The sequence below is a fragment of the Anaerobacillus sp. CMMVII genome (assembly GCF_025377685.1).
Taxonomy (GTDB): Bacteria; Bacillota; Bacilli; order Bacillales; family Anaerobacillaceae; genus Anaerobacillus.
In genome coordinates, this window is the sequence record NZ_JACEHK010000001.1 from 346028 (window position 1) to 403698 (window position 57671).

At 40.7% G+C, this 57671-nt stretch carries 45 protein-coding genes, 2 tRNA genes, 6 rRNA genes, 2 pseudogenes and 3 riboswitches (2 of these 58 running past the window's edge); of the genes and pseudogenes, 44 read left to right on the top strand and 11 right to left on the bottom strand.

The features are described 5' to 3' along the window. A protein-coding gene (locus tag H1D32_RS01900; RefSeq protein ID WP_261176476.1) for a PepSY domain-containing protein crosses the window boundary here: on the top strand, positions 1-326 show its 3' portion. 235 nt of this gene lie to the left of the window's left edge; 326 of the gene's 561 nt are visible here — the last part of the coding sequence; its start codon lies off the left edge, out of view; the stop codon is at positions 324-326. A gap of 167 nt (positions 327-493) precedes the next feature. Continuing rightward, positions 494-976 carry a hypothetical protein gene (locus H1D32_RS01905; RefSeq protein ID WP_261176477.1) on the top strand — a complete coding sequence of 161 codons (483 nt, stop codon included), beginning with the start codon at positions 494-496 and terminating at the stop codon, positions 974-976. A 93-nt stretch (positions 977-1069) separates the two neighbouring features. On the opposite strand, the gene H1D32_RS01910 is transcribed toward H1D32_RS01905, so the two are convergent. Continuing rightward, positions 1070-1579 carry a spore coat protein gene (locus H1D32_RS01910; RefSeq protein ID WP_261176478.1) on the bottom strand — a complete coding sequence of 170 codons (510 nt, stop codon included), beginning with the start codon at positions 1577-1579 and terminating at the stop codon, positions 1070-1072. A 376-nt stretch (positions 1580-1955) separates the two neighbouring features. Between H1D32_RS01910 and H1D32_RS01915 the strand changes: the two are divergent. The 16 genes and pseudogenes from H1D32_RS01915 to H1D32_RS01990 all read left to right on the top strand — a co-directional run. After that, a pseudogene (locus H1D32_RS01915) lies at positions 1956-2301 on the top strand (AAA family ATPase); the annotation flags it as partial. Between the two features lie 306 nt (positions 2302-2607). Beyond that, positions 2608-2811 (top strand): magnesium chelatase, encoded by a 204-nt coding sequence (locus H1D32_RS01920; protein ID WP_261176908.1) that lies wholly within the window; start codon positions 2608-2610, stop codon positions 2809-2811. Further along, positions 2811-4040, top strand: coding sequence for a DUF58 domain-containing protein (locus tag H1D32_RS01925; RefSeq protein ID WP_261176479.1), 1230 nt, complete (start codon positions 2811-2813; stop codon positions 4038-4040). Before H1D32_RS01920 ends, H1D32_RS01925 begins: the two co-directional genes overlap by 1 nt. Beyond that, on the top strand, positions 4024-6162 hold the full coding sequence (locus H1D32_RS01930; RefSeq protein ID WP_261176480.1) for a transglutaminase-like domain-containing protein: 2139 nt from the start codon (positions 4024-4026) through the stop codon (positions 6160-6162). Before H1D32_RS01925 ends, H1D32_RS01930 begins: the two co-directional genes overlap by 17 nt. 248 nt (positions 6163-6410) lie before the next feature. Next, positions 6411-6512: riboswitch (purine riboswitch) on the top strand. Positions 6513-6840: 328 nt separating this feature from the next. Further along, positions 6841-8379: a glutamine-hydrolyzing GMP synthase gene (gene guaA, locus H1D32_RS01935; protein ID WP_261176909.1), complete on the top strand. Its 1539-nt coding sequence runs from the start codon at positions 6841-6843 to the stop codon at positions 8377-8379. Positions 8380-8505: 126 nt separating this feature from the next. Then, a riboswitch (purine riboswitch) is annotated at positions 8506-8607 on the top strand. Positions 8608-8782: 175 nt separating this feature from the next. After that, a pseudogene (locus H1D32_RS01940) lies at positions 8783-10092 on the top strand (NCS2 family permease). Positions 10093-10582: 490 nt separating this feature from the next. Further along, a 16S ribosomal RNA gene (locus H1D32_RS01945) occupies positions 10583-12134 on the top strand. Positions 12135-12296: 162 nt separating this feature from the next. Next, a tRNA-Ile gene (locus tag H1D32_RS01950) sits at positions 12297-12373 on the top strand. 21 nt (positions 12374-12394) lie between these two features. Continuing rightward, a tRNA-Ala gene (locus H1D32_RS01955) sits at positions 12395-12470 on the top strand. Between the two features lie 476 nt (positions 12471-12946). Then, positions 12947-15885, top strand: a 23S ribosomal RNA gene (locus tag H1D32_RS01960). A gap of 150 nt (positions 15886-16035) precedes the next feature. Then, positions 16036-16151, top strand: a 5S ribosomal RNA gene (gene rrf / locus H1D32_RS01965). Between the two features lie 878 nt (positions 16152-17029). Then, positions 17030-18600 (top strand): 16S ribosomal RNA (locus tag H1D32_RS01970). Between the two features lie 377 nt (positions 18601-18977). Then, positions 18978-21920, top strand: a 23S ribosomal RNA gene (locus H1D32_RS01975). Positions 21921-22070: 150 nt separating this feature from the next. Next, positions 22071-22186 (top strand): 5S ribosomal RNA (gene rrf / locus H1D32_RS01980). Together the 16S, 23S and 5S rRNA genes with 2 tRNA genes alongside form the textbook arrangement of a ribosomal RNA operon. Positions 22187-22624: 438 nt before the next feature. Next, positions 22625-23134, top strand: coding sequence for an AAA family ATPase (locus tag H1D32_RS01985; RefSeq protein WP_261176481.1), 510 nt, complete (start codon positions 22625-22627; stop codon positions 23132-23134). Between the two features lie 25 nt (positions 23135-23159). After that, a complete protein-coding gene (locus H1D32_RS01990) occupies positions 23160-24005 on the top strand; it encodes an MBL fold metallo-hydrolase (protein ID WP_261176482.1) in 846 nt (281 codons plus the stop codon). Between the two features lie 36 nt (positions 24006-24041). Here H1D32_RS01990 and H1D32_RS01995 read toward each other — a convergent pair whose 3' ends face one another. From H1D32_RS01995 to H1D32_RS02005, 3 genes are all read right to left on the bottom strand, one after another. After that, the gene (locus H1D32_RS01995) at positions 24042-24620 is read right to left on the bottom strand and encodes a GNAT family N-acetyltransferase (protein ID WP_261176483.1); all 579 of its coding nucleotides are present in this window, start codon (positions 24618-24620) and stop codon (positions 24042-24044) included. 100 nt (positions 24621-24720) lie between these two features. Next, positions 24721-25800, bottom strand: coding sequence for a polysaccharide deacetylase family protein (locus H1D32_RS02000; RefSeq protein WP_261176484.1), 1080 nt, complete (start codon positions 25798-25800; stop codon positions 24721-24723). Between the two features lie 213 nt (positions 25801-26013). Next, on the bottom strand, positions 26014-26661 hold the full coding sequence (locus H1D32_RS02005; RefSeq protein WP_261176910.1) for a DsbA family oxidoreductase: 648 nt from the start codon (positions 26659-26661) through the stop codon (positions 26014-26016). A gap of 270 nt (positions 26662-26931) precedes the next feature. Between H1D32_RS02005 and H1D32_RS02010 the strand changes: the two genes are divergently transcribed. The 14 genes from H1D32_RS02010 (at position 26932) to purD (ending at position 41091) form a co-directional block, all read left to right on the top strand. Then, on the top strand, positions 26932-27471 hold the full coding sequence (locus tag H1D32_RS02010) for a DUF2179 domain-containing protein (protein ID WP_261176485.1): 540 nt from the start codon (positions 26932-26934) through the stop codon (positions 27469-27471). A gap of 5 nt (positions 27472-27476) precedes the next feature. Next, positions 27477-27680 carry an NETI motif-containing protein gene (locus H1D32_RS02015; RefSeq protein ID WP_261176487.1) on the top strand — a complete coding sequence of 68 codons (204 nt, stop codon included), beginning with the start codon at positions 27477-27479 and terminating at the stop codon, positions 27678-27680. A gap of 86 nt (positions 27681-27766) precedes the next feature. Next, positions 27767-27868: riboswitch (purine riboswitch) on the top strand. Between the two features lie 255 nt (positions 27869-28123). Beyond that, the gene (gene purE, locus H1D32_RS02020; protein ID WP_261176488.1) at positions 28124-28612 is read left to right on the top strand and encodes a 5-(carboxyamino)imidazole ribonucleotide mutase; all 489 of its coding nucleotides are present in this window, start codon (positions 28124-28126) and stop codon (positions 28610-28612) included. Positions 28613-28617: 5 nt separating this feature from the next. Next, positions 28618-29757 (top strand): 5-(carboxyamino)imidazole ribonucleotide synthase, encoded by a 1140-nt coding sequence (gene purK / locus H1D32_RS02025; RefSeq protein WP_261176911.1) that lies wholly within the window; start codon positions 28618-28620, stop codon positions 29755-29757. Next, positions 29754-31049: an adenylosuccinate lyase gene (purB, locus tag H1D32_RS02030; protein ID WP_261176489.1), complete on the top strand. Its 1296-nt coding sequence runs from the start codon at positions 29754-29756 to the stop codon at positions 31047-31049. Before purK ends, purB begins: the two co-directional genes overlap by 4 nt. A gap of 113 nt (positions 31050-31162) precedes the next feature. After that, positions 31163-31888, top strand: a complete 726-nt coding sequence (gene purC / locus H1D32_RS02035; protein ID WP_261176490.1) for a phosphoribosylaminoimidazolesuccinocarboxamide synthase — start codon at positions 31163-31165, stop codon at positions 31886-31888. After that, positions 31876-32130, top strand: coding sequence for a phosphoribosylformylglycinamidine synthase subunit PurS (gene purS / locus H1D32_RS02040; protein ID WP_261176491.1), 255 nt, complete (start codon positions 31876-31878; stop codon positions 32128-32130). Before purC ends, purS begins: the two co-directional genes overlap by 13 nt. Then, positions 32127-32810, top strand: a complete 684-nt coding sequence (purQ, locus tag H1D32_RS02045) for a phosphoribosylformylglycinamidine synthase subunit PurQ (protein WP_261176492.1) — start codon at positions 32127-32129, stop codon at positions 32808-32810. Before purS ends, purQ begins: the two co-directional genes overlap by 4 nt. Further along, positions 32794-35016, top strand: a complete 2223-nt coding sequence (gene purL, locus H1D32_RS02050) for a phosphoribosylformylglycinamidine synthase subunit PurL (RefSeq protein WP_261176493.1) — start codon at positions 32794-32796, stop codon at positions 35014-35016. Before purQ ends, purL begins: the two co-directional genes overlap by 17 nt. Then, complete coding sequence (purF, locus tag H1D32_RS02055) at positions 35001-36419, top strand: amidophosphoribosyltransferase (protein ID WP_261176494.1); 1419 nt, start codon at positions 35001-35003, stop codon at positions 36417-36419. The genes purL and purF overlap by 16 nt, the downstream gene beginning before the upstream one ends. Before the next feature lie 121 nt (positions 36420-36540). Then, positions 36541-37581: a phosphoribosylformylglycinamidine cyclo-ligase gene (gene purM, locus H1D32_RS02060; protein WP_261176495.1), complete on the top strand. Its 1041-nt coding sequence runs from the start codon at positions 36541-36543 to the stop codon at positions 37579-37581. After that, positions 37578-38165: a phosphoribosylglycinamide formyltransferase gene (gene purN / locus H1D32_RS02065; protein ID WP_261176496.1), complete on the top strand. Its 588-nt coding sequence runs from the start codon at positions 37578-37580 to the stop codon at positions 38163-38165. The genes purM and purN overlap by 4 nt, the downstream gene beginning before the upstream one ends. Positions 38166-38171: 6 nt before the next feature. Next, positions 38172-39701, top strand: coding sequence for a bifunctional phosphoribosylaminoimidazolecarboxamide formyltransferase/IMP cyclohydrolase (gene purH, locus H1D32_RS02070; RefSeq protein ID WP_261176497.1), 1530 nt, complete (start codon positions 38172-38174; stop codon positions 39699-39701). A gap of 118 nt (positions 39702-39819) precedes the next feature. Beyond that, entirely contained in the window at positions 39820-41091 is a 1272-nt protein-coding gene (gene purD, locus H1D32_RS02075; protein ID WP_261176498.1) for a phosphoribosylamine--glycine ligase, read from the top strand. Here purD and H1D32_RS25230 read toward each other — a convergent pair. Beyond that, a complete protein-coding gene (locus H1D32_RS25230) occupies positions 41088-41204 on the bottom strand; it encodes an EYxxD motif small membrane protein (RefSeq protein ID WP_396126127.1) in 117 nt (38 codons plus the stop codon). The two genes, purD and H1D32_RS25230, sit on opposite strands and share 4 nt — an antisense overlap. Positions 41205-41291: 87 nt before the next feature. Beyond that, entirely contained in the window at positions 41292-41567 is a 276-nt protein-coding gene (locus tag H1D32_RS02080; protein WP_261176499.1) for a YgaP family membrane protein, read from the bottom strand. A 291-nt stretch (positions 41568-41858) separates the two neighbouring features. Between H1D32_RS02080 and H1D32_RS02085 the strand changes: the two genes are divergently transcribed. From H1D32_RS02085 to H1D32_RS02095, 3 genes are read left to right on the top strand one after another with little or no spacing between them, the layout of a single operon-like run. Continuing rightward, positions 41859-43601, top strand: coding sequence for an adenine deaminase C-terminal domain-containing protein (locus H1D32_RS02085; RefSeq protein WP_261176500.1), 1743 nt, complete (start codon positions 41859-41861; stop codon positions 43599-43601). Between the two features lie 39 nt (positions 43602-43640). Continuing rightward, positions 43641-44681 (top strand): DUF3048 domain-containing protein, encoded by a 1041-nt coding sequence (locus H1D32_RS02090; protein WP_261176501.1) that lies wholly within the window; start codon positions 43641-43643, stop codon positions 44679-44681. A gap of 24 nt (positions 44682-44705) precedes the next feature. Continuing rightward, a complete protein-coding gene (locus tag H1D32_RS02095) occupies positions 44706-45020 on the top strand; it encodes a YerC/YecD family TrpR-related protein (RefSeq protein WP_261176502.1) in 315 nt (104 codons plus the stop codon). A gap of 950 nt (positions 45021-45970) precedes the next feature. On the opposite strand, the gene H1D32_RS02100 is transcribed toward H1D32_RS02095, so the two are convergent. Further along, the gene (locus H1D32_RS02100; RefSeq protein ID WP_261176503.1) at positions 45971-46606 is read right to left on the bottom strand and encodes a polyadenylate binding domain-containing protein; all 636 of its coding nucleotides are present in this window, start codon (positions 46604-46606) and stop codon (positions 45971-45973) included. Between the two features lie 232 nt (positions 46607-46838). On the opposite strand from H1D32_RS02100, the gene H1D32_RS02105 reads away from it, so the two are divergent. The 4 genes from H1D32_RS02105 to H1D32_RS02120 all read left to right on the top strand — a co-directional run bounded on the left by H1D32_RS02105 (position 46839) and on the right by H1D32_RS02120 (position 49969). Beyond that, positions 46839-47102: a hypothetical protein gene (locus H1D32_RS02105; RefSeq protein ID WP_261176504.1), complete on the top strand. Its 264-nt coding sequence runs from the start codon at positions 46839-46841 to the stop codon at positions 47100-47102. Positions 47103-47222: 120 nt separating this feature from the next. Then, positions 47223-47684 (top strand): Hsp20/alpha crystallin family protein, encoded by a 462-nt coding sequence (locus H1D32_RS02110; RefSeq protein ID WP_261176505.1) that lies wholly within the window; start codon positions 47223-47225, stop codon positions 47682-47684. A 199-nt stretch (positions 47685-47883) separates the two neighbouring features. Then, positions 47884-49041: an agmatinase family protein gene (locus H1D32_RS02115; protein WP_261176506.1), complete on the top strand. Its 1158-nt coding sequence runs from the start codon at positions 47884-47886 to the stop codon at positions 49039-49041. A gap of 94 nt (positions 49042-49135) precedes the next feature. Further along, complete coding sequence (locus H1D32_RS02120; protein WP_261176507.1) at positions 49136-49969, top strand: ATP-binding cassette domain-containing protein; 834 nt, start codon at positions 49136-49138, stop codon at positions 49967-49969. Positions 49970-50118: 149 nt separating this feature from the next. Here the strand turns inward: H1D32_RS02120 and gerPC are convergent, their stop codons facing one another. The 4 genes from gerPC to H1D32_RS02140 all read right to left on the bottom strand — a co-directional run bounded on the left by gerPC (position 50119) and on the right by H1D32_RS02140 (position 51525). After that, complete coding sequence (gerPC, locus tag H1D32_RS02125) at positions 50119-50688, bottom strand: spore germination protein GerPC (protein WP_261176508.1); 570 nt, start codon at positions 50686-50688, stop codon at positions 50119-50121. Between the two features lie 129 nt (positions 50689-50817). Continuing rightward, complete coding sequence (locus H1D32_RS02130) at positions 50818-51030, bottom strand: hypothetical protein (RefSeq protein WP_261176509.1); 213 nt, start codon at positions 51028-51030, stop codon at positions 50818-50820. 24 nt (positions 51031-51054) lie between these two features. Then, positions 51055-51282, bottom strand: coding sequence for a spore germination protein (locus tag H1D32_RS02135; protein WP_261176510.1), 228 nt, complete (start codon positions 51280-51282; stop codon positions 51055-51057). Positions 51283-51300: 18 nt separating this feature from the next. Next, entirely contained in the window at positions 51301-51525 is a 225-nt protein-coding gene (locus tag H1D32_RS02140; protein WP_241657738.1) for a spore germination protein, read from the bottom strand. Positions 51526-51704: 179 nt separating this feature from the next. Here H1D32_RS02140 and H1D32_RS02145 point away from each other — a divergent pair, with 179 nt between their 5' ends. The 5 genes from H1D32_RS02145 to H1D32_RS02165 all read left to right on the top strand — a co-directional run. Continuing rightward, positions 51705-52148 carry a LysM peptidoglycan-binding domain-containing protein gene (locus tag H1D32_RS02145; protein ID WP_261176511.1) on the top strand — a complete coding sequence of 148 codons (444 nt, stop codon included), beginning with the start codon at positions 51705-51707 and terminating at the stop codon, positions 52146-52148. A gap of 221 nt (positions 52149-52369) precedes the next feature. Continuing rightward, complete coding sequence (gene pcrB, locus H1D32_RS02150) at positions 52370-53053, top strand: heptaprenylglyceryl phosphate synthase (protein WP_261176512.1); 684 nt, start codon at positions 52370-52372, stop codon at positions 53051-53053. A gap of 114 nt (positions 53054-53167) precedes the next feature. Further along, the gene (pcrA, locus tag H1D32_RS02155) at positions 53168-55417 is read left to right on the top strand and encodes a DNA helicase PcrA (protein ID WP_261176513.1); all 2250 of its coding nucleotides are present in this window, start codon (positions 53168-53170) and stop codon (positions 55415-55417) included. A 99-nt stretch (positions 55418-55516) separates the two neighbouring features. Continuing rightward, positions 55517-57517: an NAD-dependent DNA ligase LigA gene (gene ligA / locus H1D32_RS02160; protein ID WP_261176514.1), complete on the top strand. Its 2001-nt coding sequence runs from the start codon at positions 55517-55519 to the stop codon at positions 57515-57517. 68 nt (positions 57518-57585) lie between these two features. After that, on the top strand, positions 57586-57671 hold the 5' portion of the coding sequence (locus H1D32_RS02165) for a CamS family sex pheromone protein (RefSeq protein ID WP_261176515.1). Its footprint extends 1069 nt past the window's final position; 86 of the gene's 1155 nt are visible here — the first part of the coding sequence; its start codon is at positions 57586-57588; its stop codon lies beyond the right edge, outside the window.

A 57671-nucleotide genomic window follows, 5' to 3' on the forward strand; every position in this document is an offset into this window, starting at 1 on the left:
TGGTTTATGAGATTGAAGTGAAAAATGAACAGTACGAGTATGAATTTAAGATAGATCAGCAAACCGGAGAGATTATTAAGATAGAAAAAGATGACAGAGATCACAAACGAAAAACGTTGTCACCTACAATTATTCCGATCGATAAAGCCAAGGAAATTGCGCTAAACGAAGTAGCGGGTAAGATTGATGAGATTGAGCTTGAAAGAGAAAATGGTGCATACATTTATGAAGTAGAAATCGAAACAGACCAATATGGAGATGACGATGTTACGGTATATATAGATGCAGTCACAGGAAAAGTGTTGTATGTAGAGTGGGACGACTAATAAAATCTTAAAAGAAGAACCTAAAGGATATGCAAAAGTTTACATACTTTTGCATATCCTTATTTTACTTGTTTTGGTATACAAAACTTATCTAGACAAAAGTCGAGAACGGTCCTATAATAATCACATTGCAAGACATTTTCTTAAATGAAAGAAGGAATTAGCACATGAACAAAAAGGTGATAACGTCTTTATTAGGTATTATCCCATTGCTTTTTGTAGGTTATTATTTGTTTCAAAATGTATCAGGCAATACAGATTTGATGCTCACCTATTTAGAGGAAACAGATGAGTTAACAAACGAATACCTCCTTTTAGGCCAGCAAGAATTTGAAATTGAGTCTGAGGAAGAGTTAGAGACATTTACAAGTGAAGTGTTAATTCCTGCTCTTGAAAGCCTAATCGCAAAGTCTGATGAATATGGCAAAACGATCGAGAAAGAGGAGCTAATAGAAGTGCACAGTATGCAGAGTGCGGCACTTGTTAAGCACCTTGAAGCAGAAAGAGCATGGCTTGCGGGTGAAGAAGATCAGGCAGACATGTTTTATGAAGAATCAGATAGACTCTACACTGAATATGAAGAAGCGTTAAATAAGCTTGCGAAAAAATGGGGCGTAGAGATTGAATGGGAAGACGGGGAAGATCAATAAATACCCGGTTTGATCCAATAGAAAAAAAGAAGGTTAATTCATATGTTTATGAATTAACCTTCTTTTTTTGATAACGTTCCCTAAAGCACTTGGCTAAATTGATTTCGTCAATGCCTTATTGGCTAAGTTAACATCATTTTGGAGTAGTTGATTCAAGTTATAAGCAGGATAATAGCTACGTTCGTGCATGTAGGCGAATACCTTTCCGTGAGTATCGATGGCACGATTTAATTGTTGTTTTAAGACCTTTCTAAGTTCTGGGGTAGCTGTTTCCGTAATCGCAATACTGTAATTTCTGACGGATGTTTTGAATAAAGCAAGTAAATCGCCAGCATAAAAAGGTAACTCGTCGTCACGGTATTCGGATCTTTCAGGACGTGGAGCTAGATCATAAAATCTAAGGAGCTCTCGAATGTTGGTGCTAATCCCGGTAATGGCCTCTGTATATAGCTTTTTTAGTGTAGGACAAGTTACTTCAGGAAATGCCTTTTTCAATTTCATTAAACCGATTGCTTGAAAAGCAACTAACTCATGGATTTCCAGTGTTTCATGCCATGCAAGGTGTTTAGGTGGTACCCCTTTTTTGGAAAAAGTTTGTTCCATTAATATGCCTCCCTAAGAAAAATTCTATATACTCTATTCCGTTATTTAATAAAGGTAATTTGTCTAGGAAGAAATAGGATATTGCCTAACTGAAACTTTTTTCTAAAGAAATCGTCTCAATAAAATGTAGCACCAATATGAACGTGATTTAAAAAGCAATGAATCTTGAATAATGTAAAAATAAAGAAAAAATGTCACAAAAATGTTATGATTAGTTAGAACAGTTAAAAAATATTAAAGTATAGATAGAGGAGGTCTTTCTTTGCAACAGAATCAATCATTTATGGTGAAACATCCATTAATCAATAAAGTTGTTGAAAATGTCGAAAAGGTTGTTGTTGGGAAACGAAAAGAAGTAACGTTAAGTCTTATTGCCATGTTAAGTGGTGGGCACGTGCTTTTAGAGGATGTACCTGGAGTAGGAAAGACGATGATGGTACGAGCAATCGCCAAATCTATTGGAGCAAATTTTAAACGGATTCAGTTTACACCTGACTTATTACCTTCTGATGTTACAGGGGTATCAGTATATGATCAAAAAACAATGGAATTTAAGTTTCGACCAGGGCCGATCATGGCAAATGTTGTTTTAGCGGACGAAATTAACCGTACCTCTCCAAAGACGCAAGCTGCCTTACTCGAAGCTCTTGAGGAAGCAAGTGTTACGACAGATGGAGAAACCCGCCTTTAGAAAAACCTTTTTTGTAATGGCCACGCAAAACCCGATTGAATATGGTGGTACTTATCCGCTTCCAGAAGCGCAATTGGACCGTTTTTTATTTAAATTCAAAATTGGTTATCCATCACACCAAGAAGAGATGGAAGTGTTAAACCGTGTTGAAAAACAGCATCCAATTGAAAAAATTAAAGCAGTCCTCTCTTTAGATGAGTTATTGATTATGCAAAAAGAAGTAACAGAGATTTATGTGGATGATTCAATTAAGTCTTATATTATCTCTATTGTAAATGAAACAAGAGATCATAGTTCAGTATATTTAGGTGCAAGTCCAAGGGGATCAATTGCGTTAATGAAGGCGGCACAATCATTGGCATTTGTTCAAGGACGGGAATATGTCATTCCTGATGACATCAAATTTTTAGCGACTTATGCCTTAGGTCATCGTATTATTCTAAACTCAGACTCAAAGTTTGCTAATGTTTCAACAAAGGTAGTAGTGAATGAGATTATTCAGCGTGTGAAAATTCCGGTTAGGAAAGAAGCTGTTCGCTAATGAGGAAGTATCAACGGTTTTTTAAGTTGATGGCCCTACCTTTGATTGCAATCTCAACCTTTGTTTATGCGATGTTTCAAGGTGGATTTGTTAGTTGGTTTCTTTTCTACTCAACGTCACTCGTATTGTTGACAACACTTATTTATGCTCTAGTGCCTATTGGGAATGTTGAAGTCAGTAGAAAAGTTAGTGCTGAAAGATTAGTATCTGGAGAAGATTTACGAATAACAATTACACTCTCACGTCGAAATCCTTTTCCGTTCTTTTTCTTTATTGTTGAAGATGTCATTCCAGAGGATTGGAAGTTAAAAAATAAACATATCAATTCTAAGCAAATACTATACCCCTCTTTCGATCGTAATTTAGTTTATTCTTATACGATTAGACAGCCAAAGCGCGGTGAATATCAATTTTCAAAAGTGAGAATTCGAACAAGTGACTTGTTTGGACTGTTTAACAAGGAGAAAGTAGTAAGTGTTAAGACAGAGGTTGTTGTGTACCCTAGCTTTCAGGAGTTAAATGATTGGGATGTCTACAATGAAAATGAAGCAGAGGCTTATATTACCTCGCAAAGAATTATCGAAGATGTTACTTCTGTTGCTGGTTCAAGGGAGTATGTGCCAGGTGATCGCCTAACAAGTATCGATTGGAAGGTAACTGCAAGGATAAATAAGCTAATGACAAAGGAATTTGAGGAATATTTGGGTCAACGATTTCTTATTGCACTAGATTGCTCAATTAAGGATAAAGGTGATGCGTTAGTATTTGAAAAAGCAGTGGAATTAGCAACATCTTTCACTGTCCATAGCTATAAACAGCACTATCACCTTGGTTTACTTTCAATTGGAAAAGACGTAAGTCGTTATCAAATTCATTATGGTGAAAATCATCAAGCTAGTATGCTAGAACACTTAGCAAAGCTCAATTTCCATTTAGGGAATGTATTTGATTTTGTATTTGTTAACGAAATTAATAAAATAACCTCAGATACGATCTTGGTAATCGTTACTACACGGATTACGGATGCGATGGTTGAGAATGTGCGTAGATTAAAGAAGAAAAGAGTACAAACGGCATTTTGTTTTGTTACGGGTTCTAGAAAGTTAACCTCGTATGAGCAAAGTAAATTAGCTTTAATTACTAAGCTTAACGTACCTTATTATGTGATCGGGAAAAATAGCTTCCAAGTCGATCTTCAAGGAGGTGAGGCTGTTGCTCAAGAATCATAACATCTTCTCCTTTCAAATGGTTTTACTATATGGCTTGGCCTTTATTGTTTTATGGGAATGGCTTCGACCATTACCGGTCATTACGGATACGGGTAATTTGTCCGTTTTTGTATGGTTTACGTTATTCTGCTTTATTTTAATGTATATCCGCCTTGTTGGTTTCGTCGCATTTCCAGTTATATTTATAGCGATTATGTACAGTTTGCACTCTGTTTTTTTTGAAGGTAGCTTTTTGAGAGAAGGGATTGCAACATTAGTATGGTTTGGCGAGGATTTTGCGAGAAACGTTCGCTTTTTAATTGGAAATGATATGAACTCTTTATCTTTTGAGTTTCGTAGCTTTTTATTATTTATAGTGCTAGCAATTATGAGTTATTTAATTCATTTCTGGCTTTGTCATTTGAAAAAAATATTCTTGTTTCTCGTCATTACGGTTGTTTACGTAACGGTAATCGACACATTTACACTTTATGACGCGAGTAACGCAATTGTAAGACTAGTAATAGCTGGATTCCTATTAATGACGATCCTTTATAAACTACGCTTAGAAGAGAAGGAACAAGTAACGTCAGATGAATTTAAGGGTAAGGCTTGGACTAATTCACTGACGTTTATCATTGTTATTGTTGCTGTGATTGCTTTCTTTTCACCCAAATATGAGCCTTACTGGCCAGATCCGCTACCGATGGTAAAGGGAGCAATGACTGGTGAAGGTGGGGAAGGTACTTATCGAACCATTGGCTATGGGCAAAATGACGAACGTTTAGGTGGAGGCTTTGCCAATGATGATACGGTAATTTTTACTGCAACTGCCACACAAGGACATTACTGGCGCGGTGAGTCAAAGGAAATTTACACCGGTAAAGGCTGGGAGTCTGTGGAGCACGAATTAAACAAAACGTTCCGTTACAGTGACTTTTATGATAAAAAAGTAGCTGTACAGATGTTCGAACGAAGTGTCCCTAAGGATACAAGAGAATCGACCATATCAATGGTTGACGACCACCGTTTTTGGCACCTGTTTTACCCAGGTGAATTAGTTGAAGTTGGTGATCTGGAGTTCTATAACGAACAAAGTGATTACCGTTATTTAATTGACTATGTTAGCGGCAAGGTAGGTACGACTAGCGATGAAAAACCAGTATTCTTAAAAGAATACACCTTCACTTATCACGCACCTAAATTTGTCATCGAAGACTTAAGAACTACCACATCGGTGGATCCCGATCATATTCGTGACGTTTATTTACAATTGCCGGAACTTCCGGAACGTGTAGGTCAATTAGCTAGCCAAATTACAGAAGCTCATGAGAATCGCTACGATAAAGTAAAGGCGATTGAAGGTTATTTTTCTAGGAGTGGCTTTCAGTATGAGACGACAGATGTAGCGATACCTGCGGAAGGGCAAGACTATGTAGATCAATTTTTGTTTGAGACTCAAAAAGGTTATTGCGATAATTTCTCAACATCGATGATCGTGATGCTTCGTACGTTAGACATTCCAGCTCGTTGGGTTAAAGGATTTACTCAAGGTGAACTAGTTAGTCGTTTAGATGTAAATACCTATGAGATTTCAAATGCTAATGCCCATTCCTGGGTAGAAGTTTATTTCCCTGAGGTTGGTTGGGTTCCTTTTGAACCTACGAAAGGGTTTAATCACACGTTCGAATTTGTAGAAGATCAACAAGAAGTTGATACAGTTATAGATGACGACAATGATTCTGATGAACTTTCAACACCTGAAAGAATGCAAGACCCTGAAAACCCATTCCTACCACTTGAAGACATGATCGATTCTCCAGCTGGTGGTTCATCAGAAGGTGTAGGGGGTGGCAATGACTCTAAATCACTCCAATTCCCGTTTAAGTTGATTTGGATCGTCATCGCAGTGATGTTGGTTGGGTTTGCCATCTATCGAAATCATCAAAAACTACTCACTGTATTTTTCTTGTATTTATTTAAGTTGAAATCTAGTGACGACGAAAACCTTTATATTAAAGCTTATGAACGGTTGCTCTGGTTGTTAGAATTAAACGGGTTCAAACGTTACGATGATGAAACCTTACGTGAGTATGCTAATAGGATTGATGGTCTTTTTCCACAAGTGAAATGCAGGTCCTAACACTTCATTACGAAAAACTCTATTACGGAAATGCTAAAGAAAAGAATAGTTGGAAAGATAAGAAGTCTTTATGGGAAGTATTGGTAAAGAAGATGAGTTCTTAAGAATAAAGTTTGCGCAAGTGCCATAGTTTTATAGTGGATTCTAGAAAAATATGAATTAATTTTTCTGGAACGTTCGCTTTTAAGACTAAAAACGGCTCTTGCGCTTTTTTAAAGTGACTGTTACAATAATTGCGTACTTAATGTCGAAACTTGTATAATTCCCTTCATATATCCTTAGGAATAAGGCCTAAGAGTCTCTACCGGGTTGCCGTAAATAACCTGACTATGAAGGCAGGAACTTGATAAGAAAATAGTGCTTTTCTATGTCTTTACATAGTAGGCTGTTTTTTTGCAAACTAGGATTCTGCCTTTGTATTTACTAATAGTAACAGTTTCATAATATAGAGTAACTGATTAACACCTGCCTGGTAATAAGCCTAGCGCAACTGTGTCATACTTTATGTAAGGTGATTTGTTATGGTTAGTAAGTGGTTGAAGTATCGTGACTCTTCTGAGACAGTGAAACTTCATCAAAGGTGAATTCTAGTTTTTTTATTTATATCGGGCTAGCCATTAGATGTAATATCTAAGTGTCTGTAGAACCCGTAAAAAAGAATAAAGGGTGGAGTAGATGATGGAAAATAGTAATGAAAAAATTGTTGTTTTAGATTTTGGTGGCCAATATAACCAATTAATTGCCCGTAGAATTCGTGACATCGGTGTATTTAGTGAACTGCATCCTAATACAATAACGGCTGCTGAGATAAAGGAAATGAATCCAAAAGGCATAATCTTTTCAGGTGGACCGAATAGTGCTTATGTTGAAGGAGCTCCCAAATGTGATGAAGAGATTTTTGAGCTTGGGATTCCGATCTTAGGTATTTGTTACGGAATGCAATTAATGTCTCACCACTTTGGTGGTAAGGTAGAAGCTGCTAATCACCGTGAGTATGGAAAAGCAATGATTAAAGTGGAAAATCCAACTAAACTATATAATGAACTACCTACTGAACAATCAGTTTGGATGAGTCACGGAGACTTAGTTGTCACTCCACCAGAAGGTTTCGTTGTTGATGTTACGAGTCCATCTTGTCCTGTAGCAGCGATGAGTGATGTTTCTAGACAGCTTTACGGTGTACAATTTCACCCAGAAGTACGTCATTCTGAGTATGGAAATCAGTTACTAGAGAACTTTGTTTATAAAATTTGTGAGTGCACAGGCAATTGGTCAATGGAGAACTTTATTGAAGTTGAAATGGCGAAAATCAAGGAGCAAGTTGGTGATCGTAAGGTTCTTTGTGCACTTAGTGGTGGGGTTGATTCATCTGTCGTTGCTGTTTTAATTCATAAAGCAATTGGCGACCAATTAACTTGTATGTTTATTGACCATGGATTATTAAGAAAAGACGAAGCTGAAAGTGTTATGAAAACTTTCTCAGAAGGCTTCCACATGAACGTAATTAAAATTGATGCCCAAGATCGTTTCTTAAGTAAGTTAAAAGGCGTCAAGGATCCAGAACAAAAAAGAAAAATTATTGGAAATGAATTTATATATGTGTTTGAAGAAGAAGCTTCAAAACTAGAAGGAATGGACTTTTTAGCTCAAGGAACACTTTATACGGACATCGTGGAAAGTGGTACGGCAACGGCTCAAACGATTAAGTCTCATCATAATGTCGGTGGTTTACCAGAAGACATGAGCTTTACTTTAATTGAACCACTGAATACATTATTTAAAGATGAAGTAAGAAAAGTCGGTGCAGAGTTAGGAATTCCTGATGAAGTTGTTTGGCGTCAACCGTTTCCAGGGCCTGGATTAGGGATTCGTGTTTTAGGAGAAATCACCGAGGAAAAACTAGAAATTGTTCGTGAAAGTGATGCAATTCTTCGTGATGAGATTAAGAAGGCTGGTCTTGACCGTGAGATTTGGCAGTACTTTACTGCGCTTCCTGACATGCGTAGTGTTGGTGTTATGGGAGATGCTAGAACATATGACTACACAGTAGGGATCCGCGCAGTAACTTCTATTGATGGAATGACATCTGACTGGGCGAGAATTCCTTACGATATACTAGAAAAGATCTCTGTTCGAATTGTTAATGAAGTAAAAAACGTAAACAGAGTCGTTTATGACATCACTTCAAAACCACCAGCAACCATTGAGTGGGAGTAAAAACACGAATGATTTAAATGTTTATCTAAAAAACGTTCGTTTTTTCTATTGACTTATGCGTAATTTGTTGATAAACTGATGATGTTGTTACAAAATTACCTTTTGGGTAAATTCACCGATACTTTAAATAAGGTGAATCATATGTTTCGTATATACTCAGGAATAGGGCCTGAGCGTTTCTACCGAGCTACCGTAAATAGCTTGACTACGAAGAAGGTACGTTCTTATTAAGAGTGAGCAATGCTCTTAATAACTATGTTATTTTTCTTGTTGTCAAAGCTCTAGGTAGATGAAAATCTCCTAGAGCTTCTTTTGTTTATTAACAGGGATAAACGGTATTATATTGCAAACCTTATAAGTAGTAGAAAAAAACACTGAGAAATCTGAGGAGGAACTACAAGTAATGGATCGTTATTTTGGTTTTAAAGAAAATGGAACTTCGTATCGTCAGGAAATCATCGCAGGTATTACAACGTTTTTGGCTATGGCTTATATTTTATTTGTTAATCCACTAATCTTAAGTGACGCAGGGATGGACAGTGGGGCTGTATTTACAGCTACTGCATTAGCAGCGGCGATCGGAACTTTAATCATGGGTGTTCTTGCCAAGTATCCAATTGCACTAGCTCCTGGTATGGGACTTAATGCGTTCTTTGCTTACGGTGTAGTATTAGGAATGGGAATTCCATGGGAAACGGCATTATTTGGGGTATTTATTTCAGGTCTTATTTTTATTCTTATTACTGTAACAAAAATTCGTGAAACGATTATTAATGCTATTCCAGCGGAGTTAAAATATGCAGCAGCAGCTGGTATCGGATTATTTATTGCTTTTATTGGCTTGAAAAATGCTGGGATCATCGTTGAAAGTCAAGCTACTCTCGTTGAGCTTGGACATATTACTTCAGGAGCTCCATTACTAGCTGTTTTTGGTGTAGTTATAACTGTTATTTTTATGGTCCGTGGATATAAGGGTGGTATCTTCTATGGAATGCTTATTACTGCATTGGTTGGAATTTTTACAGGGATTGCCCCAAGGCCAGATGGGATTTTCACCTTGGCAATTCCAAGCTTAGATCCAACTTTTGGAGAATTGTTTAAATTAATTTTTCGGAAGTGTTTACTGTTGGATTATTAGTTGTTATTTTGACGTTCTTATTTGTAGACTTCTTTGATACAGCTGGTACGCTATACGCGGTAGCTAATCAAGCTGGATTTGTTAAGGATAATAAGCTTCCTCGTGCTGACAAAGCGTTATTGGCTGACTCTTCTGCTACATCTATCGGTGCTATTTTAGGTACATCGACAACGACAGCGTATGTTGAATCGTCAGCGGGAGTTGCAGCAGGTGGTAGAACTGGTTTTACATCAGTAACAACAGCGTTCATGTTTTTAATTGCCTTATTCTTCTCGCCGTTGTTGGTTACGTTTATGAATGCTCCATCGGTTACAGCGCCTGCGCTAATTGTAGTTGGTATGTTGATGGCATCGTCATTAAGTCGCATTGATTGGAAAAAGTTCGAAATCGCAGTACCAGCATTTTTAACTGTTCTAGCAATGCCATTAACATTCAGTATTGCTACAGGGATTGCAATGGGCTTTATTATGTACCCAATTACAATGGTAGCAAAAGGTAAAGCTAAAGAAGTTCATCCGATTATGTACGTCTTATTCTTTGTCTTTATTTTATATTTCGTATATCTAGTAGAATAGATATTTCTTGTAATGGAGAACCGGTAGGATGCTACTGGTTCTTTTTTATTGGTTGTTTTCGTAAATTTTGTTGCTTTTAGGTCGTCTTTTGAGAATAAATGAGCCATTGGGACAAACTTATTTGTTCCAATGGCTCATTTATTCTCAAAAGCTTCACGCAAAGCGTGAAGAACCAAGCATTCGCTTGGTTACGGCCTAAAAGCTAATAGCAACAATCTTTTAGAAAAGAGCGCGTTTTAATTAAAAAATAGGAAAAGGGATTGACGTCTCAATAGTAAAGTGTTATATTAATTAAGTCGCCGATTTGAAGTGACTAACCAATAAAAAACTTCAAAAAAGATGTTGACACAATGTTTTTAATGTGATAAGATTTAATTCTTGTTGCAAAACAACATATTGATCTTTGAAAACTGAACACACAGCCAAGCGAATTAAAGAGATAGTAAATATCTCGTCAATGTAACAAATTTTTTGAGTTATATCAAACACTTTTATGGAGAGTTTGATCCTGGCTCAGGACGAACGCTGGCGGCGTGCCTAATACATGCAAGTCGAGCGGACAATTGAGAGCTTGCTCTCAATTGTTAGCGGCGGACGGGTGAGTAACACGTGGGCAACCTGCCCTGTAGACTGGGATAACTTCGGGAAACCGAAGCTAATACCGGATAATCTTTTGAGTCACATGGCTCGAAAGTAAAAGTTGGGTTTACCTAACACTACAGGATGGGCCCGCGGCGCATTAGCTAGTTGGTAAGGTAATGGCTTACCAAGGCGACGATGCGTAGCCGACCTGAGAGGGTGATCGGCCACACTGGGACTGAGACACGGCCCAGACTCCTACGGGAGGCAGCAGTAGGGAATCTTCCGCAATGGACGAAAGTCTGACGGAGCAACGCCGCGTGAACGATGAAGGCCTTCGGGTCGTAAAGTTCTGTTGTTAGGGAAGAACAAGTACCGTTCAAATAGGGCGGTACCTTGACGGTACCTAACCAGAAAGCCACGGCTAACTACGTGCCAGCAGCCGCGGTAATACGTAGGTGGCAAGCGTTGTCCGGAATTATTGGGCGTAAAGCGCGCGCAGGCGGTCTCTTAAGTCTGATGTGAAAGCCCACGGCTCAACCGTGGAGGGTCATTGGAAACTGGGAGACTTGAGTGCAGAAGAGGAGAGTGGAATTCCATGTGTAGCGGTGAAATGCGTAGATATATGGAGGAACACCAGTGGCGAAGGCGACTCTCTGGTCTGTAACTGACGCTGAGGCGCGAAAGCGTGGGGAGCAAACAGGATTAGATACCCTGGTAGTCCACGCCGTAAACGATGAGTGCTAGGTGTTAGGGGTTTCGATGCCCTTAGTGCCGAAGTTAACACATTAAGCACTCCGCCTGGGGAGTACGACCGCAAGGTTGAAACTCAAAGGAATTGACGGGGGCCCGCACAAGCAGTGGAGCATGTGGTTTAATTCGAAGCAACGCGAAGAACCTTACCAGGTCTTGACATCCTTTGACAACCCTAGAGATAGGGCTTTCCCCTTCGGGGGACAAAGTGACAGGTGGTGCATGGTTGTCGTCAGCTCGTGTCGTGAGATGTTGGGTTAAGTCCCGCAACGAGCGCAACCCTTGATCTTAGTTGCCAGCATTCAGTTGGGCACTCTAAGGTGACTGCCGGTGACAAACCGGAGGAAGGTGGGGATGACGTCAAATCATCATGCCCCTTATGACCTGGGCTACACACGTGCTACAATGGATGGTACAAAGGGCAGCAAAACCGCGAGGTTGAGCCAATCCCATAAAGCCATTCTCAGTTCGGATTGTAGGCTGCAACTCGCCTACATGAAGCCGGAATTGCTAGTAATCGCGGATCAGCATGCCGCGGTGAATACGTTCCCGGGCCTTGTACACACCGCCCGTCACACCACGAGAGTTTGTAACACCCGAAGTCGGTGGGGTAACCTTTATGGAGCCAGCCGCCTAAGGTGGGACAGATGATTGGGGTGAAGTCGTAACAAGGTAGCCGTATCGGAAGGTGCGGCTGGATCACCTCCTTTCTATGGAGTTAAAACTCTAGTCGATGCTTTTCTTAGGAGAAGTACGCTGACGCTGTGTTTCAGTTTTGAAAGATCAATCTTTCAAAAATCAAATATAAATATAAAAAGTGAATGCTTTTTATTCTGAGAGAGTGATCTCTCTTTTTATATGTAGTTTTTTGGGGGCCTATAGCTCAGCTGGTTAGAGCGCACGCCTGATAAGCGTGAGGTCGGTGGTTCGAGTCCACTTAGGCCCACCATATAAATTTATATTTTAATTTGGGGCCTTAGCTCAGCTGGGAGAGCGCCTGCCTTGCACGCAGGAGGTCAGCGGTTCGATCCCGCTAGGCTCCACCAATTTAAATTATTGATTATTGACATCATTCTTGAATGGTGTTATATTTATCAAGTTGCCTTTTTTGGGTGATTTGGTAGTTTGAGAGAAAGATTTCTCAACAAAATAGTTAACTGCTCAATATTCATTATTGTGCTCCTGCGGTACTCCTTGCGTCGTATCCTCGTCGCAAAGCTGCATGAAGCTAATCAATGAAGCATCACACGATGTGATTGAGGTCAGTTGCTTTGTTCCTTGAAAACTAGATAACAACTAACACATTTAAGTTTTACCGGAAAGTTTGTAAAAGCTTTTGAGTAAACTTGAGTAGTCAAGAATTCAATTCGACGTAAAATCCTTTTAACAGGTAATTTTTCGAAAGAAGCAAGAAGATCGTGGAGCCGATTGAGTCAATCACCGGAGTGTACATAAACCGTACATGAGGATGATTGAGGAATGAAGGCGACGAAGATATTCGCCGCTTATTGCGAAAAATTTAGGTTAAGTTAGAAAGGGCGCACGGTGGATGCCTTGGCACTAGGAGCCGAAGAAGGACGTGACGAACAACGATATGCCTCGGGGAGCTGTAAGTAAGCTTTGATCCGGGGATTTCCGAATGGGGGAACCCACCATCCGTAATGGGATGGTACCCATAGCTGAATACATAGGCTATGAGGAGGCAGACCTGGGGAACTGAAACATCTAAGTACCCAGAGGAAGAGAAAGAAATTATCGATTTCCTGAGTAGCGGCGAGCGAAACGGAAACAGCCCAAACCAAGGGGCTTGCCCCTTGGGGTTGTAGGACACTCTACACGGAGTTACAAAGAAACGAAGTAGACGAAGCGATCTGGAAAGGTCCGCGAAACAAGGTAACAGCCCTGTAATCGAAACTTCGTTTCCTCCAGAGTGTATCCTGAGTACGGCGGGACACGTGAAACCCCGTCGGAATCCGGGAGGACCATCTCCCAAGGCTAAATACTTCCTAGTGACCGATAGTGAACCAGTACCGTGAGGGAAAGGTGAAAAGCACCCCGGGAGGGGAGTGAAAGAGATCCTGAAACCGTGTGCCTACAAGTAGTTGGAGCCCATTTACGGGTGACAGCGTGCCTTTTGTAGAATGAACCGGCGAGTTACGATTACGTGCAAGGTTAAGCTGAAGAGGCGGAGCCGCAGCGAAAGCGAGTCTGAATAGGGCGAATGAGTACGTGGTCGTAGACCCGAAACCGTGTGATCTACCCATGTCCAGGGTGAAGTTCAGGTAACACTGAATGGAGGCCCGAACCCACGCACGTTGAAAAGTGCGGGGATGAGGTGTGGGTAGGGGTGAAATGCCAATCGAACTCGGAGATAGCTGGTTCTCCCCGAAATAGCTTTAGGGCTAGCCTCGAGGGAAGAGTATTGGAGGTAGAGCACTGATTGGACTAGGGGTCCCCACAGGATTACCGAATTCAGTCAAACTCCGAATGCCAAATACTTATCCTCGGGAGTCAGACTGCGAGTGCTAAGATCCGTAGTCAAGAGGGAAACAGCCCAGACCATCAGCTAAGGTCCCAAAGTATACGTTAAGTGGAGAAGGATGTGGAGTTGCCCAGACAACCAGGATGTTGGCTTAGAAGCAGCCACCATTTAAAGAGTGCGTAATAGCTCACTGGTCGAGTGACTCTGCGCCGAAAATGTACCGGGGCTAAACGTATCACCGAAGCTATGGATTGACACCTTAGGTGTCAGTGGTAGGGGAGCGTTCTAAGTGCAGCGAAGTCAGACCGGAAGGACTGGTGGAGCGCTTAGAAGTGAGAATGCCGGTATGAGTAGCGAAAAGAGGGGTGAGAATCCCCTCCGTCGAAAGCCCAAGGTTTCCTGAGGAAGGCTCGTCCGCTCAGGGTAAGTCGGGACCTAAGCCGAGGCTGAAAAGCGTAGGCGATGGACAACAGGTTGAAATTCCTGTACCACCTCCTCACCGTTTGAGCAATGGGGGGACGCAGAAAGGTAGGGTAAGCGCACTGGTGGATATGTGCGTCCAAGCAGTTAGGCTGAGAAGTAGGCAAATCCGCTTCTCGTGAAGGCTGAGCTGTGATGGCGAGCGAAATTTAAGTAGCGAAGTTCCTGATCCTACACTGCCAAGAAAAGCCTCTAGCGAGGTGAGAGGTGCCCGTACCGCAAACCGACACAGGTAGGCGAGAAGAGAATTCTAAGACGCTCGGGAGAACTCTCGTTAAGGAACTCGGCAAAATGACCCCGTAACTTCGGGAGAAGGGTGCTCTGATAGGGTGTTAAAGCCCGAGAGAGCCGCAGTGAATAGATCCAAGCGACTGTTTAGCAAAAACACAGGTCTCTGCGAAGCCGCAAGGCGAAGTATAGGGGCTGACACCTGCCCGGTGCTGGAAGGTTAAGAGGAGGGGTTATCCGTAAGGAGAAGCTCTGAATTGAAGCCCCAGTAAACGGCGGCCGTAACTATAACGGTCCTAAGGTAGCGAAATTCCTTGTCGGGTAAGTTCCGACCCGCACGAATGGTGTAACGATTTGGATACTGTCTCAACGAGAGACCCGGTGAAATTATATTACCTGTGAAGATGCAGGTTACCCGCGACAGGACGGAAAGACCCCATGGAGCTTTACTGTAGCTTGATATTGGATTTTGGTACAATTTGTACAGGATAGGTAGGAGCCTGAGAACCCGGAGCGCCAGCTTCGGTGGAGGCGTCGGTGGGATACTACCCTGATTGTATTGAAATTCTAACCTAGGACCGTGATCCGGTTCGGGACAGTGTCAGGTGGGCAGTTTGACTGGGGCGGTCGCCTCCTAAACAGTAACGGAGGCGCCCAAAGGTTCCCTCAGAATGGTTGGAAATCATTCGTAGAGTGCAAAGGCAAAAGGGAGCTTGACTGCGAGACCTACAAGTCGAGCAGGGACGAAAGTCGGGCTTAGTGATCCGGTGGTTCCGCATGGAAGGGCCATCGCTCAACGGATAAAAGCTACCCTGGGGATAACAGGCTTATCTCCCCCAAGAGTCCACATCGACGGGGAGGTTTGGCACCTCGATGTCGGCTCATCGCATCCTGGGGCTGAAGTAGGTCCCAAGGGTTGGGCTGTTCGCCCATTAAAGCGGTACGCGAGCTGGGTTCAGAACGTCGTGAGACAGTTCGGTCCCTATCCGTCGCGGGCGTAGGAAATTTGAGAGGAGCTGTCCTTAGTACGAGAGGACCGGGATGGACACACCGCTGGTGTACCAGTTGTTCCGCCAGGAGCATAGCTGGGTAGCTACGTGTGGAAGGGATAAGTGCTGAAAGCATCTAAGCATGAAGCCCCCCTCGAGATGAGATTTCCCTTGGAGTTAATCCAGTAAGACCCCTTAAAGATGATGAGGTTGATAGGTCTCGGGTGGAAGCACGGTGACGTGTGGAGCTGAGAGATACTAATCGGTCGAGGACTTATCCTATAAATAAGTTTAGAGTGATGAGTGTAGAGTTTTGAGTTGCGTGAGTAGCTCGAAGCAGTAAATACCAAATTCTAAATAAACGGATTGAATTTTACTCAAGTCTTAAATGTGTGTTATCTAGTTTTGAAGGAATGAACTTTCTTCATATAATCTAGTAGCGATAGCGAAGAGGTCACACTCGTTCCCATGCCGAACACGACCGTTAAGCTCTTCAGCGCCGATGGTAGTTGGGGGTTTCCCCCTGTGAGAGTAGGACGTTGCTAGGTAAAAAAAGACATCCAAATGAGGATGTCTTTTTTGTTATTTAAATATAAAAAGTAGAGATAAATTACTTGGTAATGTGCTCCTGCGTCTACTAGCTAAGCTCCGAAGCGGACTTCCTCGTCGCAAAGCTGCACGTAGTTTTGCAAAGAAGTAAAACCAAGATGTGAACGAGGTCAGTTGCTTCGTTAATAGGTAACTTATAAAAGCACACCCTAATGGGGGTGGTTTTGTATTATATGAAAGAAGGGAAAAATCAATCTATCGGTCATATCATCCGCTATTTAAAAAAAATCAGCCTTTTTTAATATTTCACGGCCACCAGGTACGTTATTTAGTTAAAATTAATTGAAAATCAAGATTTCAAGCCTAAATAAGTGATCCTGTGTCTGCGAAACTCATTCGTGTTTTTTCACTTAACGGAACTGGTGTCCACTTAATAAGCTGCTCGAGAAGAGTATTTACATAGTTTACTGCTCTAGGTGCTAAAAAACTATCTGCTATAGTAGGAAAATATAATTTAAATGTTTTTGCTACTAGTAATTTCCACCTAAATAACTCTTGTAAATTAGTTGATATCTTGGTATAGTATTAATCTGCCCGTCGCACTTAAGAACGGGTTGAAATTAAGACAAAAATTAATTGTTGACTATATGTAACGCCATATGTTAATATTAATTTCTGGTCGTTGATGCATTACATTAAAGGATATATTTTCTTTTAAAAAAGTATTGCAAATGACTTGTTGTTATGTTACAATTAATCTTGTCGCTAAAACGACCGAAGAAATTGTTCTTTGAAAACTGAACACACAGCCAAGCGAATTAAAGAGATAGTAAATATCTCGTCAATGTAACAAATTTTTTGAGCTATATCAAACACTTTTATGGAGAGTTTGATCCTGGCTCAGGACGAACGCTGGCGGCGTGCCTAATACATGCAAGTCGAGCGGACAATTGAGAGCTTGCTCTCAATTGTTAGCGGCGGACGGGTGAGTAACACGTGGGCAACCTGCCCTGTAGACTGGGATAACTTCGGGAAACCGAAGCTAATACCGGATAATCTTTTGAGTCACATGGCTCGAAAGTAAAAGTTGGGTTTACCTAACACTACAGGATGGGCCCGCGGCGCATTAGCTAGTTGGTAAGGTAATGGCTTACCAAGGCGACGATGCGTAGCCGACCTGAGAGGGTGATCGGCCACACTGGGACTGAGACACGGCCCAGACTCCTACGGGAGGCAGCAGTAGGGAATCTTCCGCAATGGACGAAAGTCTGACGGAGCAACGCCGCGTGAACGATGAAGGCCTTCGGGTCGTAAAGTTCTGTTGTTAGGGAAGAACAAGTACCGTTCAAATAGGGCGGTACCTTGACGGTACCTAACCAGAAAGCCACGGCTAACTACGTGCCAGCAGCCGCGGTAATACGTAGGTGGCAAGCGTTGTCCGGAATTATTGGGCGTAAAGCGCGCGCAGGCGGTCTCTTAAGTCTGATGTGAAAGCCCACGGCTCAACCGTGGAGGGTCATTGGAAACTGGGAGACTTGAGTGCAGAAGAGGAGAGTGGAATTCCATGTGTAGCGGTGAAATGCGTAGATATATGGAGGAACACCAGTGGCGAAGGCGACTCTCTGGTCTGTAACTGACGCTGAGGCGCGAAGCGTGGGGAGCAAACAGGATTAGATACCCTGGTAGTCCACGCCGTAAACGATGAGTGCTAGGTGTTAGGGGTTTCGATGCCCTTAGTGCCGAAGTTAACACATTAAGCACTCCGCCTGGGGAGTACGACCGCAAGGTTGAAACTCAAAGGAATTGACGGGGGCCCGCACAAGCAGTGGAGCATGTGGTTTAATTCGAAGCAACGCGAAGAACCTTACCAGGTCTTGACAATCCTTTGACAACCCTAGAGATAGGGCTTTCCCCTTCGGGGGACAAAGTGACAGGTGGTGCATGGTTGTCGTCAGCCTCGTGTCGTGAGATGTTGGGTTAAGTCCCGCAACGAGCGCAACCCTTGATCTTAGTTGCCAGCATTCAGTTGGGCACTCTAAGGTGACTGCCGGCGTGACAAACAGGAGGAAGGTGGGGATTAAGGACAGTCAAATCATCATGCCCTTATGACCTGGGCTACACACGTGCTACAATGGATGGTATCAACAGGGCAGCAAAACCGCGGAGGTTGAGCCAATCCCATAAAGCCATTCTCATTTCGGATTGTAGGCTGCAAACTCGCCTACATGAAGCCGGAATTGCTAGTAATCGCGGATCAGCATGCCGCGGTGAGATACGTTCCCGGGCCTTGTACACACCGCCCGTCACACCCACGAGAGTTTGTAACACCCGAAGTCGGTGGGGTAACCTTTATGGAGCCAGCCGCCCTAAGGTTNTGGCCCACAGATGATTGGNGTGAAGTCGTAACAAGGTAGCCGTATCGGAAGGTGCGGCTGGATCNCTCCTTTCTATGGAGTTAAAACTCTAGTCGATGCTTTTCTTTTAGANAAGTACGCTGACGCTGTGTTTCAGTTATTGAGAGAATGATCTCTCAATTAAATAGTTAACTGCTCAATATTCATTATTGTGCTCCTGCGGTACTCCTTGCGTCGTATCCTCGTCGCAAAGCTGCATGAAGCTAATCAATGAAGCATCTCACGATGTAATTGAGGTCAGTGGCTTTGTTCCTTGAAAACTAGATAACAACTAACACATTTAAGTTTTNNCGGAAAGTTTGTAAAAACTTTATGAGTAAACTTGAGTAGTCAAGAATTCAATTCGACGTAAAATCCTTATAACTAGGTAATTTTTCGAAAGAAGCGTAAGCTGATTGAAGAAAAATTTAGGTTTAAGTTAGAAAGGGCGCACGGTGGATGCCTTGGCACTAGGAGCCGAAGAAGGACGTGACGAACAACGATATGCCTCGGGGAGCTGTAAGTAAGCTTTGATCCGGGGATTTCCGAATGGGGGAACCCACCATCCGTAATGGGATGGTACCCATAGCTGAATACATAGGCTATGAGGAGGCAGACCTGGGGAACTGAAACATCTAAGTACCCAGAGGAAGAGAAAGAAATTATCGATTTCCTGAGTAGCCGGCGAGCGAAACGGGAAACAGCCCAAACCAAGGGGCTTGCCCCTTGGGGTTGTAGGACACTCTACACGGAGTTACAAAGAAACGAAGTAGACGAAGCGATCTGGAAAGGTCCGCGAAACAAGGTAACAGCCCTGTAATCGAAACTTCGTTTCCTCCAGAGTGTATCCTGAGTACGGCGGGACACGTGAAACCCCGTCGGAATCCGGGAGGACCATCTCCCAAGGCTAAATACTTCCTAGTGACCGATAGTGAACCAGTACCGTGAGGGAAAGGTGAAAAGCACCCCGGGAGGGGAGTGAAAGAGATCCTGAAACCGTGTGCCTACAAGTAGTTGGAGCCCATTTACGGGTGACAGCGTGCCTTTTGTAGAATGAACCGGCGAGTTACGATTACGTGCAAGGTTAAGCTGAAGAGGCGGAGCCGCAGCGAAAGCGAGTCTGAATAGGGCGAATGAGTACGTGGTCGTAGACCCGAAACCGTGTGATCTACCCATGTCCAGGGTGAAGTTCAGGTAACACTGAATGGAGGCCCGAACCCACGCACGTTGAAAAGTGCGGGGATGAGGTGTGGGTAGGGGTGAAATGCCAATCGAACTCGGAGATAGCTGGTTCTCCCCGAAATAGCTTTAGGGCTAGCCTCGAGGGAAGAGTATTGGAGGTAGAGCACTGATTGGACTAGGGGTCCCCACAGGATTACCGAATTCAGTCAAACTCCGAATGCCAAATACTTATCCTCGGGAGTCAGACTGCGAGTGCTAAGATCCGTAGTCAAGAGGGAAACAGCCCAGACCATCAGCTAAGGTCCCAAAGTATACGTTAAGTGGAGAAGGATGTGGAGTTGCCCAGACAACCAGGATGTTGGCTTAGAAGCAGCCACCATTTAAAGAGTGCGTAATAGCTCACTGGTCGAGTGACTCTGCGCCGAAAATGTACCGGGGCTAAACGTATCACCGAAGCTATGGATTGCGCACCTGGTGCGCAGTGGTAGGGGAGCGTTCTAAGTGCAGCGAAGTCAGACCGGAAGGACTGGTGGAGCGCTTAGAAGTGAGAATGCCGGTATGAGTAGCGAAAAGAGGGGTGAGAATCCCCTCCGTCGAAAGCCCAAGGTTTCCTGAGGAAGGCTCGTCCGCTCAGGGTAAGTCGGGACCTAAGCCGAGGCTGAAAAGCGTAGGCGATGGACAACAGGTTGAAATTCCTGTACCACCTCCTCACCGTTTGAGCAATGGGGGGACGCAGAAAGGTAGGGTAAGCGCACTGATGGATATGTGCGTCCAAGCAGTTAGGCTGAGAAGTAGGCAAATCCGCTTCTCGCGAAGGCTGAGCTGTGATGGCGAGCGAAATTTAAGTAGCGAAGTTCCTGATCCTACACTGCCAAGAAAAGCCTCTAGCGAGGTGAGAGGTGCCCGTACCGCAAACCGACACAGGTAGGCGAGAAGAGAATTCTAAGACGCTCGGGAGAACTCTCGTTAAGGAACTCGGCAAAATGACCCCGTAACTTCGGGAGAAGGGGTGCTCTGATAGGGTGTTAAAGCCCGAGAGAGCCGCAGTGAATAGATCCAAGCGACTGTTTAGCAAAAACACAGGTCTCTGCGAAGCCGCAAGGCGAAGTATAGGGGCTGACACCTGCCCGGTGCTGGAAGGTTAAGAGGAGGGGTTATCCGTAAGGAGAAGCTCTGAATTGAAGCCCCAGTAAACGGCGGCCGTAACTATAACGGTCCTAAGGTAGCGAAATTCCTTGTCGGGTAAGTTCCGACCCGCACGAATGGTGTAACGATTTGGATACTGTCTCAACGAGAGACCCGGTGAAATTATATTACCTGTGAAGATGCAGGTTACCCGCGACAGGACGGAAAGACCCCATGGAGCTTTACTGTAGCTTGATATTGGATTTTGGTACAATTTGTACAGGATAGGTAGGAGCCTGAGAACCCGGAGCGCCAGCTTCGGTGGAGGCGTCGGTGGGATACTACCCTGATTGTATTGAAATTCTAACCTAGGACCGTGATCCGGTTCGGGGACAGTGTCAGGTGGGCAGTTTGACTGGGGCGGTCGCCTCCTAAACAGTAACGGAGGCGCCCAAAGGTTCCCTCAGAATGGTTGGAAATCATTCGTAGAGTGCAAAGGCAAAAGGGAGCTTGACTGCGAGACCTACAAGTCGAGCAGGGACGAAAGTCGGGCTTAGTGATCCGGTGGTTCCGCATGGAAGGGCCATCGCTCAACGGATAAAAGCTACCCTGGGGATAACAGGCTTATCTCCCCCAAGAGTCCACATCGACGGGGAGGTTTGGCACCTCGATGTCGGCTCATCGCATCCTGGGGCTGAAGTAGGTCCCAAGGGTTGGGCTGTTCGCCCATTAAAGCGGTACGCGAGCTGGGTTCAGAACGTCGTGAGACAGTTCGGTCCCTATCCGTCGCGGGCGTAGGAAATTTGAGAGGAGCTGTCCTTAGTACGAGAGGACCGGGATGGACACACCGCTGGTGTACCAGTTGTTCCGCCAGGAGCATAGCTGGGTAGCTACGTGTGGAAGGGATAAGTGCTGAAAGCATCTAAGCATGAAGCCCCCCTCGAGATGAGATTTCCCTTGGAGTTAATCCAGTAAGACCCCTTAAAGATGATGAGGTTGATAGGTCTCGGGTGGAAGCACGGTGACGTGTGGAGCTGAGAGATACTAATCGGTCGAGGACTTATCCTATAAATAAGTTTAGAGTGATGAGTGTAGAGTTTTGAGTTGCGTGAGTAGCTCGAAGCAGTAAATACCAAATTCTAAATAAACGGATTGAATTTTACTCAAGTCTTAAATGTGTGTTATCTAGTTTTGAAGGAATGAACTTTCTTCAAATAATCTAGTAGCGATAGCGAAGAGGTCACACTCGTTCCCATGCCGAACACGACCGTTAAGCTCTTCAGCGCCGATGGTAGTTGGGGGTTTCCCCCTGTGAGAGTAGGACGTTGCTAGGTGAAAAAAACACATCCAATTATGGATGTGTTTTTTTGTATGTTTATATAAAAGAATTTAAAATAGATTATATGAATGAGATTTTAGTTAGGGTAATTTTTATGTGTGCTTCTGCGGTACTCCTAGCGTCGTATCCTCGTCGCAAAGCTGCATGTAGTTTAATTAAAGAAGTAATTCACGATGTGAATGAGGTCAGTTGCTTGTCTACAAGCTAAGCTCCGAAGCAGGCTTCCTCGTCGCAAAGTTACATGTAGTTTAATCAAAGAAGTAACTCATGATGTGAATGAGGTCAGTTGATTTCCTGATGAAAATTCTCACGAGAGAATATGACCTTTGCTTGATTAAAACGTAACCAATGTTATGTTTTTAATTTATTGGAGGAATGAAGAAACTTTAATAGAAAAGGTACTTTAGATTATTTGAAGTGTGGTGGTCTTGGTATGAAAAGAAAAACACCTAAAAAGGTACATATTATTGGTTCTGTAGGAAGTGGGAAAACAACTCTAGCGAGAACGTTGTCAACAAAGATGAAAATTCCTTTCTATGAATTAGATAACGTTGTTTGGATTAGGAACAAATCAGGGGATATACGAAGGTCTGAAAAAGAAAGAGATCAATATTTCAATAAGATCATTCAATCTGAAACTTGGATAATTGAAGGTGTCCATCATAAATGGGTGTCCAATAGTTTTCGAGAAGCGGATTTGATTATCTTTTTAGATATTGCTTTTCGGAAAAGGAAATTTAGGATAACTAAGAGATATATTTTACAAAAATTAGGGATAGAGAAGGTAAACTATAAACCAAGTTTTAAAATTTACAAAAAAATGTTTAAATGGAATGCCTTTTTTGAGAATGTTAGTAAGCCAGAAATAATAAACATGCTTTCAGAATATGATGAAAAGCTACTAATACTAAAAGATAATAGTGAGTTAGACAAGTACTTATAGATATATACTAGCTAGGAGGATTTGAATGCAGACGTTAGAAAAGTTAAGTCACCGATTTTGGTATCAAACCCCTGTATCAGAAACTGATCGCCCTATTTTAGGGCTAGTGATTGGAGAAAAAAGGTCACTCATGATCGACGCTGGAAATTCAGAAGCGCACGCGAATGAATTTCTTAAAGAACTTAGAAATCATGGAATGTCCATCCCTAGCATCGTCGTGCTGACACATTGGCATTGGGATCATATTTTTGGCTTATCTACTTTAGATATGCTATCGGTTGCTTCCACTCAAACAAAAGCTGAAATTGAAAAACTTGTTTCGTTTGAGTGGACAGATGCTGCTTTAGAAGAAAGGGTAGAGGCTGGTGTGGAGATTGAATTTTGCGCAACAGCAATTAAACATGAGTTTAAAAATGAAAGAAATATTCATGTTAAACTACCTGAGTTAACCTTTGAAGAGAGTATGGAGATTGATTTAGGTGGTGTGACGTGTTTACTTCAGCATGTAGGTGGTGATCATGCATCTGATTCCATTATTGTTTATATTAAAGAAGAAAAAATTCTCTTTTTAGGTGATGCAATATATGCTAATCTCTATTCTAGCAAATGGAACTATACGATAGAGCGAACGTTGGAATTATTAGATACCATTGACCGAATTGATGCAGAAATTTATATATTATCGCATTGGAAACCATTGACGAAAGTTGAGTACCAGAAAGAAGCAATGCTCTTAAGGCGTGTAGCTGCCTTGACTAAACAGTACCAAGGAAATTATGGTGAGATAAAGCAGGCATATCATCTTCAAGTAAATCGAGAGTTAACTGCCGATGAGTTGGAAACGATTGAGTACTTTGTGAATGGGTATTAAAAAATGGGAGAGCCTTGAATCTTGACCTAAACTAGTTCAGGCTCTTTTGGGGTGCTTTCTCACACTATACTCTTCTTTCAATAATGCAAACAGGTAATTATTGCGCCAGTCGCCTTTTACCTTTAAATCTTTCAAGAAATGTCCTTCTAAGCGAAAACCAACCTTTTTGAGAAGGTTAACTGAGCCAGCATTTTCAACATCGCATCTTGCGAACAGGCGGTGTAACTCAAAAGTTCGAAATCCTATCATAAGCAATGCTTCAACAACTTCTTTGCCATACCCTGTATGCCAATAATCAGGATGAAGGAAGTAGCCGATTTCTGCTGTTTCAGAATCGTCATCTTTTATCAGTAGTAAAGCATTGCCAATTACTTTATTAGTTGACTTTAGCCCCACTGCTAACACATAGATTTTGCGATTTTCCTCACTTTGAAAAGCAATTTGTTTCTTAAGGCTGGTTAATTTTTGTTCTTTATTAGATGGTCCCCAGGTTAGATAGAATACAACTTCAGGATTTGATTTTAATGCATAAATATCATCTAAATCATTTTCAATTAACTCGCGCAGGAACAACCTGCTAGTTTCGGTTGGTTGTAGTTTAGCGATAATAAACACCTCTCAATAAGTAACATTCCATTAGTTTTCAAGATTAACTTCAAATTTCCTTCTTTCAAACACAAAAGATCTCGATTCGAAAGTGAATCGAGATCTTTTTCTAATTATTAGCTAAAAGTGTCTGCACGGTAACAAACTTATACCCTCTTGCTCGTAGTTCATCGATAATTTTAGGTAGAGCTTCAATCGTTCCGTCTAATAGGCGTTCATGTGATTGAAAATTATGTTGCAGGATAATTCCACCTGGAGTAATATCACGTTCCACAATTTTTAAAATTTCATCTCCACTTAAACCGCTCCAATCAAGTGTGTCAACACTCCACATAATATTCCTTAGTCCTAGCTCATTTAATACAGCCACATCAGCCTTAGTAATGGCTCCAAATGGTGGACGAAATAGATCGGGTTTTCGACCAACGACTTTTTCCATTTGCATTTGTGTGGAGAGAATCTCATCTCTGACCTTGGCAGTCCAAACTCTTCTTAAATTGGGATGGTTCCAAGTATGGTTGGCAATGCCATGCCCTTCGTTAACCATTCGTTTCATTTGATCTGGAAATGCTTCAATTTGCTTTCCCATGACAAAAAATGTTGCTGGAACTCCTTTTGCCTTTAAAATATCAAGGATTTGTGGAGTGTAGTGGCTTTCTGGTCCATCATCAAATGTTAAGGCTACTAACTTCACATCTGTGTTGGCCTTCATAATAGTATTTGATTTTATGGTGATAGTGCTTGTAATAAATGTTCGGTTTAGTACAGGATCGTACCGAACTCCCATCCCGAGTTTTCTAGCTACACTGACTAGCGGCACGAAAGGCTCACCGTTAAATTCAAGCGTTTCCGTAGGTAGGGCACTTCGTTGCCAAAGCCCATTTACAAAGTCATCGGAGTAGTTTTTTCCAACAGGTAAAGCAAACATCGTATTATTTACTCTAAATACAACCGAGCGGTACTGTTCGTTCCAATCAACATAGGTACCCGTGTGTTTAAGAAAAATTGCCGGGACAAGTAAATGTCCATTTCTCATGATATATTTTGTTGTGATTGCTTGACCGTCAATAAAAATTGGCGCCTCAGGAAGTTGAGACTCATTAGCGTAAACAGGGCTTGATAGAGTTATTAGGCTAAGGAGAAAGATTACAACTATTTTTTGAGCATATGTAGGTTTCCGTATTTGCATTTTTCGTCTCCTTTATTCTTAATCAAAATGTAGCTTTCCCTAAAAATAGATTTTAAAAATGTGAGCCAGGATAAAATTGAAGTATATCTTTCTGCATCTTCTGCCTCCTTAGTAAGGAACCTGAGGCCCCACAGGCCAGCAAGCACAGAGAATGACCCACGTTAAGAGAATTTAAAAAAGCACCGCAAAATGCGGTGCAATCAGCTATAAAAACTATTTCTTCGGAAGTTCGCAACCATTTTCGTCACATACAACACCATCGGATGTAATCTGCAATCCGTCTTGCTCGATTATTTGCTTTAAAGATTGCACGAACGTTTCTGTTGGTTGAGCGCCGGTAATCGCATATTTTTTATTAATGAGGAAATAAGGTATGCTTCGAATGCCATATTCACTAGCTTCCTGTTCGTCGCGTCGAACTAGATCACCCATCTCAGTGCCCACTAGCATCGTAGCCACTGCTTCAGAATTTAAACCAACGTCTACAGCTAACTCAATTAAGGTTGAGTGATCTCCGATATGCTTTGATTCTGTGTAATACGCACGTAATAGCCGATCAGTCATTTCATGCATTATCCCTTGATTATTCGCAAACATCACCAAGCGATGAGCATCAAACGTATTTGTTAAAATCATTGTATTAAGCTGAAAATCTAATCCAACATCCTTGGCCATTTGCTCCATGTTTTGGCAGTTGTTTTTTGCTTGTTCTAAACTCATGCCATACTTTTGGGACAACTTTTCATAAATATTATAGGGAACATCTCGTTCCACATTTGGATCTAATTCAAAACAACGATACTTTACTTCAATCGGATAATCAATCTGTTTCAGGGCGTCCTCCAGACGCCTCTTGCCAATATAGCAAAATGGTCAAGCAAAGTCGGTCCACATTTCAATAATCATGCATTTTAGCCTCCCTTAGATTACTTAATAGTAGTATACCTATTATCCCTGTTTTTTGACCAATAAACTGCTTAGATGTAAATTGACTACTTTAGAAATGGATGTGATGGTAGTAATTAGTATCGATAGGTTATTCCTTTAAAAGAGGCCTTATTCGTGTTATCCTACCAAGAAGGGTTGGGAGTGCAGTACAACCAAAAAGGGAATAATAGTAGGAGGTATTCGATGTTAGAATTTATTCTAAACAATGCTGTTGGAATGATTACGATCATATTGGCGATTAATATTGTTTATGTGACTTTGTTTACGATCAGGATGATTTTCACATTAAAAGGTCAACGTTATTTTGCGGCTTTAACTAGCATAGTCGAGGTTATCATTTATATTATTGGTTTAGGTCTAGTTTTAGATAATTTAGATCGCATTGAAAATTTAATCGCGTATGCAATTGGTTATTCAATTGGTGTACTAGTAGGGATGAAAATTGAAGAGAAGTTAGCTTTGGGGTATATTACCGTAAATGTAATTACCAAAGAATATGAACCAGATATCCCCAATGCCCTAAGGGATAAAGGGTTTGGTGTTACGAATTGGGTCGCTCATGGACGTGAAGGTGAGCGTTTAATGATGGAGATTCTAACTTCGAGAAAATCAGAAAAAGCTCTATATAAAATCATAAAAGATTTAGATCCTAAAGCATTCATTATCTCCCATGAACCTAAGACTTTTTATGGCGGTTTCTGGGTAAAAGGAATTCGGAGGTAACAGCAGTGGAAAAAAAGTTAAAAAAGAAGAAGTTTGCTGTTGAAGATGGCGAGTCAATTTCCCAATGTTTAGATCGTATGGCCCAAGAAGGCTATACACCAACAAGACGTATGGAAGAGCCTGTATTTCATGAAATAAAAAAGAATGGCAAGCTTGAAACAGAGGTAAAAGCACAGAAAATCGTTTTTGAAGGCAAATTAATCGATTAAAAGCGAACGATTAACAATAGAAATTAAAAAACGTTCGATTTTCGTTGACAAATCTTCTAACAAACTGCTAAGATTAAATCGAAAAGACAATGTGATAATATTTTCCTCATATAATATTGGGAATATGGCCCAGAAGTTTCTACCTGATGACCTTAAATCGTTAGACTATGAAGGAAAGCAAATTACTTGTAGATAAAGGCTCCTATAGAAGTTAATCAAACGTTTGATTAAATTTTATTACTTTTGGAAAACAAAAGGTTTTTTCCTGTCTAAAAATCAGGGGGATCTTTGTTTTACAAGAGCCGCTACCTATAAATGATACTATCCCAAGTATTAAATTGCTTCCTCTTCGTAGAGAAAATAAGCATATTTAATCTTGGGTTTTTTGTTTAGATATTATTTTGAAATATAAAACTAGTTTAGTAGAAACGAAGGAGGATCTTATGTCGAAGCCATTAGTTGGTGTCATTATGGGAAGTACTTCGGATTGGGAAACAATGAGTCATGCATGTCGCATTTTAGATGAGTTGAATGTTCCTTATGAAAAACGAGTAGTATCTGCACATCGTACACCTGATTTAATGTTTAGCTATGCTGAAACTGCGGTGGAGCGTGGCTTGAAAGTCATTATTGCAGGAGCAGGTGGAGCGGCACACTTACCAGGAATGGTAGCGGCGAAAACAATCTTACCTGTCATCGGTGTTCCAGTTCAGTCAAAAGCACTTAACGGTCTTGACTCACTTCTATCAATTGTGCAAATGCCTGGGGGGATTCCAGTCGCAACTGTAGCCATCGGCAAAGCAGGCGCAGAAAATGCCGGACTCCTAGCAGCGCAAATGTTGGCAACTCAAGACAATACCATTGCTCTTGCGGTTATGCAAAGAAGGACGGAAATCACAAAACGAGTCTTAGAAACGAGTGAAGAGCTGTGAGAAAAATGATCTTACCTGGAAATACGATCGGAATTTTAGGCGGGGGGCAGCTTGGGAGAATGATGGCTCTTTCCGCTCGGGAGATGGGATTTGGAATTGCTGTGTTAGATCCAACAGAGCAATCACCATGTGGGCAAGTCGCAGACGTTGAAATCATTGCGGCCTATGATGATCTTGAGGGGGCAAACCGTCTTTTAGACAATTGTGCAGTGCTAACCTATGAATTCGAAAATATTGATAGCAAGACAGCTACATGGCTTGAACAAAATGGAAACTTACCTCAAGGTAGTGAACTATTAGCGATCACTCAGCATCGTGGTAAGGAAAAGCAGACCATTGAAACGTTTGGCGTAAAGGTAGCGCCATACCATCTAGTAAATTCAATCGAGGACTTAGAAGTTGCGGTGAACAAATTAGGCTTACCTGCGGTCTTGAAAACTTGTATGGGTGGCTATGATGGAAAAGGTCAGGTAGTCATCAAGAGTTTATCTGAGGTAGAAAAAGGTTATCTGGAGCTAGCTACTAAAGGAGAATTAGTGCTAGAAAAATGGATTACCTTTGAAAAAGAGTTATCAGTGATCGTCACGAGAAATGCTAGCGGAGAAGCGAAAACATTTCCTTTAGCAGAAAACATTCATGAAGATAACATTTTACATATGTCGATAGTTCCGGCAAGAGTTGATCAGGAAATTGTCGCTAAAGCAGAAGCGGTTGCTCTTCGTTTAGCAAGTTCCTTCGAATTAGTCGGAACCCTAGCCGTGGAAATGTTTTTAACGAGAGATGGCCAGATCTATGTAAACGAACTAGCGCCAAGACCACATAATTCTGGTCATTATACGATCAATGCATGTGAAACATCGCAATTTGATCAACATATCCGAGCTGTTTGTAACTGGCCGCTTGGATGTACAGATTTACTAAAGCCTGCTGTAATGGTTAATATATTAGGTGAACACTTATCGAAGGTGCTAGAAAATATTCACCAGCTTTCTCACTGCCACTTGCATTTGTACGGAAAAGCAGAAGCAAAAAAAGGAAGAAAGATGGGCCATTTAACGGTATTAGGTAACACTGTTGAAGAAGCACTAACATTCGTGGAATCATTGCAAATTTGGAACGAGGAAAAAATGGAGGTAAACAAATGATTGAACGTTACACAAGGCCGGAAATGGGCGCAATTTGGACAGAGGAAAATCGCTTTAAAGCGTGGTTAGAAGTGGAGATTGTCGCTTGTGAAGCCTGGGCTGAGCTCGGTGATATTCCTAAGGAAGATGTGAAAAAAATAAGAGAAAATGCTTCCTTTAACATTGAACGCATTTTAGAAATTGAAGCAGAAACAAGACATGACGTTGTTGCTTTTACAAGAGCCGTTTCAGAAACACTTGGTGAGGAAAGGAAATGGGTTCACTATGGATTAACATCAACAGATGTCGTAGATACAGCTCTTTCATACTTATTAAAGCAAGCGAATGAGATTTTAGAAAAAGACATTCAAAATTTTATTGAAATCTTAAAAAATAAAGCTGTTGAACATAAAGATACAGTAATGATGGGACGTACTCACGGTGTTCATGCAGAGCCAACAACATTTGGTTTAAAGCTAGCATTATGGTATGAGGAAATGAAGCGTAACCTCGAAAGATTTAAACAAGCAGCGGATACTGTAAGAGTTGGAAAAATTTCCGGGGCGGTTGGAACATATGCAAATATTGATCCATTCGTAGAACAATACGTTTGTGAAAATCTAGGCTTAGAACGAGCGTCGATTTCAACACAAACACTACAACGTGATCGTCATGCTCACTACATTGCGACATTAGCGTTAATCGGTGCTTCAATCGAAAAAATGGCCACTGAAATTCGCGGTCTTCAAAAAAGTGAAACTCGGGAAGTTGAAGAATTTTTTGCAAAAGGGCAAAAGGGATCTTCAGCAATGCCGCATAAGCGTAATCCAATTGGCTCTGAAAATATGACGGGGCTTGCCCGTGTACTTCGAGGTCATATGGTTACAGCTTACGAGAATGTAGCGTTATGGCATGAAAGAGATATTTCTCACTCGTCTGCTGAAAGAATTATCATTCCTGACGCAACGATTGCGTTAAACTACATGCTCAACCGCTTCGGTAATATCGTCAAAAACTTAACGGTATTCCCTGAAAATATGAAACGCAACATGACAAGAACGTATGGTTTAATTTATTCGCAACGCGTGTTGTTATCATTAATCGACAAAGGCATGGTTCGTGAAGAAGCGTATGACCTTGTACAGCCAAAGGCAATGGAAGCTTGGGAACGTGGCGTGCAGTTCCGCGAGCTAGTAGAAGCGGATGCCCAAATCACATCACTTCTTAGTTCAGAAGAAATTAACGATTGCTTTGATTACAACCATCATTTAAAACACGTCAATACCATTTTTGAAAGACTTGAACTAATATAATTACGAATGTCGAATTCTGAATTATGAATGAGATGAGGGGAAAGCTTCGAAGCGATACTGACCAATTCACCATTCATAATTCATAATTCATAATTAGTTTGGAGGGGCGAACTGTGGAAAAGAACCAGCTTTTATACGAGGGTAAGGCTAAGAAGATTTATGGAACTGAAAATCCAGAAGTTTTGTGGGTAGAGTACAAAGATGAGGCTACAGCTTTTAATGGCGAAAAGAAAGACACAATTGCGGGTAAATCTAGACTAAATAACTTAATTAGTACGCAAATTTTTGAAGCATTAAAAGAAGCTGGAGTTAACAATCACTTTCTTGAAAAGCTTTCGGATACAGAGCAGCTCGTTCGAAAGGTAACGATCATTCCTCTAGAGGTAGTAGTTCGTAATGTAACGGCTGGGAGCTTAGCCAATCGACTTGGGTTGGAAGAAGGAATTCAGCTTGAAGAAGCCATTATTGAATTATATTTTAAAGATGATGCCCTTGGAGATCCGTTAATTAATGATGACCACATTCGCTTTTTAAAGATTGCCACACCTGATCAATTAAAAGAAATACGCGGTATTGCCCTCCGTGTTAATCAATTTTTACAAAAGCTATTTAAAGAAGTAAATGTTAGATTAGTAGATTTTAAGCTTGAGTTTGGTGTAACAAATGAAGGCGAAATCCTGCTAGCAGATGAGATTTCCCCAGACACTTGTAGACTTTGGGATATGGATACAAACGAAAAGTTTGATAAAGATTTATTCCGTCGTAATCTTGGTAGTTTAACAGAAGGATATGAAGAAATTTTAACTAGACTAGGAGGATCATCATCATGTTCAAAGTAAAGGTATATATCACTTTAAGAGAAAGCGTCTTAGACCCACAAGGAAGTGCAGTTCGTTCTTCGCTTCATGCGTTAACATATAACGAGGTACAAGAAGTACGTATCGGTAAATATATGGAATTAACGTTAGCGAAAAATGAAAAAGATGTTGATGCTCGTGTAAAAGAGATGTGTGAGAAGCTATTAGCAAATACAGTTATTGAAGATTACCGCTATGAAATCGAGGAGGTAGTTCCTTCATGAGATTTGCTTGTATCGTCTTTCCAGGATCCAATTGTGATGTAGATATGTACCATGCGATTCGTGATGAGCTTGGAGAAGAAGTTGAATACGTTTGGCATACTGAAACGGATTTAGACCGTTTTGATGGAATTCTATTACCAGGGGGCTTCTCTTACGGAGACTACCTTCGCTGTGGTGCGATTGCTAGATTTTCGAATGTGATGGAAGCTGTTAAGAGGGCTGCTCAAGCAGGAAAACCAGTTCTTGGCGTTTGTAATGGATTTCAAGTTCTTCTCGAAGCAGGACTGCTACCAGGCGCAATGCGTCGAAATGAAAACCTAAAGTTTATTTGCCGGCCAGTAACACTTGTTGTTGAAAACAATCAGACGATATTTACAACAGGATACGATGAAAACCAAGAGATAACGATTCCTGTTGCGCACGGAGAAGGCAACTATTATTGTGATGAAGAAACTTTAAAGGAACTCGTAGCAAATCAGCAAATTGTCTTTAAATATAAGAATAATCCAAATGGGTCAATTAGTGACATAGCGGGAATTACCAATGCAGAAGGTAATGTTCTCGGAATGATGCCTCATCCTGAACGTGCCGTTGATGAACTACTAGGCAGTAAAGATGGATTAATGTTGTTTAAGTCAATTTTACGTAACTGGAGGGAAGCACATGTCCTTACTACTTAAAAAAGAACCAACTGCAGAAATGATCAAAGAAAAAGGCCTATATCGTGACATGGGCTTAAGTGATGACGAGTTTCAATTAGTTGAGGAAATTCTTGGTCGCCTGCCTAACTGGACAGAAACAGGACTTTTCTCGGTGATGTGGAGCGAGCATTGTTCGTATAAAAATTCGAAGGTATTATTGAAGAAGTTCCCAGTCACTGGCGAACGAGTGTTGCAAGGGCCAGGAGAAGGTGCTGGAATTATTGATATTAATGATGATCAAGCCGTTGTTTTTAAGATTGAAAGTCATAACCACCCTTCAGCAATCGAACCGTACCAAGGAGCAGCAACTGGAGTTGGTGGAATTATTCGTGACGTATTCTCGATGGGTGCTCGTCCAATTGCGTTGTTAAACTCATTACGGTTTGGGGAATTACAATCTCCAAAAGTTAAATACTTATTTGAGGAAGTAGTTGCAGGGATTGCTGGTTACGGAAACTGTATTGGAATTCCTACGGTTGGTGGGGAGGTTCAATTTGACCCTTGCTACGAAGGAAACCCGCTTGTAAATGCGATGTGTGTAGGATTGATTGACCATAAGGATATTCAAAAAGGGCAAGCAAAAGGTGTTGGCAACTCCGTGATGTATGTTGGTGCGAGTACTGGTCGTGATGGTATTCACGGTGCGACATTTGCCTCTGAAGAGTTAGATGAAGACTCTGATGCGAAGCGCCCGGCAGTTCAAGTTGGAGATCCGTTTATGGAGAAGTTGCTTTTAGAAGCTTGTCTTGAGCTCATTAAGTCTGATGCCTTAGTCGGAATTCAAGATATGGGTGCCGCGGGTCTGACGTCATCTTCTGCAGAAATGGCTAGTAAAGCTGGATCTGGTATTGAATTAAATTTAGACGAAGTACCGCAGCGTGAACTAGGGATGACTCCATATGAGATGATGCTTTCAGAATCGCAAGAACGGATGTTAATTGTTGTTAAACAAGGTCGTGAAGAAGAGATCAAAGAGCTTTTTGACAAGTGGGGCTTATTATCAAAGGTTGTTGGGAAAGTAACAGATGACAAAAAGCTACGCTTAATTTTTAAAGGGAAAGTTGCAGCAGAAGTACCTGTTGATGCACTTGCAGAAGATGCACCTGTGTATCATAAGCCATCAAGTGAACCTGCTTATTTCAGAAGATTCCAACAACAGGAGCTGAAAATACCAGTTGTTGCGGATCCGAAAGAAACACTTTTACAATTGTTAGCTCAGCCGACAATCGCCAGTAAAGAATGGGTATACAGCCAATATGATTACATGGTTCGCACAAATACAGTCGTATGTCCAGGGTCAGACGCAGCTGTCCTACGAATCCGTGATACCAATAAAGCATTAGCAATGACTACAGATTGTAACTCACGCTACTTATATCTTGATCCTGAAATGGGTGGGAAAATTGCAGTTGCGGAAGCTGCAAGAAACTTAGTTTGCTCTGGGGCACAACCACTAGGCGTGACAGATTGCTTAAACTATGGAAATCCAGAGAAACCTGAAATTTTCTGGCAACTAGAAAAATCAACAGACGGATTAAGTGAAGCTTGTCGTGAGCTCGAAACACCTGTTATTGGTGGAAACGTATCGCTCTATAACGAAAGAAGTGGTGTTGCGGTCTATCCGACACCTGTCATTGGGATGGTAGGACTTATTGAAGATTTAGAGTACATTACAACACAAAGTTTTAAACAGGCAGGTCATTTAATATATTTAATAGGTGAAACAAAGCCTGAGTTTGGTGGTAGTGAGCTTCAAAAAATGGTCGATGGAGAAATTTCCGGTAAATCTCCAAGCATTGATTTAGAAATCGAAAAGAGATATCAACAACAACTTTTACAAGCAATTCGTGCTGGTGTAGTAGCTTCAGCCCACGATGTAGCTGAGGGTGGATTTGCGGTTGCGGTAGCTGAATGTATCATGGACGGAAATGTTGGGGCAAAGGTAACCATTACTGGTGAAACCATTACTGCTTTGTTTGCCGAAAGTCAAAGTCGTTTTGTTATATCTGTTCCACGTGAGAAGCGTGCAGAGTTTGAAAGTATAGTAGAAGCTACTTGTATCGGTGAAGTTACGGAAGCTTGTGAACTAGTAATAGAGAATGAAAGTGGTGAATCAGTTGTTCATGTAGCGGCTACAGAGCTTCAAAAAGCTTGGAGAGGAGCAATTCCATGTTTGCTGAAATAAAAGGCCTAAATGAAGAGTGTGGCGTATTTGGAGTCTGGGGTCATCCTGATGCAGCGCAGATTACTTACTACGGACTACACAGCTTACAGCATCGCGGTCAAGAAGGAACTGGAATCGTTGTTACAGACAAAGAAACATTAAAAATTCATAAGGGGCTTGGCCTTGTTGCGGAAGTTTTTTCAAAAGGGGAAATTGAAACGTTACAAGGCATAGGTTCAATCGGGCATGTCCGCTACTCTACTGCTGGTGGCGGCGGGCTAGCGAATACACAGCCATTATTATTCAACTCACAAACAGGCAGCTTAGCACTTGCCCATAATGGTAACTTAGTAAATGCAGATAGCTTGAAACGGGAATTGGAAAACCAAGGAAGTATTTTCCAGACAACTTCTGATACTGAGGTACTAGCACACTTAATTAAGAGAAGTACTGATTTATCAATCGTTGACCGTGTCAAGAAAGCCCTAATAAAAATCAAAGGTGCTTATGCTTTCATGGTGTTAACTGAAGATAAACTAATGGTGGCTCTTGATCCAAACGGGTTACGTCCTCTTTCGATTGGAAGATTAGGAGATGCTTATGTTGTTGCTTCAGAAACTTGTGCATTTGATGTTGTTGGTGCGACATTTGAACGGGAAGTTGTCCCTGGAGAGTTAATTATCATCGATAATCAAGGCCTCAGATCTGAAAGATTTAGTGAGCCAACACAGCGTTCGATTTGCAGTATGGAATACATTTATTTTGCTAGACCAGATAGCAATGTCGATGAAATTAATGTTCACACTGCCAGAAAAAATTTAGGGAAACAACTAGCTATTGAGTTTCCGGTTGAGGCAGATGTGGTAACTGGCGTACCTGATTCAAGCATTTCTGCTGCGATTGGGTTTGCTGAACAATCAGGGATTCCTTATGAGTTAGGCTTAATAAAAAATCGCTATGTTGGTCGAACATTCATCCAACCATCTCAAGAACTTAGGGAACAAGGGGTTAAAATGAAGCTCTCAGCTGTACGGGGGGTTGTAGAAGGAAAGCGTGTTGTCATGATCGATGATTCGATCGTTCGTGGAACCACGTCAAGACGAATTGTTCGATTGCTCCGCGAGGCGGGAGCTACAGAGGTTCATGTTCGGATTAGTGCTCCGCCAATTACAAATCCTTGTTTTTATGGAATTGATACTTCATCGACATCTGAGCTAATTGCAGCAACAAAAAGCGTGGAAGAAATTAGACAAGAAATTGGTGCAGATACACTTGAATTTATTAGTATTGAAGGATTGCTAGCAGGGGTAGGTAGAAAAACCGATCATGAAAACAATGGTCAGTGCCTCGCTTGCTTCACAGGTAAATACCCTACAAAGCTTTATGATTTAGAGACAGAATCAGCAAAACCGGTGAAATGCTAAAAACCAGTTATGAGTGTTGAGTGTAGAGTGATGAGTTATTGAAGGTAAAGCTTCGAAGCAAAACTTTCAACAAACTCTAAACTCAAAACTCATCACTCAAAACTATTAATGGGAGGTTACTATGTCTAGTGCATATAAACAAGCGGGAGTAGATATTGAGGCGGGTTACGAGGCTGTTGAACGGATGAAAAAGCACGTAAGAAGGACGCTTCGTCCTGAAGTATTAGGGGGCCTAGGATCGTTTGGTGCAATGTTCGATCTTACAAGTTTTAACCACTTTAAGGAGCCTGTTTTAGTTTCTGGTACGGATGGTGTCGGCACCAAACTAATGCTAGCTTTTATGCTTGATCAGCACGATACGATTGGAATTGATGCTGTGGCGATGTGTGTCAATGATATCGTTGTTCAAGGCGCAGAACCGCTGTACTTTTTAGATTACATTGCTTGTGGCAAAGCTGAGCCTGCCAAAATTGAGGCAATTGTCAAAGGGATTGCCGATGGTTGTGAACAAGCGGGTTGTGCACTGATTGGTGGAGAAACAGCTGAAATGCCAGGTTTATATGGAGAAGAAGAGTATGACCTTGCTGGTTTTTCTGTGGGAATTGTTGAAAAATCAAAGCTTTTAACGGGAGATACGATAGGAGAGGGCGATGTTATTGTAGGTCTTTCTTCAAATGGATTACATAGTAACGGATTTTCATTAGTGCGAAAGATATTACTAGAAGATGCCAAACTAGATTTAAATAAGGTATATGGCAAGTTAAGCAAAACGTTAGGTGAAGAGTTATTAACCCCGACTCGTATTTATGTGAAGCCGATCCTTGAAGTGCTGAAGAAACATCAAATCAAAGGACTTTCCCACATTACAGGTGGAGGCTTCTACGAAAATATTCCTCGTTCTTTACCAGCTGGTTTAAGTGCGGAAATTGATTATGGTTCATGGCCAATTCCTCCTATATTTGATTTGTTGAAAGAAACAGGGGAATTATCATATCGCGACATGTTCTCTACGTTTAATATGGGAATTGGCATGGTCTTAATTTTATCTAGGGAAGAAGCGGTTGCGACAATTAAAGAGTTAGAGCAACTTGGAGAGAAGGCGTTTATCCTTGGTCGTGTCGGAAAAGGGGAAGGTGTCCATCTAGGAGGACTTTTCGAATGAGAAAGATAGCTGTTTTTGCTTCAGGGAGTGGGACCAATTTTCAAGCAATTATTGATTCAATTGAGACCGGCCATTTAGCTGCTGAAGTGGCTCTCCTTGTTTGTGATAAGCCAAATGCATTTGCCATTGAGCGAGCAAAGCAACATAAGGTTGATGTATTACAGTTTGTTCCGAAAAACTTCGAAAATAAACAGGCATTCGAGAAAATGATATTACAACAGCTTAAAGCATTAAATGTTGAGTGGATCATACTAGCAGGTTATATGAGATTAATTGGCGAAACATTATTAGAAGCATACGAAGGACGAATTGTAAATATTCACCCATCGTTATTGCCTTCATTCTCAGGGAAAGATGCGATTGAACAAGCGTTTGATGCGAAGGTAAAAGTAACGGGTGTGACCATTCACTTCGTTGATGCTGGAATGGATACTGGCCCAATCATTGCTCAAGCACCTATTTTTATAGAGTCAACTGATACAATTGCCTCGGTACGAGAAAAAATTCAAGCCGTAGAGCATCAATTATATCCGCAGGTCTTGAAAGAGTTATTACATGATCAAAAAGTTGAAAGAGAGGTTTAACTACAAATGAAACGTGCCCTTATTAGTGTTTCAAACAAGGAAGGGATTATCCCTTTTGCTAGTCAGTTAGTCGAACTAGGAGTGGAGATTGTCTCAACTGGTGGTACGAAGAAAGCAATCCAAGAAGCTGGCATTCCTGTCATTGGAATTTCGGAAGTGACTGGCTTTCCAGAAATATTAGACGGACGTGTAAAGACACTTCATCCAAATATCCACGGTGGCTTACTAGCAATGCGTGAAAGTGATGACCATTTGGCACAATTGGCACAGCATCATATCAAGCCGATTGACTTAGTGGTGGTAAACTTGTACCCATTCCAACAAACCATTGCAAAGCCTGATGTAACGTTTGCAGATGCAATCGAAAATATTGATATTGGTGGGCCAAGCATGCTTCGTGCGGCAGCAAAAAATCACCAGCACGTGACAGTTGTTGTCGATCCTCTTGATTATGAAACAGTGATTAGCCAATTAAAAGAAGGGGCTGTTTCCAAAGAAACTCGTGCTCGTTTAGCAGCAAAAGTATTCCGTCATACGGCGGCTTATGATGCGGTTATCGCTGAATACTTAACAAATGAAGTAAATGAAGAGTCTCCTGAATCTCTAACTGTAACCTTTGAGAAGAAGCAAGACCTACGTTACGGAGAAAATCCGCACCAAAAAGCTTCATTCTATCAAAAACCTCTTGGAGCTAAAAGCTCAATTGCTAATGCAAACCAACTACATGGTAAAGAGCTTTCCTACAACAATATTAATGATGCTGACGCAGCGTTAGCGCTCGTTAAAGAATTTACAGAGCCTTGTGCTGTGGCGATTAAACATATGAACCCTTGTGGAGTAGGTGTCGGTTCGACAATCGAAGAAGCTTATGACAAAGCCTATGCAGCTGATCCTGTCTCTATTTTTGGTGGAATTGTTGCCCTTAACCAGGAAGTTGACGCTGCTACTGCTCTAAAAATGAAAGAAATTTTCTTAGAGATTATTATTGCGCCTTCGTTTACAGAAGAAGCCTTAGAAATCCTAACATCAAAGAAAAACTTACGACTCTTAACAGTACCGTTCACTGCAGATGCAAAAGTAGAAAAACGCTTAACCTCGATCCATGGCGGCTTGTTACTTCAGGATGAAGATACATACGGGCTTGAAGAAGCGAACGTAACCGTTGCCACCAAGCGTGAACCAACTGAGGCAGAGTGGGCAGCGTTGAAAATGGCATGGAAGGTTGTTAAGCATGTGAAATCCAATGCGATCGTTCTAGTCAAAGATGATATGACCGTTGGTGTTGGTGCCGGACAAATGAACCGAGTAGGCTCTGCAAAAATTGCGATCGAACAAGCAGGTGAAAATGTAGTTGGATCAGTTATGGGTTCGGATGCTTTTTTCCCGATGAATGATACTGTCGAAGCAGCGGGCTTGGCAGGGGTAACCGCAATTATTCAACCAGGCGGATCAATCCGTGACGAAGACTCAATCAAGAAAGCAGACGAACTAGGCATTGCTATGGTTATGACAGGAGTAAGGCATTTTAAACATTAATAAGTTTTGAGTTAAGAGTGTTGAGTGTTGAGTTATTGTAGGTCTAGCTTCGAAGCAAAGCTCTAGGAACTCAAAACTCAAAATTCAAAACTCAAAACTCAGAAAAGGGGTGTTCTCTTTGAAGGTATTGGTTATCGGTAGTGGTGGTCGTGAGCATGCGATTGCTTGGAAGTGTGCTCAAAGTTCTAAGGTTGAACAGGTATTTGTTGCTCCTGGCAATGATGGTATGACAGAAATTGCTCAATTGATTCCAATTTCAGAAGCTGACAGTGAAGCACTCATTGCTTTTGCTATAGAAGAAAAAATTGACTTAACGATAGTTGGACCAGAGGTGCCACTATTAAATGGGCTAGTTGATGACTTTCAAGCCAATGGTCTTGTCGTATTTGGACCTAGAAAAGCAGCAGCTCTTATTGAAGGAAGTAAATCGTTTGCCAAAGAAATCATGAAAAAATATGCGATCCCAACTGGATTTTTTGAAACATTTACAGTTCCCTCAGAAGCAAAGGCTTATGTAGAAGAAAAAGGCGCACCAATTGTAATAAAAGCCGATGGTCTTGCTGCTGGCAAAGGAGTCGTTGTTGCAATGACAGAAGCAGAGGCGATAACAGCTCTTGAAAATATGCTTGAAAAAAGTGCATTTGGTGATGCAGGTAAAAAAGTAGTGATTGAGGAGTATCTAGCAGGCGAAGAGCTATCCTTGATGGCGTTTGTTCATGATGAGGTTGTTGTTCCGATGGTCGGTGCTCAAGATCATAAGCGTGCTTTCGATGGAGATCAAGGTCCTAATACTGGTGGAATGGGGGCATACTCTCCAGTTCCTCAATTTAGCCAAAGTGATGTCGAAGAAGCAGTTGAAAAGATCCTTGTACCAATGGCTAAAGCCATGAAGCAAGAAGGCAGAACATTTACAGGAATTCTTTATGCAGGCTTAATGATGACAGCAACAGGAGCGAAAGTCATTGAATTCAATGCCCGTTTTGGTGATCCTGAAACACAAGTGGTCTTACCTCGATTAGAAAACGATCTGGTTGAAACCATTCTTGGCCTTTTAAATGGTGTGCAAGTTGAGTTGAGTTGGTCAGACAATGCTGTTGTAGGTGTCGTACTAGCGTCAGCGGGTTATCCTGGAAGCTATGAAAAAGGAAAACAGTTCTCTGGACTGGACAAAATGGCTGAAGACACGTTAGTTTTCCATGCAGGCTCAAAAAAAATTGCTGGTGAATTTGTCACGAATGGCGGTAGAGTCTTGTTACTTGCCAAAGAGGCACCAACCTTACTTGAAGCACAACAAGCGGTGTACAAAGAAATACCAAAGATTGTATCAGATGCTTTATTTTATCGAAGTGACATTGGTAGTAAAGCCATTAGGCAATTGCAAAAAAATTAAGGTCGACTGCCACGTTTCTTTTTCGTGTAAAAATAAATAAGGGCTACAACACAGCCAATAAATAACACATAAACAAACATACTATCCAACGCAAATTCAAAGAAATTATTCACAATTTTCACCCCTTATTTTTATAGAGAATGCTGACCCCTCTTTGGAGTCAGCATTTTTGTTTGAAACCACGAAGCTCTACATTTGTATTAGCTAGGGTTTACAAGGTCGTCATAAGACTTCATATCTTCATCGTTTCCATTTGTCATTTCTACCATTTTTTCTTCAAAAAGATACGTTAACGGACAAAAACGAGTAATCCCCTCTGCAACTTTCATCGCTCCAGCCATAATGACCATTAGCGGTGTGCTCGTGCTGTACGGACGTTTCACTAGCTTTGAAGTGCCCCAAGCAAGCATTGTAAATCCACAGGTAAGTCTAATAAAAGAGTTAAGTAAGCCAATATTTGGTGTGATTCTTCTCATGTTTTCACAACTCCTTCGCATTCTTACAAAAATAAATAAATTGTCAATAAACTTTAATGGGTTAAACGAGCAAAATGTGTTACTATAGTGGAAACACATTTTTTACAAAAGTTGTATACTTTAAGATACTAACTATCCAAGCCTAATAAAGACTGAAGGCTCTTTTTAATAACTTTTTGCTTTTCTAAAAACGAACTAATCATGCAGAAATTATGATCTCGATATTGCTATCGATGCTGCTTGACTTAAAAAAAACAGACGAAAATAAATACGTAGAATAGGGTGATTTACATGGCAGAAAGGTTTGAGCGCTGGACTAAAAAACAAATTCGTAAGCAGCTTCAAATCCTTCGTGGTGAGGTTGCACCGACAATCTGTTTGAAAAATGCAACCTACCTAAATAGTGTGCGCAAAAAATGGCTTCAAGCAAATATTTGGATTTTTGAAGATCGAATTATATATGTGGGCGATGAGATGCCTTTAAAAATGGATACAACAGAAGTATTTGATTGTAGTAATCGCTTCTTAGTACCTGGATATATTGAACATCATGCACACCCGTTTCAATTATATAATCCCCATAGCCTTGCTGAATATGCATCAGTTCGTGGGACTACAACACTTATAAACGATAATCTTATGTGGTTTTTAAATACAGATAAAAAGAAAGCGCTTACACTTATTGAGGGACTAGATAAGCTACCTACATCGATGTTTTGGTGGTGTCGATATGATGCACAAACTGAACTTTTAGATGGCGAAGAAGTTTTTTCTTATTCAAAAATGAAGGCGTGGCTTGAACATCCTCTTGTTGTTCAAGGTGGCGAGTTAACTGCTTGGCCAGATGTCTTGAATGGTGATGACAGTATGCTTCATTGGATGCAAGAGACAAAAAAGCTGTCAAAACCCATTGAAGGACATTTTCCAGGAGCTTCAGAACGAACGCTCACCCAGATGGCCATATTAGGGGCTAATTCCGATCATGAATCAATGACAGGAAAAGAAGCACTAATGCGTTTAAATATGGGGTACACAACTTCATTACGGCATTCTTCTATTCGGCCTGACCTTGCAACAATTGTAGAGGAGTTATTAGAGCTTGGATTGGATGATTTTAATCGTGTCATTATGACAACCGATGGTTCGACACCGAGCTTCTATGAACAAGGCTTTATGGACTTATTGATATCAATAGCCATAGAAAAAGGGATACCTACAGAAGACGCGTACGCAATGGCTACGTACAATGTAGCTCGGCATTACCACTTAGATGATTATATTGGAATGATTGCACCTGGTAGGATTGCTCATATAAACATATTAGAAAAGAAAAATGATCCTCAGCCAATGGCCGTATTAGCAAAAGGGATCTGGGTAAAAAAGTCAGGTATGGATTGCTATCCAGTTGTAAACTTCCCTTGGAGTGACTATGGAGTGGCCCCGCTTCAATTAGATTGGGAGTTAACGATGAACGATATGCATTTTTCAATGCCACTTGGAGTTGAGATGGTAAATGCTGTAATCCTAAAACCATATCAAATTTCAATTGATGTGACCCAAGCAGTCATTCCACCTGAAAGTGATGAGAGTTTTTTCATGATGATTGACCGTGAAGGACATTGGTTAATTAATACTGTCGTAAAAAACTTCTCAAAAAATATATCAGGATTCGCTTCTTCTTTTTCTAATACTGGAGATATTATTATTATTGGGAAAAGCAAGAATGATATGTTACTAGCTTTCCAGGAATTGAAAATGCAACAAGGTGGTATCGTACTAGTTGAAGATGGTACTGTAATCAATCGTATTGAGCTGGAGTTATATGGAGTTATGTCTATGAAGCCAATGGAAATTCTTATAGAGGAAGAGAAGCTGCTTGTCCGTGCCTTAAAAGAAAGAGGTTATCCTTTTGAAGATCCAATTTATAGTTTACTATTTTTTGCATCGACTCATTTACCTTATATCCGAATCACGCAAAGAGGAATTTTTGACGTAAAGAAGAAAACTGTACTCTTTCCTTCGATTATGCGTTAAACTATAAAAGGAAGCATCTAAGTAAAGGAATGGTATAGAATGAAAAGGCTTACTTTAGGTTTGACTTTATTATTTATCGTTATCATAGTAGCTGCTTGTAATAATGAAGTGCCAGAAGTTCCAGATGTCGTTGAGAATGAACAAGAGTTAGAACAAGAACTAGAACCAGTGCCGGAACCAGAAAAAGAAGTATTTATAAATACCTACCCGTTAACCGGAGTCGGTACAAATGATGAGGTAAATGATCGAGTATTTGGGGTTATGATTGAAAATACTCGCGCGGCAAGACCACAATCAGGTCTTTATCAAGCTGATTTAGTGTATGAAGTACTTTCAGAGGCAACTATTACTCGATTGCTGGCGTTTTTCCATAGTGAAAAACCAGCAGTTATTGGTCCAGTTCGGAGTGCGAGAGATTATTATATTCGCTTAAATAATGGTTATAATGCTATTTACGTTTCAGCTGGTGGAAGCCCCCAAGCATTTGAAATGTTCAAAAAAGGGCAAGTAGATTTTATTAGTGGCTTAGAGTATGATGGAAGGTTTTTCTCGCGTTCGTCTGCGAGAAAAGCCCCTCACAATATGTACACAACCTATGAGAACTTACTTAAAGCCGCAGAACATTCCAAACGCTCCTTAACAGTTTCCCCACCTTCACTACCATTTTTAGATGAAGAAACTGTGGTAACTGGAGAAAAGGCAATTCAAATTGGGATTAATTATGGCAGTAGTGCCAATAATGTTCAGTATCAGTATGATAAAGACCTTCAACGCTATATAAGGATTGTGGGCGGAGAACAAAGCTTAGATCTTGAAACGAACCATCCTGTTTTGATTGATAATATCTTTATTGTTGAAATGAGCCATCGAGTCATTGATGATGTTGGTCGTAGAGCCATCGATACAGATTCAGGTGGACAAGGGTTGCTTATTCAAAATGGTGTTTATCAACCTGTTCAATGGGAAAATGTTGGGGCGCAAATTTTACCGATGAAAGATGGGGAAATTGTTGGTTTCCTCACAGGAAAGACATGGATAAATGTCGTACCGAAGTTAACCTCAAATGTGAGTATTGAGTAAAAAACAAATTGGAGGATGAATGAGATGCAAATCGATAAATTAAGAGGAAAAGAATTAGATCAGTTATTTTTATCAATCCTAAGCCTAAAAAATTTAGAAGAGTGTTATCAATTTTTCGATGATCTTTGTACGATTAACGAAATTCAATCATTAGCACAACGTTTAGAAGTGGCCCGTATGCTTCGTGAAGGCTTTACATATCAAAAGATCGAGGCTGAAACTGGTGCTAGTACAGCAACAATTTCTCGTGTGAAGCGTTGCTTAAACTATGGTAATGATGGCTATGAAATGACACTAGAACGTGTCAAAGAAATGCAACTAAACGAAGAAGTTAAATAACTAATAAACGATAAAAAGCATAGCATTGGCTATGTTTTTTTTTATTCATTTTCTAATCTATACTTGTTAGGTTCTAGGACCTCTTATATTTTAGAGGTGCGGCGGATCGAACGTGATTTTTACAAAGTTATACTGATCAGTGCTCGATACGGGGCGGATCGAACGTAATTTTTACAAATCTATCCAGATCAGTGCTCGATTGGGGGCGGATCGAACACTATTTTTACAAATCTATCCAGATCTGTGTTTGATTCGTGGCGGATCGAACTTGGTTTTTACAAATATATCCAGATCCGTGTTCAATTCGTGGCGGATCGAACACGATTTTTACAAATCTATCCAGATCAGTGCTCGATTCAGCGCGGGTTGAACACGATTTTTACAAATCTATCCAGATCAGTGCTCGATTCAGCGCGGGTTGAACACTACTTTTACAAATCTATCCAGATCTGTGCCCGATTCGGGGCGGATCGAACACAATTTTTACAAAATCTATCCAGATCCGTGTTCAATTCGTGGCGGATCGAACACGATTTTTACAAATCTATCCAGATCTGTGTTCGCTTCGTGGCGAATCGAACACGATTTTTACAAATCTATCCAGATCAGTGCTCGATTCAGCGCGGATTGAACGTAATTTTTACAAATCTATCCAGATCAGTGCTCGATTCAGCGCGGATTGAACGTAATTTTTACAAATCTATCCAGATCTGTGCTCGATTCGTGGCGGATCGAACGTAATTTTTACAAAAACTATCCTAAACCGTGCTCGAATCACATCGAATCGAACCTTACTTGGGTTGTTCCACCTGACAACTACATGAAAACTTTCTTCATAAAATTGCTAACGTACCCTATTGAGTGAAAAACAAAAAAACGAGTAAAAACCTATTATGATATCTACTCGTTATAATTATTCTTTTGATCGAATCCTCTAGCGAAAAAGTTACCTATCTAAAAAATCCACTAAACATCTTCATCATTGGCCCCATTTGACCAACCAGTCCTAAAGCAGATTGAACACCATTTCCAATTTTATTTAAATCAAACTTACCATTAGGGTCTCTAATTAGTGACTGGGGGAATTGTGGTGCTTGCTGCTGCGTATTCCCACTGTTTTGCCTACCCTGTGGTTGAAAAAAGCTATTTGAAAAGGGATTTTCTTCTTGGACATTCTGGTTGTCATAATTAAAAGGGAATGTATTAAATCCACTTAGCATTTTGCTCGAAGAATTATTTGCACCACTCATTGGATTTTGCTGTTGCATCATATTAAAGGGAAATGAATTGTTATTGCCACCCATCGGCTGCATCATGTTAAAAGGAAATGAATCATTAGTCCCGCCCATTATTGGGAATTGCTGCATCATGTTAAAGGGAAAGGAATGATTAGCGCCACTAGCTTGCTGCTGCATCATATTAAAGGGGAACGAGTTACCTGCCCCCCTCATCATCGGATGTTGTTTCACCATATTAAAGGGGAATGATCCCCCACTAGCCATTGGATGCTTCATCATTTGGCTTTGAAGCTGGAAAGGGCTAAAACCGATTTGATTATTTTTAAACATGCTTGAAAATGGAAACATATAAACCTCCTTTAATCTCCTTTAGGAAGGATATAAGGCGCATATCAATGCGACTTACACTAACTATCCCAACTAGTTTATGTATAAAAACCTAGATTGCGAGGGTGTTTAACTAGTTAGTAATAACTAAGGCCTATTTTAATAATTAGTAGAAAACAGTTGCAAAAGCACAGTCAAATGTGTGCCTGTTTCAATAATATAGTAGAGAAATAGGACAAATGGAGGGATGGAAATGACTCATCAATATTATGATATTTGCTGCAAACATCGTGGCAAGGTTGTCACGATCTATGAGAAATGTGGAAAAGTTCATGTTGGAAAGATCGTTAACGTAGATCATCAATTTGTTTATATTGAGCCAACATCTACTGGAGTAACTGGTTACGGCTGGGGGCTAGGTTGGGGTTATCCAGGTTTCGGATATCGACCATTCTTCCCAATTGCTTTAGCAGCCATTGGTGGTTTTGCATTAGGTGCTGCTTTGTTCTGGTGGTAATAAGAAAGGTGGAAAAACGGCAATCCGTTTTTTCACCTTTTTTAACTTTAAAACTCTAGGTCATGCACCTATCCTACATTTGCTCATAAAATATGAAGTGAAAAAGGAGGCGGGCGACCTATGAATATGAATAAATTTTTCCCAATGAATAACGGCGGGGGTGGTAATGGTAATTGGAAGAAGGCTTTACCAAACTTTTTAGGTGAAGACTTCTTTTCAGATTTTCAAAATTTAATTTTTGACAGTAATGGACCAAAACTTAATATATATGAAAATGGAAATGAACTTTTATGTATTTTTGCGCTACCAGGTCTAAAGCTTGAGGAAGTAGATATTTATGCATATGAAAAAACTCTAGAAGTTAGAGGTACTCTTCATGTTGACTATAACGGTTTCCGCTTAATTCAAGAGGAGATTACTCAGGGGCCGTTTAAACGAACGGTTGAGTTACCATACCCAGTGAGAGATGACAAGGTAGATGCTTCATTTCAACGTGGAGTGTTAATTATTCACCTACACCGCTTGATTAGGTCGACACCGATAAAAAAGAAAGTGAACATCCAAAACTTAGATGATGAGTGAGAGAAGCTGTATGATTTGCAGCTTCTTATTTTTTGAAAATACGTCCCTAAAAAATGGGCTAGTTCGGAAGTGAATCTTTCATTTAGTTAGGCATTTAGATAAGCCATAAGGAATATAGATAGGTTAGTATGTGCTCCTGCCTCTGCCCATTTGCAACATGAAGTACATCGGAATTGAAGAGAAAAGGATGTGATACGTGGTGGGTTTTTTCGATAATCATGGATTAAGTTTTCGAAAGAAAAAAGCCCTCGAGAGTGATCGTACAACTGATTTACTAGGAATTGAGCAAGCACAAAAGGAAGCAAAGATTCCTGAAATTGAGAATGAAAAAATTCTTCAAAGATCAGTAAAGTATGGGTTAGAAGCGGCTCCATCGATTGGTGATCGGACAATTTCAACGTTCACTCGAGAGCCTAGACCTGCATATGCAGGCATTCCGACATTTTTGAGAACACCATTTTTAGAAGATGTACGTAAAGTAGGAGAGTACGACGTAGCCTTTATTGGTGTCCCATTTGATATCGGTACGACTTACCGTGCCGGTGCCCGGTTCGGACCTGAGGCATTGCGTCGTATTTCCAAGCTCTATACGAGTTACAGCTATGAAAAAGGCGTCGATTTAGTAGAGTCACTTAAAATGTGTGATGTTGGTGATGTGTTTACAATTGCCAATATTGAAAAGAGTTTTGACCAAATTTATAAAGCAGTTTCTCACGTTTTTGCACAAGGAACCCTACCGGTGATGCTAGGAGGCGACCATGCAATTGGCTACCCATGTTTACGAGCCATTGCTGAACATGTTGATGGTAAAGTTGGAATCATTCATATGGACCGCCATCTAGATCTACAGGAAAAGGATATGGATGAGCGGATGCATACGACCCCTTGGTTCCATGCTACAAACATTCCGAATGCACCACCATCTAACCTAGTTCAAGTAGGGATTGGCGGTTGGCAGGTGCCGAGAGAAGCGGTTCAAAATGTCCGCAAGTTCGGAACAACAGCCATTTCAATTGATGATGTCGAAAAATTAGGGATTGAGAAGGTTGCAGAAATTGCCCTTGAAAAAGCATGGTCAGGTGGAGCGAAGGCTGTATACCTAAGTGTTGATATTGATAGCTTTGATGCAGGATTTGTACCAGGTACTGGTTGGCCTGAGCCTGGAGGCTTCCTTCCAAGAGAAGGCTTGAAGTTTTTAGATATTGTTGCAAGAGAAGGTATTTGCGGAATGGAGCTAGTTGAAGTGTCACCTCCGTACGATGTAAGCGACCAAACAGCATTGCTTGGTACACGTATTATTGCAGATGTTTTAGCGGCGATGGTTGATGCTGGGAAATTAGGCAAGAAGTTCTCGTAACAAATGAAAAGTCCATTTGTGGTGTTAAATACACAAGTGGACTTTTTATAAAAACCTATCAATGATAAAAATGGACAAACCAAGGGGTGATGAAATGTACGCAATAGAAATCAACAACGTTTCATATAGTTATCCGGACACAACAACAGCTATGGAAAATATCTCGTTACAGCTTCCGATGGGTGCAAAAATTGCTTTATTAGGACCTAATGGTGCAGGGAAGTCTACATTACTACATCATCTAAACGGATTGAAATTACCTCAGCAAGGCACGGTTTCTATCATGGGAATTCCTTTAAATAAAAAAAGCGCGAAATTAATTCGCCAAAAGGTAGGGTTGGTGTTTCAAGACCCGGATGATCAAGTAATCTCTGGAACTGTATGGGAGGATGTCCAATTTGGACCCCGTAATTTAGGGTTATCAGAGGAAGAGGTTGAAGCGGTTAGTAACGTTGCCTTAGGTTCTGTAGGGATGCTAGAGTTTAAGCAGAAAGCCCCATACCAGCTTAGCTACGGGCAAAAGAAGAGAGTAGCAATTGCCGGAGTATTGGCCATGAAACCTGATATCGTCATCTTAGATGAACCTATGTCTTACTTAGATCCTCAAGGCCAAGATGAGGTTGCGGCTCTACTTCAAGGACTAAATTTTATGGGGAAAACAGTTCTACTTTCAACACACGATGTCGACTTTGCTGTTTCTTGGGCTGATACGATCATCATCATGAAGGACGGAAAGCTTCTTGAATACGGTGGTCCAGAGCTGTTAGTTAATGAGGAACTAGTGAGGAATGCAAACCTTCATTTACCTCGAATTGCAAGGTTGTTCCGAATGATCCCTAACTTAAATTTAGAAAAGCTTCCGACAAATGAACAACAAGCAGCTAGGTTACTTTATAAGTTATTAAACACTCATGCAGCAAGGAATTAATTAAACGTTTGATTAAGCCTAATCGGAGTTTTAATTAAACGTATGATTAAATTACCTTACCACTTTAATCAAACGTTTGATTAATAATTCACCTTTATGACTTTATCAACTTAGGCTTACCAATTTCATAGTAAGCCTAAGTTGATAGTTTATTGATCATTAAATCCTTCCATTTCATCCATGTTTTCTAACGCTTCAGTATCGATGTCATTAAATTTTATTTCGCCTTTTTCCTCGAGTAATTTTTTCAAGTTTTCCGCATCAGTCAGTGCTGAGAGGCCGATATTAAGTGTTCCTGATAATTCTTCTACGGTGAGTTCCTGAATTTTATAATTGATGTTCTCAATATTAATCGGTTTTAGATTTTCTACCTTTTCTTTAAGTTCTTCATTTTCCTTTTCTATTTCTTCCAATTTGTTTTGTAAATTTTCAAGTTGATTCATCACAATATGTGCGTATTTATCTTGAGTTGGTAATGGAATGCCACTTTTAGTCAGTATGTGTTCTTCAGTTTCTTTTTTCTTTATCATATCCATATTTTCCACGAAACCTTCTTGATCCCAGTACTGCTGCTCAGTTAATTGATAGGCAGGATTTTGATATTGCTGAGGAAGATATGGCGTAAAGTGTTGCTGATATTGACATTGGGATGGATCCGTACACCCCAAAGAACACGGTTGATTAAGATAGTACATATAAGGCCATTGGTAGTAATACATTAATATTCACCCCTGATATAGTCTCTAACTAAGGTATGATAATTGGGCGCTAGGCGTTCATCTATTTTAAAAAAATCACCACTAATCTCAAAAACTAAAATTAGTGGTGCTGGATATGATGCTGTTTTCTTAAGGTATAAGAATTGGTGGTACTCCCAGTGGTGGATGAAACTCAATAGCCTCATCATTTTCTTCATCATTTTCAGGCTCTGTTTCTTCGTAATTTTCTTTCGGAAATTGAGCACTAGAAGCTCGATTATCTGTAAAAACAGTTTTTCCAATGTTTAAAGAACCAATGGTACTAATTGAGTTTACCCGAATATTCTTAATGTTTATTTGCATAGGGTTCTAGTCCTTTCCTGCTAATTAAATCTGTGCCTGTGCTTGGTCCTGAACATCAGGATCATTTGTAAGGTTGGCATTATTAAACTGTAAAGGTGAGAAGTTTGCATCCCCAGGTTGTAAATAACCAACATTTGATTTTATGTTTCCTTGAAAGCCTTTCATAATAGAATTACCAAAGTTCACTGATGCATTTGCTGATAAGTTATTTAGTCTAATTCCAACAATATTGTTCATATGAGTCAAAAACATAATATCCCCCTAAGGTCTTTAAATTTGTGCCTGGACTTGATCTTGCACGTCTGGATCATTCGTTAAGTTAGCGTTATTAAATTGTAAAGGAGAGAAATTCGCATCCCCTGCTTGTGCGTAGCCGACATTCATCTTAATATTTGCTTGATGTCCTTTATGGACGACATTCCCAAAGTTAATTGAAGCATTAGATGATGCACTGTTAATTCTTATCCCAAGGATATTGTTCATATGTGTCAACATATACACATCCTCCCATTTTTTGTCCTATACTCTTATCGTATGTTTTAAATGGGATGATGACACAGAAAGTGTAAAACAAAATGGTATATGGGAGAAGCCCAAAATTATGACAAAAACCTATCTCTTGAATAAATATATATTGTTATGTACCGAAAAACGTTTAGGAGGTAAGTCACAAAGTGAAAATTCATATTACGAAAAGCGGAGAAACCCTTTATCAAGTTGCTGAAAGGTACAAAGTAGATGTTAACGTTTTGTATGGTCACAACCAACATATTGCTGATCCACATAATCTTCAAGAGGGGTTGCAATTAACTATTCCTTCATTGGTAGGATTGGAGGGAGTGATGGCTCCTAAGCTAGATGGCAAAGGAAATGTTTGCGCTTATGTTGCAGATGAGCCTGTACAATATAATAAATTGAATATCAAACATTGGCCATCTCAAGACTATACGCAACCAATCTATGGAACTCATTTTAAAGAGAAAGACTTCCAGCAAGCTGAAGTTTATCCGCAATATCCTCATTACCCGCAGCATCCACAAACACCAATGCCTGTGCAGCAACAACATCGATATCCAGGGTATTATCAATACCAGCAACCAAATCATTGGAATTATTAAATAACCTGAGGCTAATTTCTTACTACTAGGAAATTAGCTTTTTTATTTTCTTTGGCAATGTTTTTGGGTCCTTTATGATACTTAAGAAGTATTAATTCCCTTTATTAGAATGCAATTGGAAAAAAGTAATTGAAAATACTCCACTTGGAATGATGAGTAGGCAGGCATTTTTTGATATAATAACCGAATGAGGATATGAGATAACAAAGGGGTTTATAAAAATGCTTGAATACCATGAGTGGAAACACGTGTTTAAATTGGATCCTAATAAGCAGATTAGTGATAATGACATAGAGAGAATTTGCGAATCGGGAACAGATGGGGTTATGATCGGCGGCAGCGATGGCGTAACTGAAGATAATATATTAGACCTATTAATGAGAATCCGACGTTATTCGGTCTCTTGTGCGCTAGAAGTGTCGTCACTTGAGACGGTCATTCCTGGCTTTGATTACTACTTTATTCCCTCTGTATTAAATAGCGGAAATGTGAAATGGGTTAACGGTTTTCATCATCAGGCTGTGAAGGAATTCGGTGCCATCATGAATTGGGATGAGATCGTGATGGAAGGCTATTGCGTGCTAAATTCAGAAAGTAAAGTCGCGGTACTTACCGACGCAAACACGGAGATAACGACTGATGATATCGTTGCGTATGCTCAAATGGCAGAGAAGATGTTTAACTTCCCTATTTTTTACATTGAATACAGTGGTGTCTATGGAGAGGTAGAAGTTGTCGAAAAAGTAAGCAGGAGCCTTGAGATAACGAAATTGTTTTATGGTGGCGGAATAGAAACATTGGAGCAAGCGAAAGAAATGGCCCAATACGCAGATACAATTATAGTTGGGAACATTATCTATGAAAATATTGAGCAAGCGTTAAAGACCGTTAAATGTAAATTGTAGAATTATCTTTGGATAGGCTATGAAGTGTTACTACAAAATAATTCTGCATTTTACATTCTTAATTTAATATATTAAAATAAAAACAGAACATACGTTTTGGTGGTGAGGGTAATAATGAATGTACAAGCGGTATTAAATGGGTTAAATAATGAACAACGAGAAGCGGTTAAGCATACTGATGGTGCTTTGTTAATTATGGCTGGAGCAGGATCAGGAAAAACAAGAGTATTAACAAATCGAATTGCCTACCTAATTGGCGAAAAAGAGGTTGCTCCTTGGTCAATCTTGGCCATCACTTTTACGAATAAGGCAGCCAAAGAAATGAAAGAACGTGTAAAGAAAATCATTGGACCTGTTGCAGAGGATATTTGGATATCGACATTCCACTCTATGTGTGTCCGAATTTTAAGAAGAGATATTGACAGAATTGGGGTAAAACGTAATTTTACCATTCTTGATCCAGGTGACCAGTTGTCAGTCATCAAGCAAATTTTAAAACAAAAAAACATCGACTCAAAGAAGTTTGAACCTAGAAGTCTTTTAGGTAGCATTAGCGGTGCTAAAAATGAATTGAAAACAGTCAAGGACTATGCGAAAACTGCTAAGGGTCCTTACGAATCGACAGTTGCGGATGTGTATGAGGCTTATCAGAAAGAGTTGCGAAAAAACCATGCTCTAGACTTTGATGATTTAATCATGACTACGATCCAACTGTTTACACAGGTTCCGGAAGTACTCGAGTTCTACCAAAGAAAATTCCAATTTATCCATGTTGACGAATACCAAGATACGAACAGAGCCCAATACATGTTAGTAAAAATGTTAGCGGAACGTTATAAAAACATTTGTGTGGTTGGGGACTCGGATCAGTCTATTTATGGCTGGCGTGGAGCTGATATTTCTAATATCTTATCGTTTGAAAATGACTATCCAAAATCAACGACAATCAAGCTAGAGCAAAATTATCGTTCGACAAAAACGATTCTTCGTGCCGCAAATGAGGTTATTAACAATAACTTTAACCGTAAACCGAAGAATCTATGGACGGAAAATCAGTCTGGTGAAAATATTGCTTGTTTTGTTGGTGATACTGAGCATGATGAAGCATATTTTGTTGTTGGAAAAATTAAAGAGTTAATGAAGGAACACGACTATAAGCTTACAGATATGGCGATTTTGTATCGTACCAACGCGCAATCTCGTGTAATCGAGGAATTATTAGTGAAATCGAACATCAACTATAATATCGTTGGTGGGACAAAGTTCTACGACCGAAAAGAGATTAAAGACGTGTTGGCTTATCTACGCGTAGTAGCTAACCCTGACGATGATATTTCTTTACGAAGAATTATAAATGTTCCGAAACGAGGGATTGGCGCAACGACCGTTGATAAGATTGCAGAATTTGCTGCATCGCAAGGAATTTCAATTTTCCAGGCGTTACACGAAGTTGAGCAAATGGGCTTAGCGAAAGGTGCAACAAATAAACTTGTAGAGTTTATCGATCAAATGCGGGGTTGGGTTCAGTTAGAAGAATATTTATCAGTGACGGAACTTGTTGAGGAATTACTAGATAAAACAGGTTATCGTGAAATGTTAAAAAATGAAAAAACGATCGAAGCCCAAAGTCGTCTTGAAAATATTGATGAATTCCTGTCAGTTACCAAAGAGTTTGAAAAGAAGAACGATGATAAATCGTTAGTAGCCTTCTTAACAGACTTGGCACTTATCGCTGATATCGATAAAGTGGATGAGGATGAAAATGAGCAAAAAGACTCAGAAAGAGTGTTGTTAATGACGCTCCACTCTGCAAAGGGATTAGAATTTCCAGTTGTCTTTTTAATAGGTATGGAGGAAGGAGTTTTTCCTCACAGCAGATCTCTTTTTGAAGAAGAGGAGATGGAAGAGGAACGAAGGCTTGCCTATGTGGGAATTACCCGAGCGGAGCAACGCCTGTATTTATCTTGTGCGAAAATGCGAACTTTATTTGGCCGCACAAATACAAATCCGCAATCTCGTTTCATTAAGGAAATTCCTAGTGAAGTATTAGATTCACTTAATGAGGAAAAAGAAGCAGCGCCGGCGTGGGCTAAAACGTCTCGTTCAATGTCTACTAGCGGCGGAGGCTTTGCTGCCACGCAAAGACAAAGAATGACAACAACGTCGAAACCACAAATGACAACTACAGGTGGAGATCAATTCACATGGCAGGTAGGCGATAAAGCAGAACATAAAAAGTGGGGGATTGGTACGGTTGTGAGCATAAAAGGCTCTGCTGAAAACGTGGAGTTAGACATTGCCTTCCCACAACCAATTGGAATTAAGCGCCTAGCTGCTAAATTCGCTCCAATTACAAAAGTATAATGTAGAATTCAAAGTGTAGAATGTAGAATTGGTGCTTCTAAGTATTACTAGCAAAAACTCTACCCTTTACACTCTACACTGTAAAGGAAGAAAGGAAGAATGGAACGTATGGAAGCTGAGAAAAGAATAGCTGAACTAAGAGAAACGCTTGAGGAATATGGTTATCACTATTATGTATTAGACAAACCGATTGTGTCCGATGCTGAGTACGATAAAGCGATGCATGAGCTTATTCAGCTTGAACGTGAAAATCCAGAGTTGATTACGGAGGATTCGCCTTCTGTTCGAGTCGGTGGCGAACCGCTCCCTTACTTTGAAAAGGTTCAACATGATATTCCAATGTTAAGCTTAGGGAATGCGTTTAATGAACAAGACCTTCGAGATTTTGATCGTCGTGTGTCTGAAGGATTTGGTGAACCTGTCTCTTACGCTTGTGAGCTGAAAATTGATGGACTTGCTGTATCGTTGAGATATGAGCAAGGTCGTTTCGTTCTAGGTGCAACAAGAGGTGATGGTACAACGGGAGAAAACATAACGAATAACTTAAAAACAGTACGTTCCATTCCAATGAAATTGAAAGAAGCGGTAAGCCTTGAGGTTCGTGGCGAAGCGTTCATGCCCAAGAAGTCCTTTGAAAAATTAAATGAGGCAAAACGAGAAGCAGGGGAAGAGCCGTTCGCCAATCCCCGTAATGCTGCAGCGGGTTCACTGAGACAATTAGATCCTAAGATTGCAGCAAAAAGGAATTTAGACATCTTTCTTTATTCTCTCGCACAAATTATTGATAAAGAGCTGCCTACACATACAGCAGCACTTGAATATATGAGTCAGCTAGGGTTGAAAACAAACAAAGAGGCTAAACATTGCAAAAATATTGATGAAGTCATTGAATATGTTGATAGTTGGCTAGATAAGCGTCCGCATCTACCTTACGAAATTGACGGAATTGTTATTAAAGTAGACTCTCTTGAAGCGCAAAAAAAACTAGGCTTTACGGCAAAAAGTCCAAGATGGGCGATAGCTTATAAGTTCCCTGCTGAAGAAGTAGTGACTACTCTTGAGGGAATTGAATTAAGTGTTGGGCGCACTGGTGTCGTGACTCCGACAGCTTTATTGACGCCAGTACAAGTCGCAGGGACAACAGTCAAACGAGCTTCATTGCACAACGAGGATTTAATTCGTCAAAAAGATTTAAAAATTGGAGATAAAGTTGTTATTAAAAAAGCCGGCGACATCATTCCGGAGGTTGTAAATGTTCTTGAAGAATTACGAACAGGTAATGAAGAAGAGTTTCGGATGCCCACTCATTGTCCGGCTTGTGAAAGCGAGCTTGTTCGCCTAGAAGGAGAAGTGGCCCTTCGTTGTATTAATCCGAAATGTCCTGCCCAAATCCGTGAAGGTTTAATTCATTTTGTATCAAGAAACGCGATGAATATAGACGGACTTGGGGAACGTGTGATTACGCAGCTTTTTGAACACGGGCTAATTAAGGACGTCGCGGATATTTATAAACTACAAAGAGATGAACTCTTAAATCTTGAGCGTATGGGTGAAAAATCAGTGGATAACTTGTTAAGTGCGATAGAGGCTTCTAAAGAAAATTCATTAGAGAAGCTGTTGTTTGGCCTTGGCATTCGTTTTGTTGGTGCTAAAGCAGCAAAAACCTTAGCTCAATATTTTGAAACGATTGATCACCTTCAAGAAGCGAGTGAAGAAGAGTTAGTAGCGATTAATGAAATTGGTATAAAAATGGCAGAGTCAATTGTACGTTATTTTAACTTGCCTGAAAGTTACGAGTTAATCAATGAGCTTAAAGCCTCAGGTGTAAATACCAATTATAAAGGTCAAAAGATAGAAATAGTCGGCGATTCAATCTTTTTAAATAAAGTTATCGTACTAACTGGTAAACTAGAGATTTTAACAAGAGAAGAAGCAAAAGAAAAGATCGAAGCCCTTGGTGGGAAAGTTACGGGGAGCGTTAGTGCTAAAACGGATCTTTTAATTGCTGGAGAAAAAGCAGGTTCAAAGCTTACTAAAGCAGAAAGCTTAGGGATTGAAGTATGGGATGAGCAAAAGCTAATTGAGCAATTAAATAAATAGGATGGGGCTGGTTGGCAGTTGTGTCAACCGCTCTCCTTTTGTAGTTTATGGTTGAGGAGGGTTGTTGTATGAAACGCTTATTAAGTGTATTAGTGATTGCACCGCTTGTGTTAACGGGTTGTATTGGTATCCTTGAAAAGGAAGATGAAATTAT

Coding starts and splice junctions, on each gene's coding strand:
- H1D32_RS02100 (WP_261176503.1), bottom strand. CDS start 46,606: ATGTTTCCATTTTCAAGCATGTTTAAAAATAATCAAATCGGTTTTAGC.
- purQ (WP_261176492.1), top strand. CDS start 32,127: ATGAGATTTGCTTGTATCGTCTTTCCAGGATCCAATTGTGATGTAGAT.
- guaA (WP_261176909.1), top strand. CDS start 6,841: ATGGAAAATAGTAATGAAAAAATTGTTGTTTTAGATTTTGGTGGCCAA.
- ligA (WP_261176514.1), top strand. CDS start 55,517: ATGGAACGTATGGAAGCTGAGAAAAGAATAGCTGAACTAAGAGAAACG.
- purK (WP_261176911.1), top strand. CDS start 28,618: ATGATCTTACCTGGAAATACGATCGGAATTTTAGGCGGGGGGCAGCTT.
- H1D32_RS01905 (WP_261176477.1), top strand. CDS start 494: ATGAACAAAAAGGTGATAACGTCTTTATTAGGTATTATCCCATTGCTT.
- purF (WP_261176494.1), top strand. CDS start 35,001: ATGTTTGCTGAAATAAAAGGCCTAAATGAAGAGTGTGGCGTATTTGGA.
- H1D32_RS01920 (WP_261176908.1), top strand. CDS start 2,608: ATGAAGGCGGCACAATCATTGGCATTTGTTCAAGGACGGGAATATGTC.
- purB (WP_261176489.1), top strand. CDS start 29,754: ATGATTGAACGTTACACAAGGCCGGAAATGGGCGCAATTTGGACAGAG.
- H1D32_RS02140 (WP_241657738.1), bottom strand. CDS start 51,525: ATGTTGACACATATGAACAATATCCTTGGGATAAGAATTAACAGTGCA.
- purS (WP_261176491.1), top strand. CDS start 31,876: ATGTTCAAAGTAAAGGTATATATCACTTTAAGAGAAAGCGTCTTAGAC.
- H1D32_RS02105 (WP_261176504.1), top strand. CDS start 46,839: ATGACTCATCAATATTATGATATTTGCTGCAAACATCGTGGCAAGGTT.
- pcrA (WP_261176513.1), top strand. CDS start 53,168: ATGAATGTACAAGCGGTATTAAATGGGTTAAATAATGAACAACGAGAA.
- H1D32_RS02110 (WP_261176505.1), top strand. CDS start 47,223: ATGAATATGAATAAATTTTTCCCAATGAATAACGGCGGGGGTGGTAAT.
- H1D32_RS02130 (WP_261176509.1), bottom strand. CDS start 51,030: ATGCAAATAAACATTAAGAATATTCGGGTAAACTCAATTAGTACCATT.
- purN (WP_261176496.1), top strand. CDS start 37,578: ATGAGAAAGATAGCTGTTTTTGCTTCAGGGAGTGGGACCAATTTTCAA.
- purL (WP_261176493.1), top strand. CDS start 32,794: ATGTCCTTACTACTTAAAAAAGAACCAACTGCAGAAATGATCAAAGAA.
- gerPC (WP_261176508.1), bottom strand. CDS start 50,688: ATGTATTACTACCAATGGCCTTATATGTACTATCTTAATCAACCGTGT.
- pcrB (WP_261176512.1), top strand. CDS start 52,370: ATGCTTGAATACCATGAGTGGAAACACGTGTTTAAATTGGATCCTAAT.
- H1D32_RS01910 (WP_261176478.1), bottom strand. CDS start 1,579: ATGGAACAAACTTTTTCCAAAAAAGGGGTACCACCTAAACACCTTGCA.
- H1D32_RS02090 (WP_261176501.1), top strand. CDS start 43,641: ATGAAAAGGCTTACTTTAGGTTTGACTTTATTATTTATCGTTATCATA.
- H1D32_RS02095 (WP_261176502.1), top strand. CDS start 44,706: ATGCAAATCGATAAATTAAGAGGAAAAGAATTAGATCAGTTATTTTTA.
- H1D32_RS01985 (WP_261176481.1), top strand. CDS start 22,625: ATGAAAAGAAAAACACCTAAAAAGGTACATATTATTGGTTCTGTAGGA.
- H1D32_RS02010 (WP_261176485.1), top strand. CDS start 26,932: ATGTTAGAATTTATTCTAAACAATGCTGTTGGAATGATTACGATCATA.
- purM (WP_261176495.1), top strand. CDS start 36,541: ATGTCTAGTGCATATAAACAAGCGGGAGTAGATATTGAGGCGGGTTAC.
- H1D32_RS02080 (WP_261176499.1), bottom strand. CDS start 41,567: ATGAGAAGAATCACACCAAATATTGGCTTACTTAACTCTTTTATTAGA.
- H1D32_RS02120 (WP_261176507.1), top strand. CDS start 49,136: ATGTACGCAATAGAAATCAACAACGTTTCATATAGTTATCCGGACACA.
- H1D32_RS01925 (WP_261176479.1), top strand. CDS start 2,811: ATGAGGAAGTATCAACGGTTTTTTAAGTTGATGGCCCTACCTTTGATT.
- purE (WP_261176488.1), top strand. CDS start 28,124: ATGTCGAAGCCATTAGTTGGTGTCATTATGGGAAGTACTTCGGATTGG.
- H1D32_RS02085 (WP_261176500.1), top strand. CDS start 41,859: ATGGCAGAAAGGTTTGAGCGCTGGACTAAAAAACAAATTCGTAAGCAG.
- H1D32_RS02135 (WP_261176510.1), bottom strand. CDS start 51,282: ATGTTTTTGACTCATATGAACAATATTGTTGGAATTAGACTAAATAAC.
- H1D32_RS01990 (WP_261176482.1), top strand. CDS start 23,160: ATGCAGACGTTAGAAAAGTTAAGTCACCGATTTTGGTATCAAACCCCT.
- H1D32_RS02000 (WP_261176484.1), bottom strand. CDS start 25,800: ATGCAAATACGGAAACCTACATATGCTCAAAAAATAGTTGTAATCTTT.
- purH (WP_261176497.1), top strand. CDS start 38,172: ATGAAACGTGCCCTTATTAGTGTTTCAAACAAGGAAGGGATTATCCCT.